Origin of the sequence: Paraburkholderia sp. EB58, assembly GCF_050436665.1 — a bacterium.
GTDB lineage: Bacteria > Pseudomonadota > Gammaproteobacteria > Burkholderiales > Burkholderiaceae > Paraburkholderia.
In genome coordinates this window covers 1-57,671 of the sequence record NZ_JBNDMQ010000003.1, presented here as the reverse complement: position 1 = coordinate 57,671, position 57,671 = coordinate 1, and the positions used below count along the sequence as shown (strand labels likewise).

Below are 57,671 nucleotides of genomic sequence, written 5' to 3'. Positions count from 1 at the left end.
CGTGAACGCGTGGAAGTGCAGAATCGGCGCGGACTGACCGCGAACGACATCATGGCCTGTCTGATCATGGGCCTCGCCGGTCTCGGCGTCGTCCATGCGTTGACGTTTTCCGCCACAACGCACCTTCAAAGCGGTGCACTCGAAGCCGTACTGAGCGACTGGGTATCGGATCCCGTTCCCGTTTTTGTTGCCTATCAGCCGAATCGACACCTGAGTGCGAAAGCTCGCGTGTTCATCGACTGGCTCACCGAACTGTTCGCGAGTAACGAATCGACTGCGAAGGGCAAGCGCGGCGCGAGGCCGTAAGCACGCGCGTGCTGACCTCGCGCTTGCCGCGCTCAGCCTATTTTCTCGAATGCGGCTTTGTACAGGGTTCGTTTCGGCTCGGCAAACACTCGCCGTACCATCGGTTCGAAGAACTCTAGCGGCAGCGTTTCCGCATCCGGATCGAAGGCCGCCGCGTCGTATTTCTCGCAGAAATGCGCGGTACGTTTGAACAACTCCGGCACGTCGCGGTACTTATCGCGCAGATTGCGCTCCATGCCCATGTGGTGGAAGAAGTAATACCCCTGGAAGATCCCATGGTGCTTGATCATCCAGTGATTTTCCGCGCTGACGAATGGCTCCAGCAACACGGCTGCAACGTCGGCATGGTTGTAACTTCCCAGCGTATCGCCAATGTCGTGCAGCAGCGAGCAGACCACGTATTCCTCGTCCTGGCCGTCGCGATGCGCCAGCGTGGCAGTTTGCAAGCTATGCGTCAGACGATCGACAGGAAAGCCACCAAAGTCGCCATTCAGCAAGCGCAGGTGGTCCAGCAGGCGGCCAGGCAGTCCTTTGGCGAACGGCCCAACCTCACTACCGATGATCGCCCAATCCTGCTCGGTACCCTCGCGCATATGGCGAAACGCGGCAACCTGTTCATTGTGTCCCATGGAACTACTCCTTCTCTGTGTGATTGGAGCTTCATTATTTGAGCGAGGGGGATATAAAATCCAATAACTGGGAAGTCCAGATCCATAACTCAAGGGAATGGCATGATTGATGGCGACCTGACCTACTTCCTGACCGTCGCGAGTACCGGAACGCTGGCACGCGCCGCCGAGCAACTGGGCATTTCTCAGCCAGCCGTGACCAAGGCCATCCAGCGGCTGGAGCGCAAGGTGGGAGTCACATTGGTCGAGCGCACCGCACGCGGCTCGGTATTGACCGAGGCGGGGAAGATATTCCATACACGGGTATTGGGTGTGTCCATGCAGCTCGATAGTGCGCTGCAGGAAGCGCGCGATATTGGTGGAGGACACGCGGGCCTGCTGCGCATCGGTGCGACGCCGGCCACTACGAGTTTCGCGCTGCGCGCGCTGTTCCCAACGCTGCTGGTGGAGCGGCCCGCCGCACGCGTCAATGTGACGACAGCGTTTAGCGACGCGCTATTGGATGCAATCGACAAGCGTGAAGTGGAGCTGGCTGTATGCCCGTTGCCCGAGACATTGGACGCATCCATGGTCAAGGAGGTGCTGTATGACGATCACTACAGCTTGATGGTTAGCACCGCGCATCCTCTGGCCAAGCGGGAATGGGTCACGGTAGACGATCTGGTGGACTGCGAATGGGCTGCGTCCAGTCGTCAGGAATTTGCACGCGTGCAGATCGAGCAAGCCTTTGCAAAGCATGGCCACCTGCCTATGCGCATTGTGGCCGAGGCCAATAGTTTGGCCGCGCTGATACTTATCGTATCCACTACACAACTGGTCAGCTTTATCAACACGCGCAGCTTTGACCTTGGCCCCCTACCGTTCGACATTGCTGTGCGCCCGATCCAGTTCGACGGTCTGGTGCGTCGGGTCGGACTGATACGAAGGGCTGGCTATTTATCCCCGATTGCGCAACGCGCCCAGGAAATTTTGCGCAACGTGGCACGGGAGTTGTAGGCCGGTACGCGATGCCATTGCGAAACACGCGAGGGTAGACTGGCTGACCGAGTCTATTCCTGTATATTCGTGGCATTGACAATTCGAACAAGCGCACGCCTCGGGGAAAGGACATAAGCGCCACCAACAAGGCGTGTCCAAGCTGGTTACCGGTGTGCGCTCAAGACCCTATGCCCGCCTTTGATCTACGCACCGTTCTCTTGATGTCGTCCGTCATGCCCGGACTGATGGCGCTAGTCATGTTTTCGTTGGGGCGGAGTTTTCCCACGAACATCCGCGGTGTTGGCAACTGGGCGTGCGGTGCGTTGATTGTGTCGGTTGCGGCGATCCTCCTCGCGCTGCGCGGCGGCGTTCCCGACTGGCTCTCGATCATGGGAGGAAACTGCGGCATGATCGTGAGCACCGGGCTCTGGCTGATCGGCAGCCAGCGTTTCTTCGGTTGCCCGCCGTCGTGGCGCTTTGTGACCCTCATGCTGGTAATCGGCGCAATCGGCGAGAGCTGGATGACCTGGGGGCACCCGTCCGGCGCGGGACGCGCACTGTGCGTCAATGTGATCCTCGCGCTGATTTACACGCGCCAGACCTTCGTGATGCTGCGCTACGGGCGACAGGATCCCAGCTCAATGTTCGTGGGCGCGGTGTTTCTGATCCAGACAGCCGTCACGGCCATACGTGTCGTCACGTCGATAGGTTCGGGATTCGCGGGGACGGGGCTATATGCTCGAGATTTCGTGCAGACGATCTATCTGGCCACCGGCGCCCTCGTGTCCCTGATGGCCACGGTCGGCTTCATGCTCGTTGCGATGAACCGGTTGCGACTGCAGCTTGAACAGCAGTCGCTCGTCGATCCGCTCACGGGATTGCTGAATCGCCGTGCGTTTCTGAACGCCCATCGGGAAGAGCGGGAAAAAATGATGCGCACGGGGGGATTGCTGTCGCTCCTGCTGATCGATCTCGACCACTTCAAGGCGATCAATGACACTTACGGCCACGTGACGGGTGACGAAATCCTCGTCGACTTTTCGAGGCGCGCGGCCGAGATGCTGGCACGGCACAATCATTTCTCCCGTTGGGGCGGCGAAGAGTTCGCTGCACTCGTGCCCGGCGCACGCCCCGAGGACGTATTCGATCTGGCAGAGGCCTTACGGTCAAGAATCGCGCTCAACGATAATCCCTCTTTGCCGGCCTATGCATGCAGTATTGGCATTGCATGTATGACCAGCGGGGACGCGACGATCGAGCGCCTGGTGAAGGACGCGGACGAAGCGCTGTACCGCGCAAAACGCAACGGCAGAAACTCCGTCGAACTCAGCGATCAGGCGATCCTGGTGTAGCGGATTGCCGCTGCCATCGGTCGCGCAGACGCCACGTCTGCCGCTTGTCGTCGGCGAAAGGTGGTCAAATACTTGATCGGAAAAAGGGAGTGTCATGGCAAGGGATGAAATTGTCTGGGGGATCCTGGGCACCGCGAAGATCAACGACAAGGTTGTCATGCCCATGCACGGCGCACCGAAGTGCCGGGTGAAGGGCATCGCGTCGCGGTCTCACCAGAAGGCTCGGGAAGCCGCAGCCAGATATGGTTTGGCTGTCGCCTACGACAGTTACGAGGCGCTCCTCGCGGACCCGGAAATCGACGCGGTCTATATTCCGCTACCCAATCACATCCACGTGGAATGGACGATCAAGTCCGTCGAGGCGGGCAAGCACGTCCTGTGTGAGAAGCCGATCGGACTGGACGCCCAACAGGTTGAACGACTCATCGCTGCGCGCGACAGGACCGGCCGATACATACAGGAAGCCTTCATGGTTCGCACGCATCCGCAGTGGTTGAAGGTGCGGGCCTTGATTGACGAAGGTGTGATTGGCGAATTGCGGGCAGTGACCGGCGGCTTCACCTATAACAACACGAACCCGAGCAATATCCGCAACCACAGCGAACTGGGTGGTGGCGGTCTACTCGATATTGGTTGTTATCCCATCACAACGTCACGCTTCATTACCAGGCGTGAGCCCAAGCGAGTGGTTGCCCTGATGGAGCAGGATCCATCCTTCAAAGTGGACCGGCTTGGCTCTGTGCTGATGGACTTCGACGGTGTGCAGGCAAGTTTCTTTTACTCGACTCAGGCCCATCCTTATCAGCGGATGCAATTTCACGGTACCCAAGGGCGCATCGAGGTCGAGATTCCATTCAATGCACCAAGCGATCGACCGGCGCGTCTGTTGGTGAGTGAAAACACAAGCACCGGTGTCGCGACTGACCGCTGGCTGGAACTTCCTGTGTGCGATCAATATGGCATCGCAGCAGCCACGTTCGCGGAGGCGATATTGAGTGGAAGCCCCCAGGCAATACCGCTAGAAGATGCGCGTGCAAATATGCGAGTGATCGACGCCGTGTTCCGCTCGACTCGATCGGACGCGTGGGAGAGAATCCTCGAAAGTTGAGGTTCTACGCAGACCCCCGAGAATGCCCCGGCATGGGGACATTCCCGGAAACTGAACGTTGCGGCTTAGCGCGCCGGATTGACAGCGGACGCAGCATCGGGCCTCATCCCACGAGGAACGGGGGTCTGACGCTTGTGGTGCGAGGGCGGTGTTACCGGCGAGCCTTGCGTGAAGACATGCTGCTGCAATGTGGTTGTGTCCGTGTTACGCAGGATGATGTCGGCAAGCGTCGTGTTCGTAATCATGTTGGTGGTTGCAGAATCGAAACCCTGGTTGAGCCAGAAGAAGCGATCTCCAGCGCGCAACGCCGAAAACTGGTCGCCGATGATTCTCTGAAACGTTGGCCCGACGGTCGCGTTGGGCGCATGCGCTTCCGCGAGTCCGCCAATAAAAAGGTCGACTTGATCAATGGTGCCGTAGACGGTTTTCAACTGGGTTTGCAGCGCAGGATCGCTAGTCAGAGCGGCGAACGACCGATAAGGCGCGAGGCCTAACGCGATGCGGACCTGATTCAGGCTGCCCACTCCCAGATCGCGTTCACGTTGAATGTCGATTGCGATCAGATCGATCAGGTCGACTCCGCCGCCCACGAGGCTGGCAGCCAGCAGATTGCGCAACGTTGCGACCACGTAAACATCCGTTGCCTGCGCGAAATCCAGACTCAGCGAGCGCAGGAGGGGATTGATCCCGTTCGTAATGTCGAGTTGAGGTGAATTGAAGAACGCCTGGCTGAGCCCTTCACTGAAGGTGGTGACGCCATTGTTGTCCACGCCCTCCTGGGTATCCGAGATCTGCGAATGACCGACGCGGAACGCGGCAGCAGAAAATTCCTGCGAGATCTGCGCGTTTTGGGACGAGTCGTACCCCCCGTACGGACCCAGCACTGGGCCGATCAGCACAGGTAAATACTCGGAATACACGATGTTCTGGTACTCGGCGGTGGTGATGGCTCGCGCCATGTTGTACAGCTGGTCGCCTGACCATGCCGGTTGCTGGGTTTTCAGCTGACCTACCCAATAATTGTGCTCGCGCATGAAAAGCGTCGTGGTCGCTGTGAGCTCGGGGTTCTCCATCACCCGCGCATCGCCACTTTCAAATGCACCGGCGACAATCGGAAGCGACTGTCCGTCGGGCGACCCTTTCAAGGTGCCGTCTTCATTGCGCAGGCTATCGGCCATTGTCTGGGTCGAGCCGTACAGTTGCGACAGATCCAGATATCCGGCAACCGTGTTGATGATCGTATTGGTCGCCGGACTGCGGACCGCACGGGTCATGGAGATGACGGTGCCGGCCGTCACGTCGGGATCATTCGCGGGAATTGTGATGTTGATCGCGTCGGTCGTGAGCGGTGCAGCTTCGAGGCCCAGATCGTGATCGACGAATTGCCCCCATACATAGAGCCATGCGGAGGCAACGGGATCAGTGGTCTCGCCGTTTTGTCCCTGAGCGCTAGTGCCGCCCGAAATAACGTTCGAGATGGTCCGGGGATTCGGGCCGCCTATCAGGCCGTTGGCCGTGCCGGGCGCGAAGTTCAACGGGGCCAGTTTCAATTCCGGACTGCCCGGCGTGGCGTTGAAGTTGGGATTGGCGAGATTATTATCAGCACCACCGATTGGGCGAAATGACTGTAGTAGTGTAATTGGATTATTTGGGGAGGGAGTGCCGGGATTATCGGAATAAGCCGTTGCTGGAAGTGTGGCGACGGCGATTGTAAATGCCGAACACCCCATCCGCATATATTGATGGATATGCAATTTAATTCTCCGCGCTGTATTTAATCAGTCAAACATTGACTGTTCCGCCCGTGCTGTCTGCAGGCAGGTTACATGTCGATCGTCGTTGACGCCTTGCGGGTGGACGGCGCAAAGGCGTAAGGCACGATGCAACGAAGATGAGTGAAATTCAATAAAAAATAATATTACGATCGACGCGCTCGATTTGGTTTGACTATGCTAACTGAATCGGATGATTTGTATGATTTAACGATCGTACTGTTGTTATCCGGATCAGTGCATGTGAGGGCGAATAAACTCAATTGGTTGATACCTATTTGTTTTAATTTACCAATTGTTGTTTTGCGATAGTAATATATAAAGTCGTGTTGAATGGCGAACGGGTCATCGCCCGATAATCGATAGCACTGGAAAGAATCAATACCGAAAGACCCATGACTCGAATCACCCTCATGGCCGCTGAGCGTCGCACTTGTGCGGAGCGGGCCCGTGCGGTCATCGACGCGAGTTGAACAGCCGCAAGAGCTCCTCGCGTAGTTCCGAGATGTCCAGCACATGCTGTGCGCGCGTGACGGCCACGTAAAGCAGGCGCATCTCGTCCTCGTCCAGCATCAGGCGCCCGTCAACAGTCTTGAAGCGAAAATCGTTCGCTACCTTCACCCGTTTCCATTGCAGCCCCTTGGCGCGGTGCACGGTCGAGATCACGTAGTCGGCGTCTGCCTCGGGCGTAACGCGTCGCGCCAGTTCCCGAAGATAGGCGGTGCCACACTCGTCGACGATTCGCACGATCGGTAGCAAGTCGCGCCCGACCGCGCTCTGGGCGAACGACTGGGCGTCCTTCCAGGTTTCGAACAACGAAAATGCCGCCGGCCGGAATGCTCGCTTGCCGGCCAGCAACTGATCTGCGCCGTCTGCAAACGCTACGATTTCCGTGGGGCTCATACGGATCGCCGGTTTGTGACCCGCTTCGACGCCTGAGGCCAATTGCCAGATCGCCGTCACATTCTTGCGGCACAAAATGGCATCGACAGGCGGTGAGATAGTCGGATCCTCCACCATGATCGAACCGATGGAATCCTGGCCACGAATGGGCGTGCGCTCGCCGAGCAGTGCGAGCACACGACTGGCGAGCGCTGCGAAGGTAGGCCCGAAGCGGAAGGACTCGGTCAGCGCACACTCGGGCGCGTCGATCTGAGCCATCGCATTGACCGCGCCGCGCCATTCATAGATCTGCTGGTAGGGGTCGCCGACGTAGATGATCTGCGCGTGGCGCTGGAGGCCGAGCACCGAGAGCATGACGCCATCGCTGTCCTGCGCCTCGTCGAACAGGATGAAGTCCGCATCGATGCGCGGTTCTGTCTGCGCCCAGACTTTTAGATAGACGTCCGGCGCAATGGCGCTGCGTCCGCGCGGGTCAATGCTTTCATTCCACAGGCGCACGACGTAGGGAAGCAACGATTCGCGCAGCCAGTCGGCCGCCTTTTCATGTACCTTTTCGTCGACGGGGATGTGGCAAGCCTCCGGCCGCTGCTGCGCCGAGCGGCAGAACCTGCCCAGGCCGTCCGCAACCATCCGGCCGATTTCAAACGGCGTGACTTCGACGGTCTTTCCGGTGACGGTCGGCACCTGTATCGGTCCGAGCCCATAGCGGGCAGCCAATTCGTGCGGTGGCTCGGCCGGGACCTTCAGGCGCGCGGTCAGGGCGGGCGCGACGGATGCATACGCGAGCGAATGCACTGTGCGTGCGCTGACATTGGACGGGAAGCCACGGCGAGCGTGCTCGGCAATGTCCTTGTTGAAGGCGAGATAGCTGCCGCGGCTACCGGCGAGATGATCGGCAATCAGCCGCAGCGTCGAAGTCTTTCCCGCGCCCGCATATGCCTTGATCTTCAGGTCGCCCCCGCCAAGAACCGCGTCTACGACAGCGTGCTGTTCGGCGGTAGGCTTAAACGAATGGGGCATGGGATGTGAGGGTGAGCGCAGATGCCCGTAGTGTGCCGGAAAATTGCCGATGGGCAAGCTACGGCATACGCGTGAGGAAGTCCCCTACGCGCTTTCGCGTTCAACGATCTCGTACGGCAGATCGTTGTTGAACTGCACGCGATCCACCAACTCGTTTTCTACAGCATGCAGGGACTCGAGAATCCTGAGTGCGGCGATCCGGCCGATTTCGTAGCGCGGCGGCCGTACCGTGGTCAGTGAGGGCAGCAGCTTGTCCGAGATCGACAGGTCGCCGAACCCCATCACCGCGCAGGTGCCGGGGATGGGAATGCCCTTGTGGGCTCCATACAGCAGGGCACCGGCGGCCAGGTTATCGTTCGCAAAGATAATTGCGTCTGCAGGGTGGCGGCCGCGAGTCAACGTTTCGAACGCGTCCCTGCCTGCGTCGAGCGGCGTCGTGAGGGGCGAGCGGAATTCGGCGGGAGTGAGGCCGTATTCTTCCATCGTCGCGGTGTAACCCTTTGCCCGATCGTTCGCACCGAGATCTTCCTTGAATGTCGGATGCACGAACACGATGCGGCGATAGCCGCGACTATGGAGATACGTCACACAGTCCCGGCCGACATTGATGTTCGAGAACCCGACATTGATCTGCTTTGCCTTGGGCTTGTCGCTCCATGTGTGCACGATCGGTACACCGGCGGTAGCCAGCATTTCGAGGGTTTTGCGTGAATGCTTCGAGCTATTCGTGAGGACAATTGCAGCGGGCGCCCAGCCGAGGAACGCACGCACCGCGGCCTCTTCTTCTTCCATCGAGTAGTTGCTGGTTGCGAGCAGCAATTGATAGTTGTTGGCTCGCAGCGTATCCGAAACGCCCTGGACCGTCTCGGCATACACGCCGCCGGAGATATGCGGGATCACCATGCCGATCGACTTGCCGCGTGCGGAAGCGAGCGAGCCCGCAAACACGTTGCGCACGTAGCCTGTTTTCTCGATGGCTGAAGCAATGCGTTTTTGCAGGTCCAATCCCACCGTTTCGCGGCTATTGAAATAGCGTGAAACCGTCATCGCAGACACGCCTGCCAGCGCGGCAACATCGTGTAGCTTCGTGCGTCCCGCGCTACGCCGTTTGCGGGGTGACTGTGTCATGAAGGGTCATTCCATAGAGAGTATTCACTGACCTGGGTACCTGGGTAGAGCGCTAATACGTACTATAGCAAAATAGCGCTAACATCGGCTAGCCTCCACCGCCGCGGTGCGCTGTACGAATCATGGAGCGGCCAATGAATTGGCGTTGAATGAACAGTGCGGCTCACACGTTCATATCCATGTCGAGTCTTACTGCATCCCCACGATAGATCACGTCCGCGTAATAGACGATAACGCCATTCGCATCGTTGAACACGCGCTGCACGCGTGCCACAGGCGAATCGACAGGGACGCGCAGGAGGTGCGCGGTCTCCGCATCCGCGCTGCCGATAGTCAGCGTCTGTCGCGCGCGCTGCATGGGTCTCGGCTTCATCTCCATCAGGATGGGAATGACAGTTTCCTTGCGAAAACGCGCGCGCGCCCGCGAAAACAGCCGTTCTTCCAGATAGAGCCCGATCACGCAATACGGCTCGCCCGACGTCGAGTGCACCCGCTTCATGTAGGTGTAGGCGCGCGCCAGCGTGCCGTCGCTGTCGCGCACGGGGGGCATGCGGCTGTTCTCGTCGATAGTGAGCAGTTCGGGCGTGGTGGCGCGATACGTGTCGGCCAACGCGTTGAGACTGGTCACCACATGCACCGCGCGATGCGATGCAACCGGCGCTCTGACGAACGTGCCGCGGCCGCGCATTGGCGCGAGCGTGCCCTCGGCCGTCAGCAGTTGCACCGCCTGGCGCGCGGTGACACGCGCCACCCCGAACTCCGCGGCAATCTGCTCGAGCGTGGGGATCAGTTCACCATCGCCCCACACGCCGCGCGCAATGCGGTCTCGCATCGCATCGGCGATTTGCAGGTAGAGCGGAATCGGATTGGACGTGGGTGACCGCATGATGGGGCAGTAAACGGGCGAGACGGAATCTTACGCTGTTCTTCGTGATTAAAGATTGAACTTCGGGCGTCACATAAAGTACTATAAACCATACTTTAGTAATTTACCGGCAACGAACCGGCCATCAGCGAGACAAGCGTCCATGACTTACCCCCCGCAGGATCATCATCTGTCTGCAGCCACCATCGAACGGGTCGAAGCCCATGTGCTGCGCTGTCCGATCGACACGCCCGTGCGGACCTCGTTCGGCGTCATGCATGACCGCCCGGCCGTGTTCATCCGGGTGATCGATCGCGACGGCGCGTCGGGCTGGGGCGAAGTCTGGTGCAACTTTCCCTCGTGCGGCGCGGAGCATCGCGCGGCGCTTGTGCAAACCGTCTTCGCGCCGCTTGTCGAAGGCCAGCGCGTCACGCATCCCGCCGTGCTGTTCGATCAATTGAGCGCGCGCACTGCCGTACTCGCGCTGCAATCGGGCGAACACGGGCCAATCGCGCAAGTGATCGCGGGCATCGACCTGGCCGTGTGGGATTTGCAGGCTCGCCGGGCGCGGCTGCCGCTCTGGCGCCTGCTTGGTGGCGAGCGCGATGAGATTGGCGTATACGCGAGCGGCCTGAATCCGGTGGGCGCCGAGCCTATCGTGTCCGAACGTCTCGCGCGCGGCTTCGACGCGTTCAAGCTGAAGCTTGGCTTCGGGCGCGAGCGCGATGCGGCTAACCTGAAGAGGCTGCGCGGGCTGATCGGTCCGCATCGGCGTCTGATGGTCGATGCAAACCAGGCGTGGGATCTGGAAACGGCGCTTGAGATCTGCGACATCCTGGAAGGGCAGCAACTCGGATGGCTCGAAGAGCCGCTTCGCTGCGATCGTCCATTGAACGAATGGCGGACGCTGAGTGCACGCTGTCCGGTTCCGCTCGCGGCGGGTGAGAACCTTGCGAACGCGCTGGCGTTCGAGGAAGGCATCGTCTCCGGCGCGCTCAAAGTGATACAGCCTGATGCCGCGAAATGGGGCGGCATTTCTGGCAACTGGCCTGTCACGCAGGCCATACAGGCAGCGGGTCTCGTCTATTGTCCGCACTACCTGGGCGGGGGCATCGGACTGCTTGCGTCGGCGCATCTGCTCGCCGCCGCAGGCGATAGCGGCGGGCGCGGCCTGCTCGAAGTCGATGCGAACCCGAACCCGCTGCGTTCGCTGTTGTCCGGCTCCATCGAAATGCCCATCGAAGGCCGAGTGCGACTAGGCGAGGCGCCAGGAATCGGCATCGAACCCGATATCGCCGAGCTTCGCCGCGCGATCGCCTGATCGGCATGACGCGCCTCGTCCCCGTCTTATCAACTTTCATTTTTTCGGATCACGAATGAGCACATCGCTTCCCGCTTACCCGGACACGCTTCTGTTCATCGACAACGTGTGGCGCGCCACGTCGCGCACGTCACCCGTGAACAATCCTGCAACCGAGATCACCATTGGACAGGTGTCGATGGCGGAGGCTCAGGATCTCGCCGACGCCGTGACAGCCGCGCAGCGCGGCTTTCACATCTGGCGCAAGACGTCTGCATTCGAACGCGGCAAGCTGATGCGGCGTGCGGCGCATCTTTTGCGCGAGCGCGCCGAAGACATCGCCTTCACAATGACGATGGAGCAGGGCAAGCCGCTCACCGAGTCGCGCATGGAAACGCTGGCTTCCGCCGATGTGATCGAATGGTTCGCGGATGAGGCGCGGCGCACGTATGGTCGTGTTATCCCGTCCCGCGCCGACCTGGTGAGGCAGATCGTCATGCGGGAACCCGTCGGTCCCGTGGCGGCGTTCACGCCGTGGAATTTCCCGATCAATCAGGCTGTGCGCAAGATCTCGGCGGCGCTGGCAGCGGGCTGTGCTGTCGTGCTGAAAGGCCCGGAAGAAACGCCCGCTAGCTGTGCCGCGCTGGTACGCGCGTTTGCAGATGCCGGTCTGCCTGCAGGCGTGTTGAACCTCGTATTCGGCATGCCCGCCGAGATATCCGACTACCTGATCGCGCATCCCGCCATCCGCAAGATTTCGTTCACGGGCTCGACGTCTGTGGGCAAGCTGCTCGCTGCGAAAGCGGGTCAACACATGAAGCGCGCCACCATGGAACTCGGCGGCCACGCGCCTGCGCTGGTCTTCGCGGACAGCGACGTGCCGCGTGCCGCGCGGCTGCTCGCTGCCGCGAAGTTCCGCAACGCGGGTCAGGTCTGCATTGCGCCGACGCGCTTCATCGTCGAAGAGACGGTTCATGATGAGTTCGTGCGGCATTTCGTTGCCGCGGCGCAAGCGCTGCGCGTCGGCAACGGCCTCGACGACGGCGTGCAGATGGGCGCGCTCGCCAACGAGCGCCGCCTGCACACGATGGAGCAGCTGGTCGCGGACGCCGTCGAGCGAGGCGCGACCATCGCGACGGGCGGCAAGCGTCTCGGTCGTGAAGGCTACTTTTTCGAGCCGACCGTCTTGACCGATGTGCCGCAATCAGCGCGCATCATGAACGAAGAGCCGTTTGGTCCCGTCGCCGCAGTCTCCACGTTCCGCACTTACGACGAAGCGATCGAAGAAGCGAACCGTCTGCCATACGGGCTTGCCGCATACGCGTACGCGCGTTCAGCTGCGACGCTCGCGGCACTTGGAGACGATATCGAAAGCGGCATGCTATCGCTCAACCATCACGGTCTGGGACTGCCCGAAGCGCCGTTCGGCGGCATCAAGGATTCGGGTTATGGATCGGAGGGCGGCACGGAAGCGCTCGAAGCCTATCTGAACACGAAGTTCGTTTCCGAGCACCGCTAACAGTGTGCACGGAGGGTCTGCGCGAGAGTCGTGCCGAATGGGAGGCCGCATGTTGCAATCGTTCGAATGTGTACTGCCCGCCGCCGCCGGGCTAGGCGAATGTCCGCGCTGGGACGAGCGGCGCGGAAAACTGTGGTGGGTCGATATAGCGGCGCCTGCGTTGCACTGCTTCGATCCGAAGACGGGGCAGGACAGCGCGATTACGATGCCCGAGAACATCGCGTGTTTTTCGCTGACCGGGGACGATGGCTTCATCGCGGGCATGCGCACGGGCATCTTCCTGCTCGATGCGAAAGGGCAGGTGGTGCGAAAGCTGTGCGCGAACCCCGAGAACCCAGCGACCAGCCGCTTCAACGACGGCCGTTGCGACGCGCGCGGCCGCTTCTGGCTCGGCACGCTCGACGAACCCAAGGCAAGAAATGCTGCGTCGCTGTATCGCTATGCGAATGACGAACTTGCCAAGATCGACATGGGTCTGCTGACGTCGAATGGCATGGCGTTCAGCCCGGACTATCGCTGGTGCTATCACTCGGATACACCGCGCTTCACGATTTACCGGCATTCGTACGATATCGACAGCGGCGAAGTCGGGCCGCGCGAGGACTGGGTGAAGTTCGAGCCGACGCCGACGGATCGCGGGCGTCCCGATGGCGCATCCGTGGATAGCGAAGGCTATTACTGGTCTGCGCTCTATGAAGGCGGACGCATCGCGCGCATTTCGCCCGAGGGCAAGATTGTCGAGGAGCATTCGCTGCCCGCGCGTTGCCCGACGATGTGCGCGTTCGGCGGCGACGATCTGCGCACGGTCTATGTGACCACCGCACGCCAAAGCCGCCCCGCGGAAGAAATCGAACAGTATCCGCAATCGGGCGGCGTGTTTGCGATGCGTGTGTCCGTGCCGGGGCTGATCGAACGGCGTAGCGCGATCCGCCTGCCGATGGCATGAACCCATCCATCACCAGGGCAAATCCTTAACGAAGCGCGGTTGACTCAATGTTAGCGCTAATGAATACTGTCGAAAAGTAGCGCTAACATCATTTCAACCCAACCCGTTGCAAAATTCGCCGGGTCTAGTCAATGGAAGCAGGACACGTGAATAAAGAGCGAAAGCGTCTCGAAGATCTTCGCAGCCAGCGCTGGCTTGCGCCCGACAACACGCGTTCGTTCGCGCACCGGCAGCGCTTGCAGCAGATGGGGCTGCGGCGCGAAGAGTTCATGTCGCGCCCCGTCATTGCGATCGTCAATACGTGGAGCGACCTTTCGCCGTGCCATGCGCATCTGCGCGAACGCGCGGAAGCCGTCAAGCGCGGCATCCTGCAGGCGGGCGGCATGCCGTTCGAGCTGCCGGCCATGTCGCTTGGCGAAGTGCTCGTGAAGCCGACCACGATGATCTATCGCAACTTCCTCGCGATGGAGGTGGAGGAACTGCTGCGCTCACTGCCCGTCGACGGCGCGGTGCTGCTCGGCGGCTGCGACAAGACGGTGCCCGGCTTGCTGATGGGTGCGCTGAGCGCGAACCTGCCGTGCATCTTCGTGCCCGCAGGGCCGATGCTCAACGACCGCTATCGCGGCCAGAAAGTCGGCGCAGGTACGCACACGCGCAAGTTCTGGGACGAGCGTCAGTCGGGCCATCTGAGCGGCCGGGAATGGATCGCGCTCGAATCGCACATGGCGCGCACGCCCGGCACCTGCAACACGATGGGCACCGCCAGCACGATGACGCTGATCGCTGAAGCGATGGGCTTCACGCTGCCCAATGCGGCCAGCATCCCCGCGATGGATTCTGCGCACACGCGCATGGCGTCGGCGAGTGGCGCGCGCATCGTCGAGATGGTGTGGGAAGACCTGAAACCCTCGGCGTTCTTCAACGAGAAGTCGGTTGCCAACGGCATCGCGGCTTATATGGCGATAGGCGGCTCGACGAACGCGGCGATCCATCTGATCGCGATGGCGGGCCGCGGCAACGTGCCGCTCACGCTCGACGATATCCAGCGTCTGGGTGAAGGCGTGCCGGTGCTGGCCAATATCCTGCCCTCGGGCACGAGCCTGATGGAGGACTTCTACTATGCGGGCGGCCTGCTGGCGCTGCTGCAGCGCATTCACGAGCACTTGTCGCTCGATTGCATGACGGTGAACGGGCGCACGCTCGGCGAGAATCTCAAAGGCGCGCAATGTGAGGACGACGAAGTGGTGCGGCCGCTCTCGCAGCCGGTCAGCGAAGCGCGCGCGCTCGCCGTGCTGCGTGGCAACCTCGCGCCGTCCGGCGCCGTGATTAAGCCGAGTGCCGCGAGCGAGCACTTTCTGAAGCATATTGGCCGTGCGCTGGTCTTCGATTCGATGGCGGACCTGAACGCGCGCATCGACGACCCCGCTCTCGACGTCGACGAGAACACGGTGCTCGTGCTGCGCAACGGCGGTCCGCTCGGCGCACCGGGCATGCCCGAGTGGGGCAATCTGCCGATTCCGAAGAAGCTGCTGGAAAAGGGCGTGCGCGACATGGTGCGCGTTTCCGATTCACGCATGAGCGGCACGCATTACGGCACCTGCGTGCTGCACGTGGCGCCCGAAGCCGCCGCAGGCGGCCCGCTCGCGCTGATCCGCAGCGGCGACGTGATCGAGCTGGACGTGGCCGCAGGCCGGCTCGACGTGCGTCTTTCCGACGAGGAACTCGCGGCACGCCGCGCACAGTGGCAACCCGCTGTGCAGATGCCGCCGCGCGGCTACACGAAGATCTTTCTCGAACACGTCACGCAAGCCAACGAGGGGTGTGACTTCGATTTTCTCGCCGGCTGGCACGAACCGGTCGAACCGTCGATTTACTGATAGAGGTTACGCGATGAGCAAGCAACATCCCGAAGTCAACGCGTTTCGCGCGTTACTGGAGCGACAGGCGTCACCGCTCGGCACCTGGTTGATGGCGGGCACGGCGAGCAATGCGGAGGCGCTCGGCCATGCCGGATTCGACTGGCTGCTGATCGACATGGAGCATGGGCCGATCGATTTCCGCGACACATGGCAGATGCTGCAGGCCGTCGACTGCACGCCCGCCACGCCCATTGTGCGGGTGGCGAGCAGCGACGATCCCGCGCTCGTCAAGCGCGCCCTCGATCTTGGCGCGCGCACCTTGATGTTTCCGTATGTGCAGAGCGCGGAGCAGGCGCGCCGCATCGTGACGTCGGCGAAATACCCGCCGCTCGGCCAGCGCGGTTTCGCGGGCATCCATCGTGCGAGCCGTTACGGCGCATTCAGCGACTACGGCAAGCTCGCCAACGATCTGACCACGTGCATTGTGCAACTGGAAACGCCCGAGGCGATCGAACGTCTCGAAGAGATCGCCGCCGTGGAGGGCGTCGATGCGCTCTTCATCGGCCCAGGCGATCTGTCGGCGGCCTTGGGCTGTATCGGCAATCTGCAGGACGAGCGCGTCCAGGCACTGATGCGCTCCGCGGCGCAGCGCGCCCGCGCGGCGGGTATTCCGGTTGGGACGCTCGGTCCTAACCCTGAGATGGTCAAGGGGTTCGTCGAGATGGGATTCGACTATGTCGCCGTCGGTTCTGATCTCGTGTTCATGCTGCAGCAGGCCAAATCGGTGCTTGCTCGCATGAAGGGCCAGACTGACCACGCACCGATGAAGGTGGCCTACTGATGGGCGCGCGCTACACCTCGCTCGAGAACACGGTGGTGTTCGTGTCGGGCGGCGCGTCGGGAATCGGCGCGGCGCTGGTCGATGCGTTCGTCGGGCAGCGTGCCCGCGTGGCTTTCTGCGACCTCGATGAATCCGCCGGCCTCGCGTTGTGCGAGCGTTATGCCGGCACATCGCGTCCATGGTTTGCGCGCTGCGATATTCGCGACGTCGAAGCGTACCGGCAAACGCTCGACGCGGCCGCCGCCGCGCTCGGCCCGATCCGCGTGCTCGTCAACAACGCGGGCCGCGACGACCGCTGCACGTTGCAGGAGCTGACGCCGGAGCGCTGGGACGACATGATCCGCACGAATCTCACGCATCACGTGTTCGCGGCGCAGCGCGTCACGCCGTCGATGGCGCGCGCGGGCGGCGGCTCGATCATCAACATGGGCTCGATCTCCTGGCTACGCGGGCGTCCCAATCTCATTGCCTACACGGCGGCCAAGGCCGCCATCAGTGGCATTTCGCGCACGCTCGCGCGCGAGCTGGGCGGCGACAACATCCGCGTCAATGCGGTGCTGCCAGGGCCGGTATTGACCGAGCGGCAGCAGGCGCTGTGGTTCGATTCTGCCGATGCGAAGCGTTTTATCGAATTGCAGTGCCTGAAGTTTCCCGTCGAGGCGAAGCATATCGCCGACATGGTGCTGTTCCTTGCTTCGGATCAGTCGGCGGCCGTCACCGGTCAGAACATGATCGTCGATGCCGGGTTGGCGCAGGTGTCCGTGGTGGGGTAGGGGCGTGCTGCGAACGGGAGGGCGCGGTTGTCCCGTCCGTATTTTTTTCGGAGGAGACCTTAGAGGCGTGGACTGCGCCTGACAGCGAAGGAAAAACCGCAACGACAGCGCAAATATGTGCGCATTTTCTGATAGTGCGAAACCAGCGGACGGCATAGGCTTCGGACGAAACAGGCGCGCACCGCGTTGCGGGCAACAAGTATCAGGGCGATAAGCCCGCCAACAACATGTGAGCGAGACAACAGATGGATACCGAAACGCTGGCCTATTTTCCGACGCGTTCGCGCAGTCGCGCGCGCATCACCTATCTATTCGGCGCCTTGGGTGGCATTCTCTTCGGCTACGACAGCGGCGTGATCGCGGGCGCCTTGCTGTTCATCCGCAAGGACATGGTGCTCAATGCCCAGTTGCAGGGCATGGTGGTGGGCGGATTGCTGCTTGGCGCGATGATCGGTGCGTTCGGCACAGGACAGATCGCGGATCGTTTCGGTTCGCGCAAGATGCTGATCGGCGCGGGCGTGATGTTCATCGTGACGTCGGTGCTGTCGGCGCTGGCGCCCGATCCGCTGACGCTGATCGCCGCGCGCGTGCTGATCGGCATCACGATCGGCGTATCCACGGTGCAGGTGCCGTTGTATCTCTCCGAGATTGCGCCCAAGCACATACGCGGCGGTCTCGCGTCGATGAACCAGCTGGCGGTCGCGACGGGCATCCTGCTTTCGTATGTGCTGTGCTATCTGCTTGCCGGGCATGGACAATGGCGCTGGATGCTGGGTCTCGCGGCCGTGCCTTCGGTGTTTTTGACCATCGGCATGATCTTTCAGCCGGACTCGCCACGTTGGCTCGTGCGGCAGGGCCGTGTCGACGAGGCGCGCCGCGTGCTGGAGATCACCAACACGCCGGAAGACGCAGCCGAATCGCTGCGCGAGATTCGAGAGGCTAACCAGACGTCGAACAGCGTGCGTGTGATCGACGTGCTGAGGTCGCGGGCGCTGCGTCCGATCGTCATCAGCGTGTTCGGGCTTGCGGTGCTTCAGCAGGCTTTAGGGATCAACACGATCGTCTACTATGCGCCGACCATTCTCCGTGCGGCGGGCTTCGGGGAATCGGCAGCGCTGCTCAACAGCGTCGGGCTCGGCGTGCTGTCGATCATCATGACGATCTTTGCAGCGCGCGTCGTCGACAGGGTAGGGCGCCGTCCGCTGCTGATCGGTGGCGCACTGGTCATGGCCGCGAGTATGGCGACGCTTGGCTGCGTGTTTCATTTCGGCGGTCCGGCGACGGCGCACGGCAGCGTGATTGCTGTGGCTGCGCTGGCGGTCTTCAAGGCTGCGTTCTCGTTCAGCTGGGGACCCGTCGTCTGGGTGATGATGCCTGAACTGCTGCCGATGCGAATCCGCGCACGAACCATGTCTGCCGCTGCGCTGGCTATGTTCCTGATGAACTTCATCGTTGCCTCGACCTTTCCCGCCCTGCTCGAAATGGGCGCGGCGTCCGCGTTTGGCGCATTCTCCGCCTGCTGCCTGATCGCCTTCCTGTTCGCGATCTATCGGATTCGGGAGACGGCGGGACTGAGCCTGGAAGAAATCGAAAAAGACGCCGTCTGAAAACTCACGCTTTACTCACAACCGCACGTGCAACACCCCGATACACGCGTTTTTCCGTCGTATTTTGTTAGCGCTAACTCAGAGTGTCCGCACACAGCGAAATAAACACGGGCCGGCACGGGTGCCGGCGCGACCATAGGTTCTCAGGAGACTGCAGTGAAAGTGAAGATCAAACTGTTCGCAGGGGTATCGGCTTTGTGTGTCACCGCGTTGCCGGGTGTGGCGCAGGCGCAGAGCACGATCACGCTCTACGGCGTGATGGACGAGGCGATTGCCTATTCGAACAGCCAGACGGCGCTCGGTTCGACGAGCGGCGGCAAACACAACATCCAGATGGCGCCGGGCACGTGGGATGGCAGCAAGTTCGGCATGCGTGGCAAGGAAGATCTCGGCGATGGGTTTGCCGCCGTGTTCAACCTGATGTCGCGCTTCAATTCGGCCAACGGCAATGCGCAGTTCGCGAATGCGATGTTCGGCCAGCAGGCGTATGTCGGCCTGACGCACCCGGCATACGGGAGCCTGACGTTGGGACGTCAGTTGACGTCATACTACTGGATGATCGCGCCGTATTCGCCGACTAACTGGTTGACGGGCTTTTCGGGCGCGCATCCGGGCGATCTCGACAACTTCGATACGATCTACAAGACGAGCAACACGGTCGAGTACACCACGCCGACCTTCTACGGACTGACGGCGAGCGGCTCTTACGCGCTTGGCGGCGTGCCCGGCAGCCTCGACGCGGGGTCGAGCTGGAGCACGGGTCTTCAGTACAAGATGGGCGCGTTCGGCATCGGCGCGGGCATCGAGCGCTTCAACAACGCGACACCCAGCGGCGGGGCGTGGGATCCAAATTCCGCCGCTTCTTCTGCGGGTGAACAGGGAATCTCGGGTGTCACTTATGGCTATCGAACCTCGGCGGCGCAACAGCGCGTGGCGGTGACCGGTGGCTACGCGTTCACGCAAAATCTTGACCTTTCCTTTTCATATTCGAACGTGCAGTACATTCCTGGGATCGGCTCGTCGTTCAAACACACGGCCATCTGGAACACGTTCGGCGGCGTGCTGCACTTCCGCGTGGCGACTGTGTGGGACTTCGCGGCCGGGTACAGCTATACGCGAGCAAGCGAGGCGAACGGCATTTCGAGTGGCGCGCAATATCAGCAGGCCTCGCTCGCGGAGTACTACAGCCTGTCGAAGAGCACGGGCCTGTACATGCTGCAGGCGTATCAGCGTGCCGGCGGCGACACGCTAGGCGCGAACGGCGTATCGATCATTCCCGCAACGGCTACGATCGGCGATGGCTTCAATTCGTCGCCGTCGTCTTCGCGAAGCATGATGACGGTTGCAGCAGGCATGATTCATCGGTTCTGACACGCCGCTTGTGGGCGGAGTAACATGCCGTTTGTCGGGTGAGGATACGGAAGACACATTCAACGAAGGAGGTGGCATGGGTGTGGAAGACAAGGAAAAGCAGGGGATGTCGTGTGGACGGCTGGAACGGATCGAGCGTTTCGTCGACGACAACTACATTGCCACCGGCAAGTTGGCAGGTGCCCTCACCCAGGTATGGCGGCGTGGCGGACTTGCGTTGAACTCGGTACTTGGTCTCGCCGACCGGGAACGGCAGGTGCCGCTAGCCGGGGATTCGATCTTCCGTATCTACTCGATGACCAAGCCCATCACGTCTGTGGCGGTCATGATGTTGGTCGAGGAGTGCAAGATCGCTCTGGACGACCCCGTCAGCAAGTACATCCCGGCGTGGGAAAAGCTCGGCGTTCACGCGGGGGGCTTCATGGAAAGCTTCCAGACGCGTCCGGCCGCTCGGCCCATGCTCGTGGTCGACCTGCTGCGCCATACCTCCGGCTTGACCTACGGCTTTCAGCAGAACACCAATGTCGACGCGGCATATCGCAAGCTGAAGATCGGCGATCTTGCGACCGAGGGCACGCTGGAGGAGATGATCGAGAAGCTGGCCACGCTGCCGCTCGAGTTTTCGCCGGGCGAAGCGTGGAACTATTCCGTTTCCACTGACGTGCTCGGTTATATCGTGGGCAAGGTCAGCGGATTGTCGTTCGAGGGCTTTCTGAAAGAACGGATCTTCGATCCATTGGGTATGGTCGACACGGCCTTCTACGTACCGGAAGAGAAGGTGTCCCGTTTCTGCGCGTGCTACGCCATCGGTGCGCTCGGCTCGAAGACCACATCCACGCAAGGCCCGACGCTGCAGGATGATTCCCGCACCAGCGCTTATCTCAAGCCACCCACTTTTGTTTCCGGCGGTGGTGGACTCGTGTCCACCGCGACCGACTACATGCGGTTTGCGCGCATGCTGCTCCAGGGTGGCGAGCTGGATGGCGTGCGTCTGCTGGGTCCCAAGACACTGGCACTGATGACCGCCAACCATCTGCCGGGCGGTCTTGATCTGCCTCGCCTGTCGCGCTCGATGTTCAGCGAGGCCACCTACGAAGGGGTCGGTTTTGGACTTGGCTTTGCCACCACTATCACGCCTGCGAGCACCCTGATTCCGGGCAGCGCGGGTGATTTTTTCTGGGGCGGTGCGGCCAGTACGTTCTTCTGGGTCGATCCGGCCGAAGACCTGATCGTGCTGTTCCTTACCCAACTCCTGCCGTCGAGCGCGCACCCGGTGCGTCGACAGTTGCGCACGCTGGTCTACAGCGCGATCACGGAGTCCGGACCCTGAGGTTTGCACCTTTGGCAGTAGTGGTGGATTGCCTCGCACCTGCGGGGCAATCGGTCATTGCCCTGACCCTACGATGTCAGTGGTAACTACGGGTGTCGCGGCCAGCGTGCACGCCCTTCATTTGGGGCTGACCGAGTCGCATGCACTTTGCACGGCGGCGTCATACGCGCTGCTCGAATGATCAGCGACGAGGTAACTCACCACCTTTTCATCGCGGATGAAAACCTCGGTGAGCAGGTTGCCAACATTGCCGTTGTAGCTGTTTTTCGCATTGACTATCAGGCACACGCGATAACCGAACACAGTTCCGGCTGCGGCTTGCGTCCATCCCGACGATGGTTCATTCAGATATTGCACCACGGCGCTCGAAGGCTCTTTTAGCGTTGTCTGCTGATAGGCATCGATCAGGGCCTTGTATTCGTTAGGGTATGTGCCGTAGGTCGTTGCCACCGGCGGTTTTTTGTCAGGCACATTGGCGCAACCAGTGAGCACGCCTGCGATCAATACCGCTGCACTCGCGGCGCTTAGCTTCGTTTTCATCAATTCACCTGCGCGGACGGGTTGTTCATACGGCTTCGTATCTCCTGTCTGTACTTTTTGTGGCGACAGTATAGCCAGAGCAAAGCGCTTTTTGGGCTGATGGACACCGATAGCATTGCGCCCCTGACCCGCAGAATTTCCACATGCAGCGGATCGGCACACAGGCAGCAGGCTGATCGTCAGGGTTATTCTTTTTCTGTCTTCGGTTGTTGGGGTTGTGGCTGCGGGTCAGATCCGCGTTGCGTGGGCTCCCTCGTACATGCGTCCGGGGGCGTTACATAGGGTACGTCGTCGCAGCAGCACGCATAAACCGGAAACCCGTACGCGTTGGTGCGGAGGATGGTCGTTGGCCCGTGCAGCGGGCACACCGCGTTCATGGCGCCTCCTGGACTCATGGTCAGCTGGTTATATGGTACAACCGGCTTGTTAGTTCCAGGACTCGAACCAGCCGTGCATCATGTGTATATCTTGGGTTTTCCCGAGTTCACCGGTCGTCGTTACCCTCAGTTTCAGCACACCAATTAAAGCAGCATGGATGTGTCAAAGGGCAGTGCCACGGCAACTACTTGAAGGAGAGAAGCATCCTCCGTGAAAACTATGACTAGCGGCGTCAATCTGGCCAAAGGTGTTTCTGCTATGCATGACTTTGAGGAGCGGGACAGGCCTCGTGCGGAAGAAGGGGGCAGAACGAAGCCGAATCAAATGCACCGGCACGCAAAACCCCGCCGCGTGCTTTCCTTGCTTTGGATAAGGCGGGAAGCGGACAGGGGTGAACGAGAAAGGCTATCTTCTACCCGACAGGAGGCTTACCTTACGGGATGGTGCTTCGCTAGCGCAATCACGACGATAGGACTTTCGGTTTTGATCGGTGCGAGTGCCTTTGGGCTTGCGCTGATTTTGGCGATGATCGTGAGATGGCAGTTAGCGCATTCGCCTTGGCGACTGCCCGAGCGGTCTTGGTGGTATTGCTGGATAGTGTTGATGTTGGTCGGCATTGGACTTGCGGTCTATGATGCTCATCTGCCGTGAGGTTCTTCGGCGCTACATTCTGCTCGCGGTGGCCCATGGCGACGTGTGTCGTCTGCCGACATTTAGCGTGGCACCTTGAGTCGAATCTGCAGCCGCGCTTTCCAATATTTACGGTGTGTGTAGGCGGAGGCATACAGCGCCAATGTTAAGCCAAGTCGCCCATCACGCCAGTTTCCACGACGGAAATACCATTTTCCGAATGCCCCGACCGGACTCGACCACTGCTTAAGCCAAAGCAAACCACCCCATTTCCCGCTATTGACCAGATCGACCGCAGCCAGGTCGGTGTATAGATCAAGTTTGCGCATCAGCTCGGATTGGCTCTCAAACGTATGGTGGACCAATGAAGATTCGATGCGCCCAACGCTGTCATGGCCGAGAGGCGTTTCATGGACCCTGTGTTCCGTAAAGTCAGTTTTGTCCCGGTGATAGATTCGAACCGGGTAATCAGGGCAACCAACGGGCATGAGAGCGTGGACGACCTTGCCTCTTACTACCCAATCGCGACGGACAACGTAGGCGTCGTGGGAAAACCCAGATTCTTTTAGCGCCAGGATCTCATCAATCAGTGCGTCGCTGGCGATCTCGTCGCTATCGAAAAACATCACGGCCTCGTGCAAACACTGGCTGTTGGCAAAGAGGCGCTGTGCGCGAAAATTATCAAAGGGCCGGTGCACTATTCTTGCGCCGTATCTGGCAGCAATTTCCAGTGTTGAGTCTTTGCTACCGCTGTCTACAACCAGTAGATCATCCGCCGCGCGCTTCCCGGCTGCCAGCACCTTGCCTAAGTATCGCTCACTGTTGTACGTGAGAATATATATCGAGAGCGGTGTCAATCTTTTATCAACCTAAGGGTCATTGGCGAGAAAGTCTTCGCAGTCTACGTCGGTACGAGTATGTTCTGCCGCCCCGGATCCACCGCTACGGCCGACCTCTAACACAGGGAGAAGTCTGGTATTACCTAAACCAGCGTCGCCCGCTGGCTCAACGGCCACTTTGGGGCAACGTATGTGTTCCTTGTGGGTCGATCACGGTCGGTCCGGAAACCGGTGACCGTGGCACTATGCCATTGGCGGAAACGCCGATCGCGCGCAGCACACGCATTGCTGTCTCGCGCCAGGAACTTTTCAATTATGAGGCAGCCCCCGCTTTGGCGCGCTCTCCTGCGTTTCTCGTTCGTCATTTGTTTTCCGGCGAACGCGCGTCATTGCGGCCTGAGCTGCAGCTCGTTGCTCACGGATTGCACCCCCGGCACGCCGCGCGTCACGGCAAGCGCCCTCTGAATCTGTACCTCCGAATCCACGTATCCCGACAACTGCGCGGTGCCTCGATACGTCGCGACGCTCATCGGCAACGATCTCAGCCCCGGGTCCGCGACGAGCGCCTGCTTCACCCGGGCGGCGAGCGCAGCGTCGTCATTGGCGATCACCCCCCGCGCGGTCACGGACGGCGTCGCCGTCGACTTACAGCCATTGGTGAACGCGAACGCGGGCAGCACTGGGGCTTTGACAATTTGACCGCATCGGCGCGGCAGCGTTGCGCAGGTCATGTCGCCGAACCTCAGTGCTTGCGGCCGAAATACGCCTGAGCGGCCTCGGCGGGAGACAGGCCGGCATCGAAGTAGCCGTGAAGACACCTTAGGGTCTCGGCGTCGGGATGATAGGGCGGACAGATAAACTTAGCCTCGAGGGCCTGGTCGTACCAGGCGCGTGTCCACTCGTCCAGATCAAGCAGGCCCCATGGGTATGAGAGCGACAGGTAGTTCGAGTCGTCAAACACGGTGATCTCCGCTAGCCTTATTGATGGATTCGCTTTTGATGGCGCCGCAGACTTGCCCTTTAAGCCGATCTCAAACAGGTCAATCGTCTCAGCCATCGGAAGTGAAAGTATCCCGCTTGATAGCCGCGCGCATCAGTGTCAATGCGATCGCGAGAATGATAAGGAAGCCAAGCATGCCGGCAAGCACGATGGTCGTCATGGTCTCCTCCAGATATCCCGGCATCCCAAATCATGCTTCAACTTGAAAATGTGTATTTCGCTATCCTATACATCGCGTAAAGAGATCACTCGCGACACGGCTGGCTCATGCCGCGAGCCGGCAAGCGCGCATCGCTGGCATTACCGCGATGGGTGGGAAGACGTTCCAGGATCCGTCATCGTGCTGGAAGAAGAAAATTGCAAGCGGGCCCGCCGGTCGCAACGCCTCGATGCGTACATAGCGCCGCTGAGTCGAAGTGGTGCGACCAAATTCGGTTACGTGAACCGGCATCGCTGGAGTCGGTGCAAACCACTTCTCGACCACCAACCGTAACGACTTCTCACTGGCGTTCATTTCCCGCTCCCTCGACCTTGTTCGCGTCCAAAAGAGGCGCACTGCAAAAGCGACTCCTCTCGCTCTCGTTACATGCATGGACCGTGCCACAACCGTCAGAATCGCGTTCCTTCCACTAAATGTTTGATTAAGCGGGTGTTTTATGTTCGCAATCTGCCTCATTCAACGCCCTGCGGTAAGCGGGGTAGCGTTCGATTTTCAAACGCCTGGTCCAGCGTGAGCGGAATTCGAACGGTAGCCTGTCGCGCCATTCGAACCGGGCGGCCCGCGATCGGCTTCCGTCCACCTTGCGGGGAGTAAGATTGGTATCAGCGAGGTCGATAGAGCATCGCGCGCAATGGTATGACGGAAGACGCCGCCTGGCGGGGCGGACTTTCAGCCGGTGGGTACCTTACCCACAAGGAGACACCATGCACGAGACGAGTACGCGGATGGATTGGCTTGCGGATCCGGATCGGGACGACAGCGTTATGTCGGCTTGGGAACGTCTGGTTCTCGACGGCAAGTCGCGGACCGGTATTCCGCGCGGCGTCGTCGATGATTCCTGGCAGAGATGCCTGGAAGGCCACGTGGACCCGGGTGTTGTGTGCGCGCCGCCACCGATGGAAGAAGGCCGGCTCTTCGACCTGCGCACAAAAAACGACCGCCTGATCCGCATCTGCGACCCGCTGATCCAGCAGACCCGAGAGCTTCTTTCGCAGACCGGGACAATTTTGCTGCTTACCGATCCAAACGGCTTGATTCTGGAATTAGCCGGGGATTCGCGCATCGTCGAACCGGCTGGCGAAGTCCGGTTAATGCCGGGTTGCAATTGGACCGAATTCAGTTGCGGCACAAATGCGATCGGCACCGCAATCGCTTCTCGGCAGCCCGTGCAGATTCACGGCTCCGAGCATTTCTGCGCCGGTATCAAGCGATGGACGTGCTCCGCCACGATAATTCGCGATCCGCTTGACGGCACGGTACTCGGCGTCCTCGACGTCTCGGGGCTCGCACGAACGTACAGCCAACATAGCCTGGCGTTTATCGTCTCGATGGCCGGGCGTATCGAGAGCCGGTTTGGCAAACTCGCGCTCGAACGTCGCCTTCGTCTGGTGGAACGTTGCATGGAGCGTTGTTTCGGACGCACGGACGGCGTGGCTGTGGTGGACGAGCTTGGGCGCCTCGTCAGAGCCAACTCTGAGGCGCCGCGAGCGTTCGCGCGTATCGGTGCGCCAGACAGGCTGGACAGTGCCTTTCCGGTTCCGGAAGTCGCAAGGATGGCAGATGGCATGGTGCCGCCGCTGTCACCCGACTGGCTGCGGCGGGTGCAAATTGAGAGCATCAAGGAAGGCAGCGACACGCTTGGCTTTCTGCTGGTCGTGCCGGCTCCCAGCCGGTGCACCGCATCCACGTTTGACTCCAGGCCCGACGCTGAGTACACGCCTGCCGCCGCGTTCTCGCGCATCGTCGGCCACAGTCCCGCGTTGCGGGCGGCCGTGCAAAAAGCGCAGCAGCTCGCCAAAGCGAAGGTTCCAGTGCTGCTCCTCGGCGAAACAGGTGTGGGCAAGGAGTTATTTGCCCGAGGCATCCATCAGGGGAGCGCGGCGGCCGACGGTCCGTTCGTCGCGCTGAACTGCGGCGGGTTATCGCGTGACCTGCTGGCAAGCGAACTGTTTGGTTATACGGAGGGAGCTTTCACGGGCGCGCGCAAAGGCGGCATCGTAGGAAAAATCGAAGCCGCCAATCGCGGCACCTTGTTCCTGGACGAAATCGGCGAAATGCCAATCGACATCCAGCCACATTTGCTGCGTGTTCTCGAAGAAGGGGAGCTATACCGATTGGGAGAGAATACCCCGCGCAAGGTCAGCTTCCGGCTGATCGCCGCCACCAATCGCGACTTGCGCGCGGACATCGCCGAGGGGAAATTTCGCGTGGACCTGTATTACAGGCTCGCCGTCACCAGCATCTCCATCCCGCCTCTACGCGAACGCAAGGCGGATCTGGCAGAGCTTATCGACCATTGGTTGCACGCATCGGTAGAGCGGCATGGTCTGGCTGATGCCGTGCTGGACGATGAGGCGTACGAACAACTGCTGAACTATGATTGGCCCGGCAATGTACGCGAGCTGCGCAATGTGATCGAGGGTGCCGTGCTGATTGCCCGCGACGGGATAATCGCAGTAGATGACCTGCCGCCTGAAATCCGGGCCGCGGCATGCGCCGACTCGCGCGGCGTTGCATCCTCCGGTGGTCATTCGCTCCCGCTCCCAAGGGTCCCTTCGTTGGAAATGGCGGAAGCGGAGGCGATCCGTTTGGCCATCCAGCAAAGCGATGGCAACCTTACCCAGGTGGCCATACAGCTTGGCATAGCAAAAAGCACGCTGTATCAGAAGATCAAGAAATACGGATTGACCCAGGACCTTGGGGCCACGCGCCATATTGACCGATGAGGCCCGGTGTTGCCGGGCCTGAACCGCAGACATATGCGTCTGCCGTTGCCGCCGGCCTATTTCAGTTTGCGCTCGCGTTTAGGAAGATCATCTCGTGTATGGTTGAAAGCTCCTGTTGCCATGCGCCGGTGTCCTTTGCGGCTTGGCCATCGTCAATTAAAGGCTTCAGCAGCGAAAGCAGATCTGTCGAAACGGACGTATTCGTTGGTGTGGTGACATTCGATACCAGCTTGCCTCCCACGTATTCCGAGTTTCGCGTGAATTGACTGGACGACTGTGCTTAGCGACACCCGAGTCAAGATGCCTTTTTCGATCGCGAACTTGAATGTGCTGATGCATCAATTGCTGATAGGGCAATTTGAATGCAAAGGGAAGGGACCAATACGATCGTAACGATAGTCATATCAGTTATCGGTCCCGCGGCCAGGCCAGCAAGCAACTGGCTGGACTTCCATGAAGATAAAGAGCGGACCTCGAAGCATGCACGTCGGCACGGTTGAAGTCGCATTATTTTGAGGGCGGCGCATGCGGTGTTTCCGCCACTTTGTACTGCATCATGTCAGGCGTGTTTGCGACCGGAATAAGATTTTTGTCGGTTTCCGGTTTTGCGTCGTTCGCTGATACCTTTGGCAGATCACTATCGCAAGGGGTCTTCGTCGAGGCCGCAGCAGCGCGGAACGAATCATCCTGACACATGATGTTGAAAGCAATGTCCTTGCGGTCCATCCGCCAGGCAACTGCAGCGTTCAGGCGGCGATTACAGTCCTGATCCTTGATCGTGGCCGCACCCGTGGCACCGACGCCGACCACCGACACAGCGGCGGACACTGAACCCCAACACGTTTCGGTCACCGATGCGGTAAGCGACGGTGCGTATACGGTCGGTGCGCTCTTCACCGTGTAGCTGCCGCTGTAGCCGATTTGCGATTGAGCCGGAACTTGCTGTGCGTTTGCGACTCCGCTAGGGTCCGCCCCGGAACCGGTGCCGACATTCACATTCACCTGGTTCGCCAGTTGCGCGTTCGATTGCGTACCGTTGGTGATGGTACCCGTCGTCTGGGCCATTGCGCCCCCGCTCAATAGCATCAAGCCAACGACAATAGCGTGTTTCATTATCAGGTCTCCGTTGTTTTGAGAGGCGGGGTCGTCCCCCGCCTTGTTTGCACAGATCAGACTACTGCTCGTGATTTACCACGGTGAACCTTGACCCGAACTCGAATTCCCCGAATTGAACGAGCCGAAGCCGCCGAAGCCAGCACCCAGTTCGCCGACGAAGCCGTCCGCGTTTGCCGTCGCACTGCCGTTCGCGGTAACCCATCCACCTTGATTGGATTGACCCCATCCCGAACCCGAAGCGCTGTAGATGCTCGAACCGAAGTCCTGGGAACCCGTGCTGCTAGCGACCGAGAATCCGCTGTTGGTGAAGTTGTTCAAGCCGCTCGACGCCGACGTCGTGTTGTTGCCGTTTCCTTCGTTTGTGTTCGCGGCATTGCTCGAATTGGTGAAGCCCGCATTCGTGCCGAAGGTGACGGATGTGTTGGCAAAGCTTTCATTGCCTGCATTGAAAGTACCCGCATTCGAGCCGGGGCCATTGAGCGATGCGGCATAGCCACCGTTCACGCTCGAAGTTGCGTTGTTGGTCACCGAGAAAACACCGAGACCGATCGCGCCGCCTGCGCCGAACGACCCGTTGGCAGAAGACGAAGACGACGTCGGAATTTGCGGCGGCGGCATTCCACCACCACCAGCAAATGCAGCGGTTGCAAACAGGGCCGACAACAACGCAGAAAGGGCAAGCTTCTTCATGATGAAAATCCCCAAAAAGTGAGCGCTGTTAATTTGTTGGAGGTCGCGCTCATACACCCCGTAGTACTCCTTTACAATGTGCGTAAGGCTGCACATGCATCTAAATAAAGTATTCGCAATTGAAGATGATGCGACGCCACTTGATCTGCCACAGGACTGCACTGGCTTGCAGTCTGTATTCATAAACGTTAAGGATTGCTTTCAATTGCTTTCGTAACTTTAAACTCAGAGGCAACAAATACAACGTACCCGTTAATATTCGATTTGGTGCACCACCTTAATTTGCCAGCATATAAAGCTTACGTTCGATGAGTAACACATCCAAATAATTAGTATAGCTATTAATATTGTGATATTTGACTACTCGACTGAAGCGCAGGCAGTGCGGTGGCAAGTCTCAATGGCAGTGCAACGCCGAAGTTCGTGACATGGCGACGCTAACGCAGGCGCCCAGGATCGGAAGCCTTCGGTCACGGCGCGCGCTAGGAGCGTCGATTGACTGTGTGCTCCTTCGTGGCATCGCCGCCGTCACCCGAACAACGGGTAAGACTGCGCACGGGGCCGCGGCCAGGACGAACCGTCGACGACGTCTCGTTGCTTAACGTAAAAATGGAAGATTGCCGTGTCCGTCGTTTGGTCAGTAGCGTTGCGGACGCTCGCGATCTTGTGGTGGCGGCTTACGTGAATGGACCAAGAGCTAAACACATCCCCGTAATACCGTGTAGCAGGCGGCCAGACGATATTGCTGGCGCCGAAGAGTGGCCGGGCCGAGACCCGTCTTTTCCCGTTGTTTTCATCTTATGTCTCCGACTTTATATTTTTTTGTAGCGTGAACGCCTCTTTAGGCGTCGGCCTTTCCTAGCAGGACGCGCGCCATCCCAATGCCGGTGAGGCTTGCGGTCGTTTTTGGGCGGATGATCCAGGCTGATTGCGCAAGCAACGTTTCAAAATTGAAACGCCGTCGCGAGAGACGGCGTTCATCCGGCGCTGTTCTGGTCAGTGGGCGAAATTAAGTGGGTATGCGCTAACCTTGTGCGCCAAGAGCACCGGGTCGCCCTTTCTTGTTTTACAGTCACGTAATCCATAAATTGCGGAGGAGTGGCGGCGAGGATGATTCATTGTTGAGCCGCGCCAGGCCGCCACGGCCCGCAACTGGGGAGTGCCACCGGTTCGGGGTTTACCCTTGGGTCAAAAATTTCCCACCCCCGCCCTTCTTGAATTTGTCACCACCCGTCCATATAATTAGCACTCGCTGCACGAGAGTGCTAACAACATCGCCGGCTGGCTCAGCCAGCCGGGTTTTCTCAGCGTTCTTCAGTCTCAATCAAGAGAGGAGTATGTATGAACCTTCGTCCTTTGCATGATCGCGTGATCGTCAAACGTCTGGATCAAGAAACCAAGACTGCGTCGGGCATCGTGATCCCCGAAGCCGCAGCAGAAAAGCCGGATCAAGGCGAAATTCTGGCAGTCGGCCCGGGCAAGCGTGACGACAAGGGCGCACAAATCGCGCTCGACGTGAAGGTTGGTGACCGCGTCCTGTTCGGCAAGTACGCAGGCCAGACCGTCAAGGTCGACGGCAACGAACTGCTCGTGATGCGCGAAGAAGACATCATGGCCGTGGTGCAGAAGTAAGCGCAAAGCGCTACTTACCCGGTTATATCCCAAGAATTCAAGGAGTTAGAAGATGGCAGCTAAAGACGTCGTATTCGGTGATTCCGCCCGTGCCAAGATGGTTGAAGGCGTGAACATCCTCGCGAACGCTGTGAAGGTCACGCTGGGCCCGAAGGGTCGCAATGTGGTCCTGGAACGCAGCTTCGGCGGCCCGACGGTCACCAAGGACGGTGTGTCGGTCGCGAAGGAAATCGAGCTGAAAGACAAGCTCCAGAACATGGGCGCACAAATGGTCAAGGAAGTCGCTTCCAAGACCAGCGACAACGCAGGTGACGGCACCACGACCGCAACGGTTCTGGCTCAGTCCATCGTCCGCGAAGGCATGAAGTACGTCGCATCGGGCATGAACCCGATGGACCTGAAGCGCGGTATCGACAAGGCTGTGACGGCCGCTATCGAAGAACTGCGCAAGATCAGCAAGCCGTGCACGACCAACAAGGAAATCGCTCAAGTCGGCGCGATCTCGGCGAACAGCGATTCGTCGATCGGCGACCGTATCGCTGAAGCGATGGACAAGGTTGGCAAGGAAGGCGTCATCACGGTTGAAGACGGCAAGTCGTTGCAAGACGAACTGGACGTGGTTGAAGGTATGCAGTTCGACCGCGGCTACCTGTCGCCGTACTTCATCAACAACCCGGACAAGCAAGTTGCTGTGCTCGAAAACCCGTTCGTGCTGCTGCACGACAAGAAGGTTTCGAACATTCGTGATCTCCTCCCGGTTCTGGAACAAGTCGCCAAGGCTGGCCGTCCGCTGCTGATCATCGCAGAAGACGTCGAAGGCGAAGCACTGGCAACGCTGGTTGTGAACAACATCCGCGGCATCCTGAAGACGGTTGCTGTCAAGGCTCCGGGCTTCGGCGATCGTCGTAAGGCCATGCTGGAAGACATCGCGATCCTGACCGGCGGTCAAGTTATCGCTGAAGAAACCGGCCTGACGCTCGAAAAGGCAACGCTGGCTGAACTGGGTCAAGCGAAGCGTATCGAAGTGGGCAAGGAAAACACGACGATCATCGACGGCGCTGGCGAAGCTGCAACCATCGAAGCGCGCGTGAAGCAAGTTCGCACGCAAATCGAAGAAGCAACGTCGGACTACGACCGTGAAAAGCTGCAAGAGCGCGTGGCCAAGCTGGCCGGCGGTGTTGCAGTGATCAAGGTCGGCGCTGCGACCGAAGTCGAAATGAAGGAAAAGAAGGCACGTGTTGAAGACGCACTGCACGCAACGCGCGCAGCTGTGGAAGAAGGCATCGTGGCTGGCGGCGGTGTTGCACTGATCCGCGCTCGCACGGCAATCGCTGGTCTGAAGGGCGCTAACGCCGATCAAGACGCAGGTATCAAGATCGTTCTGCGCGCAATGGAAGAACCGCTGCGCCAGATCGTCACGAACGGCGGCGAAGAAGCCAGCGTCGTGGTGGCAGCAGTTGCCGCAGGCAAGGGCAACTACGGCTACAACGCAGCAACCGGCGAGTACGTCGACCTGGTTGACGCAGGTGTCGTGGACCCGACGAAGGTCACGCGTACGGCACTGCAAAACGCAGCATCGGTGGCAGGTCTCCTGCTGACGACCGACGCAGCTGTTTGCGAACTGCCGAAGGAAGATGCTCCGATGGGCGGCGGTATGCCCGGCGGCATGGGCGGCATGGGCATGGACATGTAATTTCGCACGGGCCTCTCTCGTAAGGGGAGGCTTGTTCGAAACGCATGGGGAAGCGCGCTGCAAGGCGTGCTTCCCAAAAGAAAAGACCCGCAGCGATGCGGGTCTTTTCTTTTGGGGCGCCGGATCGACGCTTGCATTTCCTCGACGCACGGCAGGGCCGTCAACCGATGCCATGCGCCCGCGGCGGCCGCGCCAATCATGGCACGCCCGCGTCACGATTGGCGCTCAGGGCTTGATGAGAAACGTGTCGTGCAGGTAATCGAAGATCCCCGCCACGCTTGCCTCTTTGTTCTGATGCGTCGTATCCACGCACAGATCGGGGTTTGCGGGTGGCTCGTAGGGTGCAGACACGCCGGTAAACGACGTGATCGCGCCGGCCCGCGCCTTGGCATAGAGACCCTTGGGATCGCGCCGCGCGCAGTCATCGACGGACGCGGAAAGATAGGTCTCTACAAACCGGTCGCCACCGATGATCTCGCGAGCCATGGCGCGATCTTCTTCCATGGGCGAAATCAGCGCGGTAATCACGATCAGTCCGGCGTCGTTCATCAACTGGGCAACGTGGGCAACCCGGCGGATATTTTCATGCCGGTCTTCCTTGCTGAAACCGAGGTCGCTGGCGAGGCCGTGCCGGATGTTGTCGCCGTCCAGCACGTAGCACGGATGGCCCAACTCGATCAGCCGGCGTTCCAATTCATACGCAACCGTGGATTTGCCTGCCCCGGATAAGCCCGTGAGCCAGACCGTGACGGCCTTCTGCCTGAACATGCGCGCCCGGTCGTGGTCGCTTACCGTACCGTTGACGCGTTGCAGGAACGCTCGCGCAGTGCCGGTGGTGGCGATTGGCCGGCATTCTTCGGGAGGGGTTGGGGCGCCGGCGGGGGTATCCGGAGAGTCTGGAGTGGCGTCGTAAAGGGTGCGAGTGCGGGCGTGTGAGTTGTCCACTTTAACGATTCCCGCTGAGGTCGATGCCGGTTGAGGGAACGAGACTCTCTAGCTCAATCTTGAGGCAGCGGGAACAGGTCACGCGTGCTCGAGCACATTTCGGCGGATGAGACGACAGGGTTCGTAGAGGCATGAAGTGCAGCCTTCGATATTACAGTTCGTAAATTCTACTGTGAGATAAGCATTCCATCTGTAACACTTAATTACTTTAGTAATACGAACGTGACGATTTTGTAGGAACCAAGGGCGGCCCGGGCGGCGCTGTGATCGTTCGTAACACGAGGTCCATGTGCCCCGCGGGCGAATGAACCACCCGGGAAGTCAGGCGCGGCTATCCGGCCGAGTGACGAGGATCGGCAAGCCTGATCACGATTCGGAAACGTTTGCGGCTGGAAGATAGGGCAAAGCTTTGCGGCGGACGCGAAGGCAACGCGATGGCAGATGCTCTGCAACTGTGAGTTAAGCCGGGCGAGCCGACCTACGCAACCGAATCCGCCCCATCCTCAGTGCCGTGCCTCTCCCGGCGGCGCATCCTTGGCGCTGCCCAGCGGCGTTTCTTCTTCGCTGCTGCGCGCCCAGAAAAACCGGTCCGGCAGATACGCGCCCATTCCCGGACGAAACGCGTTGCGCATCGCCTGGAACAGATACTCCTGCGCTTCACGCACGGCCTCGGCCGGTTCCTGCCCATTGGCGAGCAATGCAGCGATCGCCGCGCCCAGCGTATCAGTCAGCCCCATGATGCGGTGCGGGCCGCGGTCCCACATGTCCTGGCGCAACTGACCGTCGTCGCTGAAGAGCGTATTGACGAGCCGGTGCGTGCCGGTTTCCGTGGACAGAATGTATTCGCAGCCCTGCGACAGCAGATGCGAGATCGCCGCGTCGAGGCTCGGCGCTTCAGCATCGCCGTCCGGCTGGGCGAGCGCGAGCAGGGTGGCGTGGTCGGCGACCAGCAAGGTGGTTTGCGGCGCGAGAAGGTCGGCAATCGCTTCGCGCAGTTCATCGGCGGCGAGTACGTGCTCGTCGTCGAGCGTGAAGTCGGGGGCGAGGATCAGCGGGATGTCGTCGTAGTCGGCTACGACTTCGGCGATCGCGCTCACCACTTCCGCTCGCGTCGCCGCGCCTACCTTGAAGGCGGCAATGGGCATGTCTTCGAGCAGCATGCGTGCCTGGGTCGCGACGACTTCCGGGTCTAGCCCGGTCACTTCGTCACAGCTTGCCGAGTCGCGCACGGTGTAGCCCGTCAGCACACTGACACCGTGGCAGCCCATGCTGGCCAGTGTCATCAAGTCGGCTTGCAGGCCGGAGGCGCCCGTCGGGTCGGAGAGGCCGAAGGTGAGAACGATCGGAGGAGTGTCGCTGGGCATGAAGATGGTTGGCAGGAAATGAGCATTTGTAAGCGCGCACCGGGCACGCAGTCGGCTCAATTATGCGGCCTAAAGCGTAACCGGGGCGTTTTTTCGCATCCGCGAGGGGCTTCTCGCACGGAACCAGGGCATGGCGTCGCGCCTTATGCGCATTGGCGGGCAGCGCTTTTGCAACGCGGTACCATGGCGACTTTGGATTGCTAGGCATTAGGGCGGCAACACGGTACCATCATGGCTCTCGTTTGAACGCCCTTTTTGACGCGACACAAGAATGGAATATAGAAGCTGGATGTGCCTGATCTGCGGCTGGATCTACGACGAAGAAGCCGGTTTGCCGGATGAAGGGATCGCGCCGGGCACGCGTTGGGAAGATGTTCCCATTAACTGGACCTGCCCTGAATGCGGCGCGCGCAAGGAAGACTTCGAGATGGTCCAGATCTGACCATCCGGCGTTTGCGCGTCCCGGCGGGCGGCGTAAGCGCATCTGCCGGCCGCGCGGCGTGGCAGCGTGGGACATCCATTTTCACGTTCTGTCGCAAGGGTAGTTCGTCATCGTACTGTCGCGGGCTCGCGCGCTTGTTGGCGTGCACGGCCGTGCGCCGGCCTGTCAGTGTTCATGCCGCTTGCCCATGACTTCTGGATCCGCATCCCCCGGCTCATTCGAGGCACTACCGAACCCGCGCGGCGGATCGGTGCGTGCCGCGGAACTCGCGCTCGCCGAAGCGCAGCTAGCCTTCGAGCAGCGCGGCGACACGGCCGGTTCGCTGTTGCGTGCGGTTCAGGCCTTGCGCGAAGCGGGCTGGCTCGCGGCGCAGCGACTCGCGGATGCGCTGGTACTGGTGTCGCCGCTGACGGCCGCTGAGCTCACCGAAGAACCTGACGCGCGCCAATTGTTCGCCGTGGCACTGCACGATTTCCGGGCAGCGATTGGCCGCCACAACCTGCGCGAGCTTGCTTGCTCGCCGACCCTCTTCGCGCACTATCACGCGCTCAGCGCGCTGATTTCCCGGCGCACGCCCGGTTTTACGGTCACGTACGAAGATCTCGCTCTCGCCGCCAGGCCGTTGCCGCCCGTGTCATTCAGCAAGCAGCCGGCTGAGCGGCTCGCGCACTTGCGGGCGCGCTACGAGCGTGCGCTGCTGCCGGTCTTGCGGGCGCATTCGAGCGATGGCCTGGCCAGCGCTGCGGCAGCCGCCCTGACGCGCGCCGCGCTCGATGAACTCGATGCCTGTCTTACCGAACTCGCCGCCCCTGATCCCTACGACTTCTGGCGTCTCGCGTCAGCATGCGCACGCTCGTTGCGCGTGAGCGGTCACCTGGTGGGTGACGCAGACGCACGGCGCTTTTATGCCCGCTGCAATCTGGCGCTTGCCGATCACGCACGCGGTTTGCCGCTCGCGCCGCGCGCGATGGTGCGCACCACGCTATCGCTGTTGTGGCGCGATTACGCGTTGTTCGGCGCCGCAGCCGAGGACGCCGAGCATGTCGAGTTGTTACGCGACTATGGTTTGACGGTGGACTGGCACGTGGCCGGCACGCAGGAGTCGGAGGCGTTGTGGGAGGCTGGCGCGGCTGAAGCCCAAGGAATCGGTTCCGGCTTGCACGAAGCGCGCACGCGCGAACTGGGCGTACTCACGGTCAACGCCCATGCCTATGAAGATTTCCTGCAGACGGCGGACGCGGCGATTGCCGCGCTCGCCGAGCATGCCCGCGCCGCCGGTCAGCCCGAGAAGGCCGATCCGAGCGAAGCGCTGCAGGCCGGCGACGCCGCCTACCGGCTTGGCGCGGCCGCTAGCGCGCTGGGGCTGGGTCACGTCGCCCTGCTGGCGGATGCGCTTGGGCTCGCCTGGCGGCGCCGCGCGCACGCCGGCGTGTCGACGCCCGCGGTGCGCGCGCATGTGGTCGTTGAAGCGCCCGGCGCGCGGGCGCTCGAGCAGGGCGCCGAAGGGCTGCGTGCCATGCTGCACACCATCGCGGCGGGCGTCGCGCCGCCGGGCGGCAGTTCTGTGCTGGCTGCGCTGACCCGCGCCATCGAGCAGGGCGGCGGCGCCTGACCGGCTACCAGACGCAGCTAACGGACCGTGGCTGCAGCGCTGTCCGGGCCGTCGCCACGCGGGTTTAAACGCCTTGCGCCACCTTACCTGTCACTCACGCGGATGCGCACCCGAATACGCTGCGTTGGCAACGTGTAAGCGCGTGATAGAGTGACACCATGATCCGCTGTTTATGGATCGCGGCGAACCTTGTCGGTCCACGCTCAAAGCCCGCCATTCCGCATCGTCTTTGCTAAAATCCGAACTATGTCCAAGAGTACCGATCGCATCAATCTGACCAACCAGTTCCTGATCGCCATGCCAAACATGGCGGACCCCACGTTTTCAGGAACGGTGGTCTACCTTTGCGATCATAGTGAGCGCGGTGCGCTCGGTCTCGTGATCAACCGGCCGACCGACATCGATCTGGAAGCGCTCTTCAGTCGCATCGATCTGAAGCTGGAGATCGAACCCCTGCTGCATGTCCCTGTGTACTTCGGCGGCCCGGTGCAAACCGAGCGCGGCTTCGTGCTGCATTATCCGAAGGACGGGAGCCCCTATACGTCGTCGATGTCGGTGCCCGGCGGTCTGGAGATGACCACCTCCAAGGATGTGCTCGAGGCCGTGGCAAGCGGCACCGGCCCGGAACGTTTTCTGCTCACACTCGGCCACGCCGGCTGGGGCGCAGGCCAGCTCGAAGATGAGATTTCCAAGAACGGCTGGCTCACGGTAGAAGCCGATCCGAAGATCGTGTTCGATACGCCGGCTGAAGAACGTCTCGAAGCCGCGCTGGCGCTGCTCGGCATCTCCCTCTCCATGCTCTCCGGCGAAGCAGGCCACGCATGAGTAGTCCGGCCGGGCGGCCGGCAACGCTGCTGGCGTTCGACTATGGTGAAAAACGCATTGGCGTGGCGGTCGGCAACTCGCTGACCAAAAGCGCACGGCCGCTCGTGGTGGTGCAAAACCGCAATCGCGAGTATCGCTTCGAGGCGGTGGGCAAGCTGATCGCCGAATGGAAGCCGGATGCGCTGGTGGTGGGCTTGCCCATGCATCCCGATGGTGCGCCCCACGAAATGACCCAACTCGCGAAACGCTTCGGCAACCAGCTCAACGGGCGCTTCAATTTGCCGGTGACGTGGGTCGACGAACGTTATTCGTCGGTCGAAGCGAAAGCCGAGATCCACGCCGGTAACGGCCGCGCGGACATGCTCGACGCCGAAGCCGCCTGCATCATCCTCCAGCAATATCTAGACGGACTATCTGACGACCATGAGTTCCATTGACGCCGAGGCGCTGTATCGCTCCGTCCTCGAACAGATTCGTGCGGCTTGTGGCGATGCGCTTGGCGGCACAGACGGCGCCGTGCTGGCTGGTATCTACAGCGGTGGGGCGTGGCTGGTGGAGCGTCTGGCGCGTGATTTGAAGGTCGACATCTTTGGTGTCGTCAACGTTGCGCTGCATCGGGACGACTACGCGAAGAAAGGGCTGCACGCGCAAGCGAGCCCAACTTCGCTGCCGTTCGACGTCAACAAGCGCCGCATCGTGCTGGTCGATGACGTGTTGTACACCGGCCGCACCGTGCGCGCGGCGCTGAACGAGCTGTACGACTTCGGGCGGCCTGCCTCCGTCGAACTGGCGGTGCTCGCCGATCGCGGTGGCCGTGAGTTGCCGGTGGGGGCGCGCTTTGTCGGCGGCGTGGTTGAGGTGCCGGCCAACGCGACGCTCGTGCTCGCGCGCGAGAACAACGGCGACGCCGAGCGTTTCACCTTTCACACCGAAGCACGCGCTGATTGAGCGCAAGGTGCGCCACACGCCTCACGCTGCACGTTACCCGCGGCTCGACTCGCAACACGTTTGATTCAGGTATCTTCATGACCACCGGCACCCAAGGCTCCCAGGACACTACCGGCCAGACGTCGTCGCCGGACCGCTTTCGACACGGTTTCCTGAAGGGCAACCCGCAGCTCACCAAGAACGGAGAGCTCAAGCATCTGTTGACGATCGAAGGCTTGCCGCGTGCGATCGTCAATCACATCCTCGATACCGCCGAGCAGTTCGTCAGCGTGACGGACCGCGAGGTGAAGAAGGTGCCGCTGTTGCGCGGCAAGTCGGTGTTCAATCTGTTCTTCGAGAACTCGACGCGCACCCGCACCACCTTCGAGATCGCCGCTAAGCGACTGTCGGCGGACGTGATCAATCTGAACATCAACGCGTCGTCGACCAGCAAGGGCGAGTCGCTGCTGGACACCATCAACAACCTGTCCGCGATGCACGCCGACATGTTCGTGATGCGCCATGCATCGAGCGGCGCGCCGTACCTGATCGCCGAGCACTGCGCGCCGCATGTGCACGTGATCAACGCCGGCGATGGCCGTCATGCGCACCCGACGCAGGGGCTGCTCGACATGTACACGATTCGTCACTACAAGAAGGACTTCACGAATCTGCGTGTGGCAATCGTGGGCGACATTCTGCATTCGCGGGTGGCGCGTTCAGACATCCATGGATTGACCACGCTCGGTGTGCCCGAAGTGCGCGCCATCGGTCCGCGCACCTTGCTGCCGGGAGGGCTCGAGCAGATGGGTGTGCGGGTGTTCCACAATCTCGACGAAGGCCTGAAGGACGTCGACGTGATCATCATGCTGCGTCTGCAGAACGAACGGATGAGTGGTGCGCTGCTGCCGTCGGCGCAGGAGTACTTCAAGAGCTGGGGGCTGACGCCCGAGCGTCTCGCGCTGGCGAAGCCCGATGCGATCGTGATGCACCCGGGCCCGATGAACCGCGGCGTCGAGATCGACTCGCAGGTGGCGGACGGTCCGCAATCGGTGATCCTGAACCAGGTGACGTTCGGCATTGCCGTGCGGATGGCGGTGATGGGGATCGTCGCGGGCAACCACGACTAAGCGACGATTGAGCAACGATTGAGCACCTTAGGCAACACAGAAAAAGGCAGCGCATGAGTATTCACATTCAAGGCGGCACGCTGATCGACCCGACAGCGGGCACCGAACAGAAGCAGGACATATTTATCGCGGCCGGCAAGATCGTCGCGCTCGGCACTGCACCCGCAGATTTCCAGGCAGAGAAGACCATCGACGCCACCGGGCTGTCGATCGCGCCAGGCCTGGTCGATCTCGCCGCGCGGCTACGCGAACCGGGCTATGAACACAAGGCCACGCTCGAATCGGAAATGGCCGCCGCACTCGCGGGCGGCGTGACGAGCCTCGTCTGTCTGCCCGATACCGATCCGGTGCTCGACGAGCCGGGTCTTGTCGAAATGCTCAAGTTCCGCGCGCGCAATCTGAACCAGGCGAACGTGTTTCCGCTGGGCGCGCTGACGGTAGGTCTCAAAGGCCAGGTCATCACGGAGATGGTCGAGCTGACCGAAGCGGGCTGCATTGGCTTTTCGCAGGCCGATGTGCCGGTGGTGGATACGCAGGTGCTGCTGCGCGCGCTGCAGTACGCGAACACCTACGGCTACACCGTGTGGCTGCGTCCCGTGGATGCGTATCTGGGCAAGGGCGGCGTCGCTGCCAGTGGGCCGCTGGCGTCGCGGCTGGGGCTTTCGGGCGTGCCGGTTTCGGCTGAGACCATCGCGCTGCATACGATCTTCGAACTGGTCCGTGTGACTGGCGCGCGGGTGCACCTGTCGCATCTGTCCTCGGCGGCGGGCATCGATCTGATGCGCGCGGCGAAAGCCGAAGGCTTGCCCGTGACGTGCGACGTGACGGTGAACCACATCCACCTGATCGATCTGGATATTGGCTACTTCGATGCGCAATTCCGCCTCGATCCGCCGTTGCGTTCGCAGCGCGATCGCGAAGCGATCCGCGCGGGACTCGCGGACGGCACGATCGACGCGATCTGCTCCGATCACACCCCCGTAGACGACGATGAAAAGCTGCTGCCGTTCGCCGAGGCCACGCCGGGCGCGACCGGGCTCGAGCTGTTACTTTCGCTGACGGTGAAGTGGGCGGAGGAAGCGCGCATGCCGCTCGCGAAGGCGCTCAATCGCATTACCGCAGCGCCGGCCGGCGTGCTCAAGCTGGACGCGGGACGGATCGCAGTCGGCGCGAACGCGGATCTGTGCATCTTCGATCGCAATACGTACTGGCGGGTCGAGCCGCGTGCGCTGAAAAGCCAGGGACACAACACGCCGTTCCTCGGCTACGAGCTGCCGGCGCGTGTAAGGACGACGATCGTCTCCGGACACGTGGCGTTCGAACAGCGCTGATTCGCGAAGTCAAAACTGCCGATCAATACTGACCCATAGCGACCGACACGGAACCAACCATGAAGCTCGCATTTCGCAAGGCCAGGCTCGTTGCTCATCTGCTGCACGGCATGTGGACGGTCGCGACGCGATTTCCGCGTGCCACCGCTGATCAAAAGGAAGCGCTCAATCGCGCGTGGTCGCTGAAGATGCTGCGGCTGTGCGGCATGCGCCTCGTGGTCCACAACGACAGCGCGCGGCTCGATGCCGGCGCGCTGGTGGTGGCCAATCACATCTCGTGGATCGATATCTATGTGATCAATGCGTGGCGGCCGACGCCGTTCGTCTCCAAGGCCGAGATCCGTCAGTGGCCGGTGGTGGGCTGGCTCGCGCAGCAACTCGGCACGGTGTTCATCCAGAGAGAGAAGCGCAGCGATGCGAAGCGAATCATGCATGAACTGTCCGACCGGCTAAGCGCTGGCGAACTGATGTGCGTGTTTCCGGAAGGCACCACCTCCGACGGCCTCAAGCTGCTGCCGTTTCACGCGAATATGTTTCAGGCGGCGGTCTCGGCGTCGAGCGCGGTGCAGCCGCTCTGCATAATGTACGAGGATGCGCAGGGCCGGCAATCGACCGCGCCGGCGTATATCGACGAGGTCTCGCTGGCCGAGTCGCTTGATGCGCTGCTGCGCGGCGGTCCGCTGACGGCGCATGTCTACGTCGGTGAAGCGCTGGCGCCAGGTGCCGACCGGCGCTCGCTGGCGGCGCAGGCGGAGCAGACGATTGGCGCCGCCTTACGCACGCTTCAAGACAACCTTCGGGGCAGCCCGAAAGGCGCCCGTGCAACGGCGCTCGAAAGCGTGCCGGTGATTGCCCGAGTGGGCGCGGCGAGTGCCACAGCAGGTGGCTTGAGCTCGCATGAAGGGACGCTGATCGACGACGTCGATCAGCACGGCCGTTCAGCCTAATCGGCGGAGGCGCGGCAGCCCTCGCACTCGACCTGGGTGAGCGTGCGATCGGCCGGGTTGGCCGCGAGTCGCACGGCGGACAACTTTTCGCCCCAGACGCAACCCGAATCGAGGCCGATCAGGTTGTCGCGCATTAACAGGCCCAGCGCGGCCCAGTGACCGAACACCACGGTGATGTCGGCCGTCTTGCGCGACGGCAAGTCGAACCATGGCATGAAGCCCGGCGGCGCGGAATTGAGGCCGCCACTCGTGCTGAAATCCATCGCACCGTCCAGATTGCAAAAGCGCATGCGCGTGAGTGCGGTGCACGTGAGCCGCAGACGGTCGATGCCCTTCAGACCAGGCTTCCAGCGATTCGGCTCATTGCCGTACAGACCCGCCAGCGTTTCCTTCCAGTTGGGCGCCCGCAGCGCGCGCTGCAGTTCATCGGCGAGTTCGAGCGTGAGCGTCACATCCCATTGCGGCAACACGCCCGCGTGCACGAGCAGCATGCCGTTTTCGAAGTGTGCCAGCGGCCGGTGGCGGACCCAGTGCAGCAGGTCTTGCGCATCCGGTGCCGCGAGAATCGCGTCGATCGTATCGCCTTTCTTCGATTTGCGAATGCCCGCGGATACCGACAGCAAATGCAAGTCGTGATTGCCCAGCACCGGCTTTGCGCGTTCGCCTAACGCAACGATGTCGCGCAGCGTGGCGAGAGACTCGTCGCCACGATTGATGAGGTCGCCGGCGAACCACAGCGGCGTCTCGGCAGAAGGCGCGGCCTTCGCGAGCAGTTGCTGATACTGGGTGCGGCAACCTTGCAGGTCACCGAAGGCAAGGGGGATGGAATTCGGCAGGCTGGAAACGGTCATCTGGGGCGGAATCAGGGATGCGCAGGCGGAGGATGCTACACGTTTGCGTGACATAATAGCCCGATTGGTGCAGCGCGATGACGACGTTCATGCGACGTTGTTGCGATGTTGTCGCGACGCACCAGATAGCGGGAGCAACACGCAGCAAACAGGAAGCAAGCAGCTAGCAAACAGGAGAATCTGGGTGAGCGGAGAAACGACGAAACCAGCATCGCATGCTGAACGCCTGACACGAACACTCGTTACTGGAGGCAGTGGATTTACCGGCGCCTGGCTAATCGGCAATCTGCTCGCGAGCGGCCACGCGGTCACGGAGACCGTGGCGGGGCAGGGTTCGCCAGAGACGCCTTCACGGCGCCGGCTCGATATCACTTCGCTCGAGGAGTGCCGGCGCGTGATCGACGCAGTGCGGCCCGATTACATCGTGCATCTGGCGGCCATCAGCTTTGTCGGGCATGACGATTCACTCGATTTCTACCGCGTCAACGTGCTGGGCACGCTGAATCTGCTGCAGGCCTGTGCGGATGTGGGGCATACGCCGCGCAAGGTGCTGATTGCGAGCAGTGCGAATGTCTATGGCAACGTGACCAGCGACGCGATTGACGAGAGCTTTCCGGTGGCGCCCGTCAATCACTATGCGGCGAGCAAGGCGGCGATGGAGTCGATGGCGCGCACGTGGTTCGACCGGCTGCCCATTCTGATTGCGCGGCCGTTCAATTACACCGGCCGGGGCCAGACGTCGAACTTCCTTGTGCCGAAGATCGTCGAGCATTTCGCCCGGCGTGAGTCTGAGATCTCGCTGGGGAATATCGACGTGGCGCGCGACTTTTCGGACGTGCGCTATGTGGTGCGGGCTTACGAGGCGCTGCTCGATTCCGCTGCGGTGGGCGAGACCGTCAACGTGTGTACCGGGCAGCCTTATACGCTTAGGGAAATCCTGGCGATGGCGAGCGAAATCACCGGCCATGAGCTGGAGATTCGGGTCAATCCGGCGTTCGTGCGGCAGACCGATGTGAAGGTGCTGGTTGGGTCGCCGGCCAAGCTGCGCCAGCTGGTGCCGGAGGTGGGGGCGATCGGGTTTCGGGAGACGTTGAAGTGGATGCTGGCGGCGTAGCGCGTTGTCGCGATGCAACATTCGCGGCTTTCAACGCTGTAAACATCGATCTTCAGACCCTTCGACCGCCAGCCAGCTGCTTTCTTCTGATCATTCGCCCCGCGACTGACCCGGATCGTCTTTGTTAAGTTCAGGCGAGATTTGCTTTTTTCGCTGCCATTCGGGAATGAACTTTGTCAAGCTGTTTCAAGTTGTTAGGTCTCTAGTTTTTGTTCGCTGCCGCTTTATAATCTGGGCTTCATAAAATAGCGGTTGCTGAGGCCTTTTTACATATAGGCGTAAGCGTAAGGCGGTAAAAATCGCCATATAAGACCACAAAGAGGGCGACCAGATCATCAAGTCCGGTTGCATCGGCCACGAACATCTAGAAGGGAATTTCATGATCCTGGTAACGGGCGGCGCCGGCTTTATCGGCGCCAATTTCGTGCTTGACTGGTTGAACGCCTCGGATGAGTCGGTCCTGAATGTGGACAAGCTGACGTACGCAGGGAACCTGCGCACGCTCAAGTCCCAGCAGGACAATCCGCGCCATGTCTTTGTACGAGCCGATATCTGTGACCAGGCAGCGCTCGCCGCGCTCTTTGCGGAGCACAAGCCGCGTGCCGTACTGCACTTCGCGGCCGAAAGCCACGTCGACCGCTCGATTCATGGCCCAGCTGATTTCGTGCAAACCAATGTGGTGGGCACGTTCACGCTGCTGGAAGCCACCCGTTCCTACTGGAACACGCTGAGCGAAGCCGACAAGGCCGCTTTCCGCTTCCTGCACGTTTCGACCGACGAAGTATTTGGTTCGCTGTCCGCAACCGATCCGCAGTTTTCGGAAACTACGCCGTACGCCCCGAACAGCCCGTATTCGGCCACCAAGGCTGGTTCCGACCATCTGGTCCGTGCGTATCACCATACTTACGGCTTGCCGACGCTGACAACGAACTGCTCGAATAACTACGGTCCGTACCAGTTCCCCGAGAAGCTGATTCCGCTGATGATCGCCAACGCGCTGGCTGGCAAACCACTGCCGGTGTACGGCGACGGTCAGAACGTGCGCGACTGGCTGTATGTGGGCGACCATTGCAGCGCAATCCGCGAAGTCCTCGCGCGCGGCGTGCCGGGCGAGACGTACAACGTGGGCGGCTGGAACGAGAAGAAGAACCTCGAAGTCGTGCATACCCTGTGCGATCTGCTCGACGAAGCGCGTCCGAAGGCGGCAGGCTCGTACCGCGAGCAGATCACGTATGTGACGGATCGTCCGGGTCACGACCGTCGTTATGCGATCGACGCCCGCAAGCTGGAGCGCGAGCTGGGCTGGAAGCCGGCTGAAACGTTCGAGACGGGCATGGCGAAGACCGTACGCTGGTACCTCGATAGCCAGGAGTGGGTCGACGAAGTGGCTTCGGGTGAATACCGCAAGTGGGTTGAGACCAACTACGCGCAGCGCGCGTAAGGGTACCGTCATGGCGCGCAAGGGCATTATTCTCGCAGGCGGATCGGGTACGCGACTGTATCCGATCACCCACGTCGTATCGAAGCAGCTGCTGCCGGTCTATGACAAGCCGATGATCTACTATCCGCTATCCACGCTGATGGTGGCGGGCATTCGTGACGTTCTGATTATCTCCACGCCGCAAGACACGCCGCGCTTCGAGACGATGCTCGGCGACGGCAGCCAGTGGGGCATGAATATCCAGTACGCGGTTCAGCCGTCGCCGGATGGTCTGGCTCAGGCCTTCATTATTGGCCGCGATTTCGTGGGCAATGATCCGTCGGCGCTGATTTTGGGCGACAACATTTTCTACGGACACGACCTCGCCAAGCAGCTTGAGCGCGCGAACCAGCAGGAAGACGGCGCAACCGTGTTCGCGTATCACGTGCAAGATCCTGAGCGATATGGCGTGGTGGAGTTCGACAAGCAGTTCCGCGCCCTCTCGATTGAAGAGAAGCCGGCGAAACCGCGCTCGAACTACGCGGTCACGGGCTTGTACTTCTACGACAATCGGGTGTGCGATATCGCTGCAGATATCAAGCCGTCGCCGCGCGGCGAGCTTGAGATTACCGATGTCAATTCGCGGTATCTCGCCAATGCTGCATTGAACGTCGAGATCATGGGGCGCGGTTACGCGTGGCTCGATACGGGCACGCACGATTCGTTGATTGAAGCGGCCACCTTCATTGCGACGCTGCAAAAGCGCCAGGGGCTCGTCGTTGCGTGTCCGGAAGAGATCGCTTACCGGCAGCAGTGGATTGATGGCGAGCAGCTCTCGGCACTCGCTAAACCGCTCGCGAAGAACGCGTACGGCAAGTATCTGCAAAACCTTCTTACGGACCACGTCGCATGGCCATCCAAGTAACTGCTACGGCGCTGCCTGAAGTCAAGATCATCGAGCCGAAGGTGTTCGGCGATGCGCGTGGCTTCTTCTACGAAAGCTTCAACGGGCGTGAGTTCGCCGAACATGTCGAGGCTGGCGTCGAGTTTGTGCAAGATAACCATTCGCGTTCAGCGAAGGGCGTACTGCGCGGTCTGCATTATCAGATCGCGCATGCGCAGGGCAAGCTGGTGCGCGTCGTGGAAGGCGAAGTGTTCGACGTTGCGGTCGACATTCGCAAGAGCTCGCCGAACTTCGGCAAGTGGGTTGGTGTCGTTCTGTCGGAAGAGAATCATCGCCAATTGTGGGTGCCGCCAGGCTTTGCACATGGGTTCGTCGTGCTGTCCGAGTCTGCGCAGTTCCTCTACAAGACCACGGATTACTGGTTCCCCCAGCACGAGCGCAGCATTGTCTGGAACGACCCCGAGATCGGGATCGAATGGCCGATCGATTTCGAGCCATTGCTGGCTGCGAAGGATGCGGCGGGTAAGCGCCTCGCGGAAGCGGAAGTATTCAAATGACGGGTCGTGCGATGAGTGATTTCCAGAACTCCGGTCCAATTTTGGTCACTGGCGTCAATGGCCAGGTCGGCTTCGAACTGGCTCGCACCCTGCAAGGGTTGGGTCATGTGGTCGCGGCAGATCGCGAGATGCTCGACTTGTCGAATCTGGATCAGATCCGTACGGTGGTGCGCGCAGTGCGACCGGCGATGATTGTCAATCCCGCTGCCTACACGGCGGTCGATAAGGCAGAAAGCGAACTTGATCTCGCGATGCGAATCAACGGTGAGGCGCCGGGCGTGCTCGCCGAAGAGGCGAGGAAACTGGGCGCGCCGTTGATCCACTATTCGACGGACTATGTCTTCAACGGCGAGAAGGATAGTCCCTACGTCGAAACAGACACGACTGACCCTCAGAACGCCTACGGCCGAACGAAGCTGGCAGGTGAGCATGCGATTGTGGAAAGTGGTGTGGAACACCTGATCTTGCGTACTAGTTGGGTTTATGGCGCACGTGGTAAGAACTTCCTGTTGACCATGCTGCGCCTCGGTGCGGAGCGGTCGGAATTGAAAGTCGTGGCCGATCAGATTGGGGCGCCAACGTGGAGTAACACCATTGCGACGCTGACCGCTCATGTGGTCGCGCAGGCCAAAGCCGCGTCAGATCCCGCGCAATGGTGGCACGAACGCTCTGGCATCTATCACTTGACGGCGAGTGGTGCGACGTCATGGCATGGTTTTGCATCGGCAATTTTCGAGTTGGCAAAACTCGACAGGTCGCCGAGCGTTCTGCCAATTCCGGCGAGCGAATATCCGACGCCGGCAAAGCGTCCGACAAACTCGCAAATGTCCGGCGACAGGCTCAGAGAGGTGTTCGGGATCAGCGCACCTGACTGGAAGGATGCGCTGAGTCTGTGTCTCGGTTCACGTTGATGGACAAAGGCTAACGCGCGTTGCTGCGCTCGCGAAGTTTGCCAGCGCGGCCGCGGATGCCGTCGGCGATGCCTTTAAGCATCATTCGCACGTCGTCTACGCGATGCCTCGAAAACAGCGCAAATATCCAGAACTTCACTGACAGCCGCAAGACTTCGTGAAGTTTCCAACTGACCGGTATGTAGTTGCGACGACAGAGCAACAACGCATTGCGGTAGTAGTAGTACCTGCGAATCGGCTTGTGCATTGCCAGTCGCACCGTGGCGAGTTTCAAGGCCTTTTCGCCGATTGCGTGCTGCATCCTGACATCGAACACGCCGTAGCTTTGAAGTCCGGCGGCCTTCGCGCGAAGACCCCATTCGATGTCGACGTAGTCGATGAAGAGCGATTCATCCAGCAAGCCGACCCGGTCTATTGCACTTAGTGGGACAAGTGCTCCGGACGTGATGAGGTAATCCGCCGTCGTCCAGCTTCCTGTTTCAGGAGAATGTTTGCGGCGCGGGAAGCCTGCTGCAAACTCGATGAAAGGTAAGTAGTGGCCGCGGTTTTTCTCGAAGAAGTACGGGCCGATCTGCGCCACGGGTCCTCGACCGATTAGTTCGTCGTGATAGCATTCGAGCCGGCTGACCATCCCGTCGGAAGGTGCGCTGTCCTGATCAAATAGTGCGACGAACTCGGCCGAACCTCGCTGTCGCACTGCGGCGAATCCGGCGTTAAGGGCGGTGGCAATGCCATTGTTCGAGCCTTGTTCGACCAGGTGGACGGCTTCGCTCGGCAACTGATGTCGCCAACTCGACAAGTTTGCGGATCCATTGTCGACAACCACGATCTTGTCGACCTGTGGCGCGAGGGCGGAGATGAGGCTCAGCAGCGTGCCTATTTCGGGTTCGTACGTGACGACGACTGCGTCGGAGCGGTGCGACAAGATTTGGACTGCCCTGTGGTGAATTAGACGACTATCAGGACGCTAGGAGGAAGAGAGCCATGGTGGGCACACGTTGTCGCAGCGTGCCGGTTCGGGTCCTGGAAGCAGCGTACGCGCTGGTTCCCTAGCGTGCGATAATTATACATTTATGGCCGCGCACTTTTGCCAAGCCGTTTGCAAGGTTCAATGAACGCGATTCAGTTCACGGATATGACGATTACCCCGGTAGTTCTTTGCGGTGGCTCAGGCACTCGCATGTGGCCTCTGTCGCGCAGCGGCTACCCGAAGCAGTTCCTGGCGCTGCATGGCGAAGAAACATTGCTCCAGCAGACCGTGGGCCGGCTCAGCGGTGTGTCGGCGATCGAAGCGCCGATGGTGATCACCAACGACGAGCAGCGCTTCCTTGTGGCAGAGCAGTTGCGGCAGATCAACGTGAAGGGTGCTCGACTCGTGTTGGAGCCCGTCGGCCGCAATACCGGTCCTGCGATCGCGGCGGCCGCGCTCATCGCTGCCAAAGACGATCCTGAGGCTGTGCTGCTGGTTCTGCCAGCCGATCACGTCATTGAGAACACCGCGCTGTTTCAGCAGGTGGTCGAGCGGGCGCTACCTCATGCGGCCGCCGGCAAGCTTGTCACGTTCGGCATTGAGCCAACCGAGCCTCACACCGGCTATGGTTATATTCGCCGGGATGCTGCTCAAGATTGCGGGGGTGGGGCTTATCAAGTTGCGGAATTCGTAGAAAAGCCCAATGCTGCGCGTGCCAAGGACTTCCTCGTTAGCGGTGAGTACTACTGGAACAGCGGCATGTTTTTGTTCCGCGCTGATGCCTATCTGCGGGAACTGGCGCTGTTTGCGCCTGATGTTCTCGAGCACGTCCGGAACGCGGTCGACCTCGCCCAGCAAGACCTGGACTTCCTGCGTTTGAATCGCGAGGCGTTTTCTGCAAGCCGGTCCGACTCCATCGATTACATGGTGATGGAGCATACCGGTGACGCGGTCGTGCTGGCTGCCGCCGGTTTGGGTTGGAGCGACGTCGGTACATGGAGTGCTCTCGCAGCGATTAGCGCTCTTGACGACGACGGCAACACATTCACCGGCGACGTTGTTTCCCATGGCACATCGAATAGCTTTGTGCGTAGCGAACATCGCATGGTGGCAGTCCTTGGCGTCGACAATCTGGTCGTTGTCGAGACGGCCGATGCGGTGTTAGTGGCGAGCAAAGAGAACGCGCAAGATGTCAAAAAGATCGTTGACATTCTGAATGCTCAAGGTCGCATAGAGTCCGAAACTCATCGCAGGGTTTTCCGGCCTTGGGGTAGCTACGAGGGTGTGGACAGCGGCGAGCGGTTTCAGGTCAAGCGGATCGTCGTCAATCCGGGCGCGTCGTTGTCGCTGCAGATGCACTATCACCGCGCTGAACATTGGATCGTCGTAAGCGGTACGGCGCGCGTGGTGAATGGCGACACCACCATTCTCCTTTCCGAAAACCAGTCGACTTATATCCCCTTGGGTACGCTGCATCGACTCGAGAATCCGGGCAAGGTGCCTTTGGAGATGATCGAAGTGCAGTCAGGGTCGTATCTTGGCGAGGACGACATCGTCCGCTTTGAGGATAACTATGGCCGTATTCAAAACCAATAACGTCGCGCAGGGTTCGTTACCGTCCGTGTATCAAGTTACTTCCTTATCGATGGCCTCGATTTTTTAGGCAATATGCTGCGTTTATTTACCTCTCCAAGAAGGATGGTGGGCTCTCTGATCGAGCACCGCAATTTGATCGTTGCTCTTACAGTGCGGGAAGTGTTGGGTCGCTACAGGGGCTCCGTGCTCGGTCTGTTCTGGTCGGTGTTTCAGCCAATTCTGATGCTTGCCGTCTACACCTTCGTGTTCGGCCTGATCTTCCGCTCGCGCTGGCCTGGTGGTAGTGGTTCAAGATCAGAGTTCGCTCTGGTGCTGTTCTCTGGATTGCTCGTGTTCAACATGTTCGCGGAGTGTCTCAACCGCGCGCCTACAATCATTTTGTCAAACACGAACTACGTCAAGCGGGTGGTTTTCCCTCTTGAAGTGTTGCCATGCGTGACCGTCGCGGTCGCGTTGTTCCACCTGTTTGTGAGTTTCATTGTCTGGCTGGTGTTTTACCTGATCGCGATCGGCATTCCGTCTCCCACGGTATTGCTTTTCCCGATCGCGCTGATCCCGCTTATCTTCTTCTCGCTGGGAATTGCCTGGTTCTTTTCGGCGTTGGGCGTCTTTGTGCGGGACACCGCGCAGATCACCGGCTTGGTAACTACCGTGTTGATGTTCATGACCCCGATTTTTTACCCGGCGGAGGCCATTCCCGTCAGGTTCCGTGCAATCGCCGGGCTGAATCCGTTGGTGCCGATTATTGAACAGGTTCGCAGGGTTCTAATGTGGCACAACGGTATTGCGCTTGGCGCGTATTTGCCCGTGTTGGTTGCTTCACTAGTCGTTCTTTGGATTGGTTACTCGTGGTTTGAGAAAACCCGAAAAGGGTTTGCAGATGTCCTCTGATTTCGCTATCAAAATCGAAAATCTGAGCAAGTGCTATCACATCTATGACAGACCGGTAGATCGTTTGCTTCAGATGGTGTTTCGCGGCAAGCGCCGGTACTTCCGTGAGTTCTGGGCCGTGCACGGTGTCTCGTTTACGGTGGAAAAGGGCAAAACGGTCGCGATCATCGGCCGCAACGGCGCAGGCAAGTCGACGCTGTTGCAGATGATTTGCGGTACGTTGAATCCGACAGAAGGGCGCATCACCGTCAATGGCAAGGTTGCCGCCCTCCTCGAACTGGGCGCGGGCTTCAACCCAGAGTTTACCGGCCGTGAGAATGTGTATCTTTCCGCATCGTTACACGGCCTCACGCGCGAGCAGGTCGACGCGCGGTACGAAGCGATCACCACCTTCGCGGGTATCGGCGACTACGTTGATCAGCCGGTCAAGACATACTCGAGCGGCATGTTCGTCCGGCTCGCTTTTGCCGTTATTGCTCACGTGGACGCCGACATCCTGATCGTCGACGAAGCGTTGAGCGTGGGCGACGCCTTCTTTCAGCAGAAGTGCATGCGTTTTCTGCTCGACTTCAAGTCGAATGGTGGCACGCTGCTTTTTGTGAGCCACGATATGGGGGCGGTGAACGCGTTGTGCGAATCCGCAGTCCTGCTTCGGCGCGAGGGGTCCGAGTATCTGTATCAGACCGGTACGCCGAAGGACATTGCGATGGTGTACCTGCGCGATCTATATTCGGAGAAAGCGGCGGGGCACTCGGAGGCAATTGAGTCCGTCCCATCAGTCGAGGCGGATGGACCGTCGACAACCGAGGTGGCTAATGGTCGCGGCGGACGCAGACGTCAGTACTCGCTCGACAGCGTCCCGCCGGTTGGCTATCACGCGTCGTCGTTCCGTCGCGAAGCCGACAGTTTTGGGCTCGGCGGCGCGAATATCACTTCGGCGTTTTTCCGCGACGTGCATGGAAACGCGGTGAGCCAATTTAAGTCCGAGGACGAAATCAGCCTCGTTATCCGCGCAAGCGTTAACAAGGATATGACCTTTCCGGCCATCGGTTTTGTGCTGAAGGACAAAACCGGCCAAACGCTGATCGGAGAGAGCACCGATAGCTACCTGCGCGATCAAGCGATCGTCGCGGAATCGGGCACTGAAGTCGAGGCTGCGTTCAAGATGACTTTTCCGGCGCTGATCAGAGGCGAGTACACGATCGACGTGGCATTCGCGGAGGGGCCGGGTAGCGAGCATGTCCAGCATCACCTGATGCACGATGTCATCGTACTGACAGCACTTGGCACGAATCTCGTGCACGGAAAATTCGGTGCCCCGTCACTGTCCGTAACGTTCGACATCAATTGACGGAGAAGCTCTGGGCAATGGCGCAACTGCAATGCAAATACGGTTATATTGAAACGGCTCCGGGTGATTTGATCGTCTCGGAGGCGTTGCGGCTTTACGGCGAATGGGCGGAGCGCCAACTCTGCGTCATGCGGCGTTTCATCGAGCCTGAAAGCGTGGTGGCGGACCTCGGCGCATCCATTGGAACGCGCACGGTCGCGTTCGCGCGTTGGGTCGATCACGGCGGCCACGTGCATGCGTATGAGTTCCGCACAGAAGCACTGCCAGTTCTGGAAAGAAATATCGCATCGAATCACCTGGCTGGCACGATCACGCTTCACGGAGCGGGATCCGGCGCGTCGATGGAGGCGCTTGATACGTCGAATTTACCGCGGCTCGATTTCGTCCATATCGATGTTCCCGGCGCCGCAGCCGAGGTTCTCCGCACAGCCGCAGACACGGTTGCGCGATGCCGTCCTGTCATTACGCTAGGCGGCGACGCTGTGAGCGACGCGGACGATATTCTCGCGTGGGGCAGTAGTCGGGACTACCTTATATTCGGCCATGTCGACTACGCGTTTAACCCGGAAAATTACCGGCACTGCAGGGACAACCTGTTTGGCGACTTGCAGGAAGCGCTTCTGATCCTCGTGCCCGCAGAGAAGGCTGGAAGTCTCGACCTGCGGGATTTGCGGCCTGTGCGCAGCGCTGATGAGGCGCGCAACCTGGTCCCACTGGCGGCGGAAGCCGGGAGCCGCGACGGCACCGCTTCACTTCGTGGTGCGGCTGGGAAGAACGCTACAGAAACGTTGCGTGAGGCGCTAATTGTCCCGGATGCCGAATCGTTACCGGACACTGGCTTTCAGCGCTGCGTGGGTGACGCTGTTCACATCGTGGTGCCGTTCTACAAGAAGGAAGAACTGGTCGCCCAGATATTCAGGTCGCTTAATGAAATCGCCGGAGAGATTAGCGAGATCGGCGGCAAGGTCTTCTTCTACAACGACAGCCCCGACTACGCTCCGCTTCAGGAAGCGCTCGAAAATTGCAGGTTCGACGACAGTGCCGTTCAGTTCCAGGTGGTGCGTAATGCTGCCAACCTGGGATTCATTGGTACCTGCAACGCGGCCTTCGCCCATGCGAAGGGCGAGCGTGCGGATGTCATTCTGCTGAATTCCGACACGATCGTCTTCCCGGGCGCTTTACGAGAGATTCTTGAGGTCGCCCAGTGCGACCCGATGATCGGTTTCGTTTCGCCCCGCAGCAATAACGCGACGCTTGCCACGCTGCCGCATTCCTCGTTGGACTGCGATGTGACGCCGGCGGATGGATATACCGCTTTCGTAAAAAATTCTGCCAGTCTGCCGCGCTTCTCGTTTGTGCCGACGGCGGTGGGATTCTGTCTCTACGTCAAATGGTCGGTCTACAGCGAGTTGGGCGCACTGGACCCGATCTATGGGAAGGGCTACAACGAAGAGAACGATCTGATTCTTCGCGCCAACCGCTGCGGCTACCGCGCCGTACTTGCGAATCGTGCGTTCGTATGGCATCAGGGTGAGCAGTCCTTCGCCGAGTCTGCACAGTCTAAAGCTTCGCGCGAGGCGAAGAACGCACCCGTACTGCACTCCAGGTATCCGGAATATCTGTCGCTGATCTATCAGTATTTCAATTCGCCGGAATACCTTGCCGAAGACCTCCTCGAATATGTCGACGCGGATGCGGGCCGACTGACCTTCGCATTCGACTTTTCGAACTTTGCGGCCCACTTCAACGGAACCTTCGAGTCCGGTATCAAGCTGCTTGAGGCGGCTGTACGCACTTGGCCAAAGTACTGCCATATCGCGGTTTACATGGACCAGACCGCGTGGAACTTCCATGGTCTGAGCCGGCTCCCCGGTGTCCGACGCCTGGACGTCCAGGATGCCTCCGCGAAAGTGACGGCTATTGTTCGTGTGGGTCAACCTTTTGATGTCAAGGCTGTCTCGCGCATCGTCAGGCGTGCGCCCGTAATTGGCATCTTCATGCTCGACACGATTTCGTACGACTGTGGGTATTTGTCGCTCACGTTCGATGCCAAGATCTGGCGTTATGTGTTCGAGCAGATCGACGTCCTGTTCACGAACTCCCGTTTTACACTCGATCGTATCGCTACCCGTTTCAGGCTGGGAGCCAGAGTTTTGCAGCGGGTTTCGCGCCACTCGCTCGACGTGTCGGAGTACGCACTTCCACGAGAGCGCACCGCAGGGGCAAAACCGCACCTCTTTGTCATTGGCAATCACTTTAGCCACAAGTTTGTCCGTCCGACCGTGGATGCCATTGCTGCGGCATTCGCGGACCGCAAGGTCGTTGCAGTCGGTTATGGCGAGGAGCCCTCGCCGTACAGCAACGTCGAGGCTTACGAGAGCGGCAACCTCCCGAATGAGACTTTCGAGAAATTCTATTCTGATGCGGAAGCGGTGGTTTTCCCGAGCCACTATGAGGGCTTCGGTTTTCCGATCCTGCATTCGCTGGCACGCAAACGGCCGATCTATGTTAGAGATTCGGCGTTGTACAGGGAGTTGGCCAGTAATATCCAGGGCGCTGAGAATATTCACTACTTTTGCACGCTGGACGAACTGGTGGCCGACCTGCGTGAGAACGGTGTGAACTGGGTCGCCCCCGGAAATCTCGGTGAGCAAAACGGTTGGGACCGTTCGGCTGTCGAGGTTTTTCACGCGCTGGAACAGGCGCGGCGTACGGTCTCTTATGGTGCGCTGGTGGACCGGTTGCGCCAGCTCGACCAGCTCCTTCTCGCCTCCGAAGCTTCGACGGTGATCCCTACGGTGGCGAAGCGAATTGGCCTGAAGGTCGAGAGGACTGTAGACAAGGTGCTCAAAACCCCGGGCGTGAAGCCTCTGGCCCTGCGCAGCTGGAGACTGATCCGGCGTCTGCGCACGAAGAAGCGCTAATGAATTGTCGATTTTTCGCCCAGCAAACCACGCGAGGCATGCAAATTGGGTTCCTGGGCGGTTCGGCGAACGTACCGAACCGGTCCCTTATAATGCTGCATCTGGCGCGGCCGAGGCGCCTGGTTTGGTGCCTGGTTAAGGCGCTGAGGCATAGCATGCGTATAGAGCCGCATACCCAACGTTCGCGCGTGAAATTCTCAAAGGTGTATGAGACGTTCAGGCAGTTGGGCTGCCACGTGTCTGGCCCGGCCGTTTAACCATTCGCTTTCCATCCGTTTCCATGATTCATTTTCAAGATACAGAGGCGCACAGCGGTGCTGGCGAGAAGCCAATGTCGGCAGTGCCGCTCGCCAGATTGGCGGCTGGCCGGGTGCTGGTCGTGGGGGACGTCATGCTGGACCGTTACTGGTTTGGTGACGTGAACCGTATATCCCCGGAGGCGCCGGTCCCGGTTGTGCATGTGCAGCGCACTGAGGATCGCCTCGGCGGTGCCGCGAACGTGGCGCGCAATGTGGCTGCGCTGGGTGCGCAGGCCGGATTGCTGTGTGTAGTCGGCGCGGATGAGCCGGGCGAGCGCATCATCGAACTGCTGCAGGAGAGCCGCGTGAACGCGCACCTGGAGCGCGATATCGACTTGCCCACCACCATCAAGCTTCGAGTGCTGTCGCGGCAACAGCAGTTACTGCGGGTCGATTTCGAGAAGTGGCCGGCACACGAGGTGCTGCTCGCGGGCCTCGCGAGGTTCGAAGCGCTATTGCCCGCGCACGATATCGTGCTGTTTTCCGACTACGCGAAAGGCGGTCTGACGCACGTAACGAAGATGATCGCGGCCGCCCGGACAGCTGGCAAGACTGTGCTAATCGATCCCAAGGGCGACGACTGGGAGCGTTACCGCGGTGCGACATTGATTACGCCGAATCGCGCCGAGCTGCGAGATGTGGTCGGCCAGTGGAAATCGGAAGATGACTTGCTTGCGCGTGTGACCGAGTTGCGTGCGTCGCTTGAACTGGAGGCGTTACTGCTGACCCGCTCAGAGGAGGGCATGACGCTCTTCACCGACGCGGGCGTGATGCATGAATCGGCCGTTGCACGCGAAGTGTATGATGTCTCGGGCGCCGGCGATACCGTCATTGCCACGCTCGCGGCCATGCTGGGCGCGGGTTTGCCGCTCACAGAGGCTGTGGGCATTGCCAATCGGGCAGCCGGTATCGTGGTGGGCAAGCTGGGCACTGCGACCGTCGACTACACAGAACTTTTCCCCGACATGTCCGCGAGTGGGCACGGCGGCGTTCCTGGATACCCCTCATGACTATCATCGTCACCGGCGCGGCCGGCTTTATCGGCAGCAACCTCGTGAAAGCGCTCAACGAGCGCGGTGAACAACGCATCATCGCCGTCGACAATCTCACGCGTGCCGACAAGTTCAAGAATCTCGTCGATTGCGAGATTGACGACTATCTCGACAAGACTGAATTTGTTGAACGCTTTGCGCGCGGCGATTTCGGTAAGGTGCGCGCGGTGTTCCACGAAGGCGCCTGTTCGGACACGATGGAAACCGACGGCCGCTACATGATGGACAACAATTTCC

Annotated in this window: 51 protein-coding genes (1 of these 51 running past the window's edge); 35 read left to right on the top strand and 16 right to left on the bottom strand. The window is 60.3% G+C overall.

Annotated features, from left to right (window positions below; all coding sequences use genetic code 11):
- Nucleotides 1-306, top strand: the 3' portion of a protein-coding gene (locus tag P3T40_RS05405; RefSeq protein ID WP_429266656.1) for a LysR substrate-binding domain-containing protein. Its footprint begins 627 nt before the window's first position; 306 of the gene's 933 nt are visible here — the last part of the coding sequence; its start codon lies beyond the left edge, outside the window; its stop codon occupies nt 304-306.
- Between the two features lie 32 nt (nt 307-338).
- Here P3T40_RS05405 and P3T40_RS05400 read toward each other — a convergent pair whose 3' ends face one another.
- Complete coding sequence (locus tag P3T40_RS05400) at nt 339-935, bottom strand: HD domain-containing protein (protein ID WP_429266655.1); 597 nt, start codon at nt 933-935, stop codon at nt 339-341.
- 102 nt (nt 936-1,037) lie between these two features.
- Between P3T40_RS05400 and P3T40_RS05395 the strand changes: the two genes are divergently transcribed.
- From P3T40_RS05395 to P3T40_RS05385, 3 genes are all read left to right on the top strand, one after another.
- Nucleotides 1,038-1,931, top strand: coding sequence for a LysR family transcriptional regulator (locus P3T40_RS05395; protein ID WP_429266654.1), 894 nt, complete (start codon nt 1,038-1,040; stop codon nt 1,929-1,931).
- 170 nt (nt 1,932-2,101) lie between these two features.
- A complete protein-coding gene (locus P3T40_RS05390) occupies nt 2,102-3,265 on the top strand; it encodes a GGDEF domain-containing protein (protein ID WP_429266653.1) in 1,164 nt (387 codons plus the stop codon).
- 94 nt (nt 3,266-3,359) lie between these two features.
- Nucleotides 3,360-4,373 (top strand): Gfo/Idh/MocA family protein, encoded by a 1,014-nt coding sequence (locus tag P3T40_RS05385; protein ID WP_429266652.1) that lies wholly within the window; start codon nt 3,360-3,362, stop codon nt 4,371-4,373.
- Between the two features lie 65 nt (nt 4,374-4,438).
- On the opposite strand, the gene P3T40_RS05380 is transcribed toward P3T40_RS05385, so the two are convergent.
- The 4 genes from P3T40_RS05380 to P3T40_RS05365 all read right to left on the bottom strand — a co-directional run bounded on the left by P3T40_RS05380 (nt 4,439) and on the right by P3T40_RS05365 (nt 10,082).
- Nucleotides 4,439-6,103 (bottom strand): peroxidase family protein, encoded by a 1,665-nt coding sequence (locus P3T40_RS05380; protein ID WP_429266983.1) that lies wholly within the window; start codon nt 6,101-6,103, stop codon nt 4,439-4,441.
- Nucleotides 6,104-6,601: 498 nt separating this feature from the next.
- Nucleotides 6,602-8,068 (bottom strand): UvrD-helicase domain-containing protein, encoded by a 1,467-nt coding sequence (locus P3T40_RS05375; protein ID WP_429266651.1) that lies wholly within the window; start codon nt 8,066-8,068, stop codon nt 6,602-6,604.
- Between the two features lie 84 nt (nt 8,069-8,152).
- Complete coding sequence (locus P3T40_RS05370) at nt 8,153-9,196, bottom strand: LacI family DNA-binding transcriptional regulator (RefSeq protein WP_429266650.1); 1,044 nt, start codon at nt 9,194-9,196, stop codon at nt 8,153-8,155.
- A 163-nt stretch (nt 9,197-9,359) separates the two neighbouring features.
- Nucleotides 9,360-10,082, bottom strand: a complete 723-nt coding sequence (locus tag P3T40_RS05365) for a GntR family transcriptional regulator (protein ID WP_429266649.1) — start codon at nt 10,080-10,082, stop codon at nt 9,360-9,362.
- Nucleotides 10,083-10,224: 142 nt separating this feature from the next.
- Here P3T40_RS05365 and P3T40_RS05360 point away from each other — a divergent pair, with 142 nt between their 5' ends.
- The 9 genes from P3T40_RS05360 to P3T40_RS05320 all read left to right on the top strand — a co-directional run bounded on the left by P3T40_RS05360 (nt 10,225) and on the right by P3T40_RS05320 (nt 21,607).
- Nucleotides 10,225-11,382 carry a mandelate racemase/muconate lactonizing enzyme family protein gene (locus P3T40_RS05360; RefSeq protein WP_429266648.1) on the top strand — a complete coding sequence of 386 codons (1,158 nt, stop codon included), beginning with the start codon at nt 10,225-10,227 and terminating at the stop codon, nt 11,380-11,382.
- Between the two features lie 55 nt (nt 11,383-11,437).
- Nucleotides 11,438-12,880: an NAD-dependent succinate-semialdehyde dehydrogenase gene (locus P3T40_RS05355; protein ID WP_429266647.1), complete on the top strand. Its 1,443-nt coding sequence runs from the start codon at nt 11,438-11,440 to the stop codon at nt 12,878-12,880.
- Nucleotides 12,881-12,929: 49 nt separating this feature from the next.
- Nucleotides 12,930-13,826 (top strand): SMP-30/gluconolactonase/LRE family protein, encoded by an 897-nt coding sequence (locus P3T40_RS05350; protein WP_429266646.1) that lies wholly within the window; start codon nt 12,930-12,932, stop codon nt 13,824-13,826.
- 131 nt (nt 13,827-13,957) lie between these two features.
- On the top strand, nt 13,958-15,703 hold the full coding sequence (gene araD, locus P3T40_RS05345) for an L-arabinonate dehydratase (protein ID WP_429266645.1): 1,746 nt from the start codon (nt 13,958-13,960) through the stop codon (nt 15,701-15,703).
- A gap of 13 nt (nt 15,704-15,716) precedes the next feature.
- Nucleotides 15,717-16,526, top strand: coding sequence for an HpcH/HpaI aldolase family protein (locus P3T40_RS05340; RefSeq protein WP_429266644.1), 810 nt, complete (start codon nt 15,717-15,719; stop codon nt 16,524-16,526).
- On the top strand, nt 16,526-17,299 hold the full coding sequence (locus P3T40_RS05335) for an SDR family NAD(P)-dependent oxidoreductase (RefSeq protein ID WP_429266643.1): 774 nt from the start codon (nt 16,526-16,528) through the stop codon (nt 17,297-17,299). The genes P3T40_RS05340 and P3T40_RS05335 overlap by 1 nt, the downstream gene beginning before the upstream one ends.
- A gap of 245 nt (nt 17,300-17,544) precedes the next feature.
- The gene (locus P3T40_RS05330) at nt 17,545-18,906 is read left to right on the top strand and encodes a sugar porter family MFS transporter (protein ID WP_429266642.1); all 1,362 of its coding nucleotides are present in this window, start codon (nt 17,545-17,547) and stop codon (nt 18,904-18,906) included.
- Nucleotides 18,907-19,074: 168 nt separating this feature from the next.
- The gene (locus P3T40_RS05325; RefSeq protein WP_429266982.1) at nt 19,075-20,277 is read left to right on the top strand and encodes a porin; all 1,203 of its coding nucleotides are present in this window, start codon (nt 19,075-19,077) and stop codon (nt 20,275-20,277) included.
- Nucleotides 20,278-20,353: 76 nt separating this feature from the next.
- Nucleotides 20,354-21,607 carry a serine hydrolase domain-containing protein gene (locus P3T40_RS05320; RefSeq protein WP_429266641.1) on the top strand — a complete coding sequence of 418 codons (1,254 nt, stop codon included), beginning with the start codon at nt 20,354-20,356 and terminating at the stop codon, nt 21,605-21,607.
- 117 nt (nt 21,608-21,724) lie between these two features.
- Here P3T40_RS05320 and P3T40_RS05315 read toward each other — a convergent pair whose 3' ends face one another.
- From P3T40_RS05315 to P3T40_RS05295, 5 genes are all read right to left on the bottom strand, one after another.
- Nucleotides 21,725-22,150, bottom strand: coding sequence for a hypothetical protein (locus P3T40_RS05315; protein ID WP_429266640.1), 426 nt, complete (start codon nt 22,148-22,150; stop codon nt 21,725-21,727).
- A gap of 1,088 nt (nt 22,151-23,238) precedes the next feature.
- Entirely contained in the window at nt 23,239-24,012 is a 774-nt protein-coding gene (locus P3T40_RS05310) for a glycosyltransferase family 2 protein (RefSeq protein ID WP_429266639.1), read from the bottom strand.
- A gap of 368 nt (nt 24,013-24,380) precedes the next feature.
- The gene (locus tag P3T40_RS05305; protein WP_429266638.1) at nt 24,381-24,725 is read right to left on the bottom strand and encodes a BON domain-containing protein; all 345 of its coding nucleotides are present in this window, start codon (nt 24,723-24,725) and stop codon (nt 24,381-24,383) included.
- Nucleotides 24,726-24,736: 11 nt separating this feature from the next.
- Entirely contained in the window at nt 24,737-25,051 is a 315-nt protein-coding gene (locus P3T40_RS05300; protein ID WP_429266637.1) for a hypothetical protein, read from the bottom strand.
- 208 nt (nt 25,052-25,259) lie between these two features.
- Complete coding sequence (locus P3T40_RS05295; protein WP_429266636.1) at nt 25,260-25,508, bottom strand: hypothetical protein; 249 nt, start codon at nt 25,506-25,508, stop codon at nt 25,260-25,262.
- A gap of 602 nt (nt 25,509-26,110) precedes the next feature.
- Here P3T40_RS05295 and P3T40_RS05290 point away from each other — a divergent pair.
- Complete coding sequence (locus P3T40_RS05290; protein ID WP_429266635.1) at nt 26,111-27,940, top strand: sigma-54-dependent Fis family transcriptional regulator; 1,830 nt, start codon at nt 26,111-26,113, stop codon at nt 27,938-27,940.
- Nucleotides 27,941-28,447: 507 nt separating this feature from the next.
- On the opposite strand, the gene P3T40_RS05285 is transcribed toward P3T40_RS05290, so the two are convergent.
- Both P3T40_RS05285 and P3T40_RS05280 read right to left on the bottom strand, forming a co-directional pair.
- Entirely contained in the window at nt 28,448-29,053 is a 606-nt protein-coding gene (locus P3T40_RS05285) for a hypothetical protein (protein WP_429266634.1), read from the bottom strand.
- A gap of 75 nt (nt 29,054-29,128) precedes the next feature.
- The gene (locus P3T40_RS05280; protein WP_429266633.1) at nt 29,129-29,746 is read right to left on the bottom strand and encodes a hypothetical protein; all 618 of its coding nucleotides are present in this window, start codon (nt 29,744-29,746) and stop codon (nt 29,129-29,131) included.
- Nucleotides 29,747-31,087: 1,341 nt separating this feature from the next.
- On the opposite strand from P3T40_RS05280, the gene groES reads away from it, so the two are divergent.
- Entirely contained in the window at nt 31,088-31,378 is a 291-nt protein-coding gene (gene groES, locus P3T40_RS05275) for a co-chaperone GroES (protein WP_007178996.1), read from the top strand.
- A gap of 52 nt (nt 31,379-31,430) precedes the next feature.
- Complete coding sequence (gene groL, locus P3T40_RS05270) at nt 31,431-33,071, top strand: chaperonin GroEL (protein WP_090532067.1); 1,641 nt, start codon at nt 31,431-31,433, stop codon at nt 33,069-33,071.
- A gap of 225 nt (nt 33,072-33,296) precedes the next feature.
- Here groL and cysC read toward each other — a convergent pair whose 3' ends face one another.
- Both cysC and P3T40_RS05260 read right to left on the bottom strand, forming a co-directional pair.
- Nucleotides 33,297-33,914, bottom strand: coding sequence for an adenylyl-sulfate kinase (gene cysC / locus P3T40_RS05265; RefSeq protein WP_429266981.1), 618 nt, complete (start codon nt 33,912-33,914; stop codon nt 33,297-33,299).
- Nucleotides 33,915-34,519: 605 nt separating this feature from the next.
- Nucleotides 34,520-35,380, bottom strand: a complete 861-nt coding sequence (locus P3T40_RS05260; protein WP_429266632.1) for a hydroxymethylpyrimidine/phosphomethylpyrimidine kinase — start codon at nt 35,378-35,380, stop codon at nt 34,520-34,522.
- Between the two features lie 271 nt (nt 35,381-35,651).
- Here P3T40_RS05260 and P3T40_RS05255 point away from each other — a divergent pair, with 271 nt between their 5' ends.
- The 8 genes from P3T40_RS05255 (at nt 35,652) to P3T40_RS05220 (ending at nt 42,594) form a co-directional block, all read left to right on the top strand.
- Complete coding sequence (locus P3T40_RS05255; RefSeq protein WP_008342674.1) at nt 35,652-35,822, top strand: rubredoxin; 171 nt, start codon at nt 35,652-35,654, stop codon at nt 35,820-35,822.
- 187 nt (nt 35,823-36,009) lie between these two features.
- Nucleotides 36,010-37,434 carry a hypothetical protein gene (locus P3T40_RS05250; protein ID WP_429266631.1) on the top strand — a complete coding sequence of 475 codons (1,425 nt, stop codon included), beginning with the start codon at nt 36,010-36,012 and terminating at the stop codon, nt 37,432-37,434.
- A gap of 246 nt (nt 37,435-37,680) precedes the next feature.
- Nucleotides 37,681-38,259 carry a YqgE/AlgH family protein gene (locus tag P3T40_RS05245; protein WP_429266630.1) on the top strand — a complete coding sequence of 193 codons (579 nt, stop codon included), beginning with the start codon at nt 37,681-37,683 and terminating at the stop codon, nt 38,257-38,259.
- Entirely contained in the window at nt 38,256-38,696 is a 441-nt protein-coding gene (ruvX, locus tag P3T40_RS05240; RefSeq protein ID WP_429266629.1) for a Holliday junction resolvase RuvX, read from the top strand. The genes P3T40_RS05245 and ruvX overlap by 4 nt, the downstream gene beginning before the upstream one ends.
- Entirely contained in the window at nt 38,683-39,207 is a 525-nt protein-coding gene (gene pyrR / locus P3T40_RS05235; protein WP_429266628.1) for a bifunctional pyr operon transcriptional regulator/uracil phosphoribosyltransferase PyrR, read from the top strand. The genes ruvX and pyrR overlap by 14 nt, the downstream gene beginning before the upstream one ends.
- Nucleotides 39,208-39,284: 77 nt before the next feature.
- Nucleotides 39,285-40,316 carry an aspartate carbamoyltransferase catalytic subunit gene (locus P3T40_RS05230; protein ID WP_429266627.1) on the top strand — a complete coding sequence of 344 codons (1,032 nt, stop codon included), beginning with the start codon at nt 39,285-39,287 and terminating at the stop codon, nt 40,314-40,316.
- 53 nt (nt 40,317-40,369) lie between these two features.
- A complete protein-coding gene (locus P3T40_RS05225; RefSeq protein ID WP_429266626.1) occupies nt 40,370-41,647 on the top strand; it encodes a dihydroorotase in 1,278 nt (425 codons plus the stop codon).
- Nucleotides 41,648-41,706: 59 nt separating this feature from the next.
- Entirely contained in the window at nt 41,707-42,594 is an 888-nt protein-coding gene (locus P3T40_RS05220; protein WP_429266625.1) for a lysophospholipid acyltransferase family protein, read from the top strand.
- Here the strand turns inward: P3T40_RS05220 and P3T40_RS05215 are convergent.
- Nucleotides 42,591-43,445 carry a symmetrical bis(5'-nucleosyl)-tetraphosphatase gene (locus P3T40_RS05215; protein WP_429266624.1) on the bottom strand — a complete coding sequence of 285 codons (855 nt, stop codon included), beginning with the start codon at nt 43,443-43,445 and terminating at the stop codon, nt 42,591-42,593. The genes P3T40_RS05220 and P3T40_RS05215 overlap by 4 nt on opposite strands.
- Nucleotides 43,446-43,629: 184 nt before the next feature.
- Between P3T40_RS05215 and P3T40_RS05210 the strand changes: the two genes are divergently transcribed.
- The 5 genes from P3T40_RS05210 to rfbD all read left to right on the top strand — a co-directional run bounded on the left by P3T40_RS05210 (nt 43,630) and on the right by rfbD (nt 48,351).
- Nucleotides 43,630-44,559: a GDP-mannose 4,6-dehydratase gene (locus tag P3T40_RS05210; protein ID WP_429266623.1), complete on the top strand. Its 930-nt coding sequence runs from the start codon at nt 43,630-43,632 to the stop codon at nt 44,557-44,559.
- 379 nt (nt 44,560-44,938) lie between these two features.
- On the top strand, nt 44,939-46,000 hold the full coding sequence (rfbB, locus tag P3T40_RS05205) for a dTDP-glucose 4,6-dehydratase (protein ID WP_429266622.1): 1,062 nt from the start codon (nt 44,939-44,941) through the stop codon (nt 45,998-46,000).
- Between the two features lie 10 nt (nt 46,001-46,010).
- Complete coding sequence (gene rfbA / locus P3T40_RS05200; RefSeq protein WP_429266621.1) at nt 46,011-46,904, top strand: glucose-1-phosphate thymidylyltransferase RfbA; 894 nt, start codon at nt 46,011-46,013, stop codon at nt 46,902-46,904.
- Nucleotides 46,889-47,440, top strand: a complete 552-nt coding sequence (rfbC, locus tag P3T40_RS05195; protein WP_429266620.1) for a dTDP-4-dehydrorhamnose 3,5-epimerase — start codon at nt 46,889-46,891, stop codon at nt 47,438-47,440. The genes rfbA and rfbC overlap by 16 nt, the downstream gene beginning before the upstream one ends.
- 11 nt (nt 47,441-47,451) lie before the next feature.
- Nucleotides 47,452-48,351, top strand: a complete 900-nt coding sequence (gene rfbD / locus P3T40_RS05190) for a dTDP-4-dehydrorhamnose reductase (RefSeq protein ID WP_429266619.1) — start codon at nt 47,452-47,454, stop codon at nt 48,349-48,351.
- A 10-nt stretch (nt 48,352-48,361) separates the two neighbouring features.
- Here the strand turns inward: rfbD and P3T40_RS05185 are convergent, their stop codons facing one another.
- Complete coding sequence (locus P3T40_RS05185) at nt 48,362-49,276, bottom strand: glycosyltransferase family 2 protein (protein ID WP_429266618.1); 915 nt, start codon at nt 49,274-49,276, stop codon at nt 48,362-48,364.
- 210 nt (nt 49,277-49,486) lie between these two features.
- Between P3T40_RS05185 and P3T40_RS05180 the strand changes: the two genes are divergently transcribed.
- The 6 genes from P3T40_RS05180 to P3T40_RS05155 form a co-directional block, all read left to right on the top strand.
- On the top strand, nt 49,487-50,917 hold the full coding sequence (locus P3T40_RS05180) for a mannose-1-phosphate guanylyltransferase/mannose-6-phosphate isomerase (protein WP_429266980.1): 1,431 nt from the start codon (nt 49,487-49,489) through the stop codon (nt 50,915-50,917).
- A gap of 102 nt (nt 50,918-51,019) precedes the next feature.
- Nucleotides 51,020-51,808 carry an ABC transporter permease gene (locus tag P3T40_RS05175; RefSeq protein WP_429266979.1) on the top strand — a complete coding sequence of 263 codons (789 nt, stop codon included), beginning with the start codon at nt 51,020-51,022 and terminating at the stop codon, nt 51,806-51,808.
- Nucleotides 51,798-53,159 (top strand): ABC transporter ATP-binding protein, encoded by a 1,362-nt coding sequence (locus tag P3T40_RS05170; RefSeq protein WP_429266617.1) that lies wholly within the window; start codon nt 51,798-51,800, stop codon nt 53,157-53,159. The genes P3T40_RS05175 and P3T40_RS05170 overlap by 11 nt, the downstream gene beginning before the upstream one ends.
- 482 nt (nt 53,160-53,641) lie before the next feature.
- Nucleotides 53,642-56,083: a glycosyltransferase gene (locus P3T40_RS05165; RefSeq protein ID WP_429266616.1), complete on the top strand. Its 2,442-nt coding sequence runs from the start codon at nt 53,642-53,644 to the stop codon at nt 56,081-56,083.
- 331 nt (nt 56,084-56,414) lie between these two features.
- The gene (rfaE1, locus tag P3T40_RS05160) at nt 56,415-57,392 is read left to right on the top strand and encodes a D-glycero-beta-D-manno-heptose-7-phosphate kinase (protein ID WP_429266615.1); all 978 of its coding nucleotides are present in this window, start codon (nt 56,415-56,417) and stop codon (nt 57,390-57,392) included.
- The coding region (locus P3T40_RS05155; RefSeq protein WP_429266614.1) for an NAD-dependent epimerase/dehydratase family protein at nt 57,389-57,671 on the top strand (283 nt) is incomplete at its 3' end. The genes rfaE1 and P3T40_RS05155, both read left to right, overlap by 4 nt.

Bases quoted from the DNA above. Each gene is read 5' to 3' on its own strand.
- P3T40_RS05400 (WP_429266655.1), bottom strand. From the start codon at position 935: ATGGGACACAATGAACAGGTTGCCGCGTTTCGCCATATGCGCGAGGGT.
- P3T40_RS05395 (WP_429266654.1), top strand. From the start codon at position 1,038: ATGATTGATGGCGACCTGACCTACTTCCTGACCGTCGCGAGTACCGGA.
- P3T40_RS05390 (WP_429266653.1), top strand. From the start codon at position 2,102: ATGCCCGCCTTTGATCTACGCACCGTTCTCTTGATGTCGTCCGTCATG.
- P3T40_RS05385 (WP_429266652.1), top strand. From the start codon at position 3,360: ATGGCAAGGGATGAAATTGTCTGGGGGATCCTGGGCACCGCGAAGATC.
- P3T40_RS05380 (WP_429266983.1), bottom strand. From the start codon at position 6,103: ATGGGGTGTTCGGCATTTACAATCGCCGTCGCCACACTTCCAGCAACG.
- P3T40_RS05375 (WP_429266651.1), bottom strand. From the start codon at position 8,068: ATGCCCCATTCGTTTAAGCCTACCGCCGAACAGCACGCTGTCGTAGAC.
- P3T40_RS05370 (WP_429266650.1), bottom strand. From the start codon at position 9,196: ATGACACAGTCACCCCGCAAACGGCGTAGCGCGGGACGCACGAAGCTA.
- P3T40_RS05365 (WP_429266649.1), bottom strand. From the start codon at position 10,082: ATGCGGTCACCCACGTCCAATCCGATTCCGCTCTACCTGCAAATCGCC.
- P3T40_RS05360 (WP_429266648.1), top strand. From the start codon at position 10,225: ATGACTTACCCCCCGCAGGATCATCATCTGTCTGCAGCCACCATCGAA.
- P3T40_RS05355 (WP_429266647.1), top strand. From the start codon at position 11,438: ATGAGCACATCGCTTCCCGCTTACCCGGACACGCTTCTGTTCATCGAC.
- P3T40_RS05350 (WP_429266646.1), top strand. From the start codon at position 12,930: ATGTTGCAATCGTTCGAATGTGTACTGCCCGCCGCCGCCGGGCTAGGC.
- araD (WP_429266645.1), top strand. From the start codon at position 13,958: ATGGAAGCAGGACACGTGAATAAAGAGCGAAAGCGTCTCGAAGATCTT.
- P3T40_RS05340 (WP_429266644.1), top strand. From the start codon at position 15,717: ATGAGCAAGCAACATCCCGAAGTCAACGCGTTTCGCGCGTTACTGGAG.
- P3T40_RS05335 (WP_429266643.1), top strand. From the start codon at position 16,526: ATGGGCGCGCGCTACACCTCGCTCGAGAACACGGTGGTGTTCGTGTCG.
- P3T40_RS05330 (WP_429266642.1), top strand. From the start codon at position 17,545: ATGGATACCGAAACGCTGGCCTATTTTCCGACGCGTTCGCGCAGTCGC.
- P3T40_RS05320 (WP_429266641.1), top strand. From the start codon at position 20,354: ATGGGTGTGGAAGACAAGGAAAAGCAGGGGATGTCGTGTGGACGGCTG.
- P3T40_RS05305 (WP_429266638.1), bottom strand. From the start codon at position 24,725: ATGACCTGCGCAACGCTGCCGCGCCGATGCGGTCAAATTGTCAAAGCC.
- P3T40_RS05300 (WP_429266637.1), bottom strand. From the start codon at position 25,051: ATGGCTGAGACGATTGACCTGTTTGAGATCGGCTTAAAGGGCAAGTCT.
- P3T40_RS05295 (WP_429266636.1), bottom strand. From the start codon at position 25,508: ATGAACGCCAGTGAGAAGTCGTTACGGTTGGTGGTCGAGAAGTGGTTT.
- P3T40_RS05290 (WP_429266635.1), top strand. From the start codon at position 26,111: ATGGAAGAAGGCCGGCTCTTCGACCTGCGCACAAAAAACGACCGCCTG.
- P3T40_RS05285 (WP_429266634.1), bottom strand. From the start codon at position 29,053: ATGAAACACGCTATTGTCGTTGGCTTGATGCTATTGAGCGGGGGCGCA.
- P3T40_RS05280 (WP_429266633.1), bottom strand. From the start codon at position 29,746: ATGAAGAAGCTTGCCCTTTCTGCGTTGTTGTCGGCCCTGTTTGCAACC.
- groES (WP_007178996.1), top strand. From the start codon at position 31,088: ATGAACCTTCGTCCTTTGCATGATCGCGTGATCGTCAAACGTCTGGAT.
- groL (WP_090532067.1), top strand. From the start codon at position 31,431: ATGGCAGCTAAAGACGTCGTATTCGGTGATTCCGCCCGTGCCAAGATG.
- P3T40_RS05260 (WP_429266632.1), bottom strand. From the start codon at position 35,380: ATGCCCAGCGACACTCCTCCGATCGTTCTCACCTTCGGCCTCTCCGAC.
- P3T40_RS05255 (WP_008342674.1), top strand. From the start codon at position 35,652: ATGGAATATAGAAGCTGGATGTGCCTGATCTGCGGCTGGATCTACGAC.
- P3T40_RS05250 (WP_429266631.1), top strand. From the start codon at position 36,010: ATGACTTCTGGATCCGCATCCCCCGGCTCATTCGAGGCACTACCGAAC.
- P3T40_RS05245 (WP_429266630.1), top strand. From the start codon at position 37,681: ATGTCCAAGAGTACCGATCGCATCAATCTGACCAACCAGTTCCTGATC.
- ruvX (WP_429266629.1), top strand. From the start codon at position 38,256: ATGAGTAGTCCGGCCGGGCGGCCGGCAACGCTGCTGGCGTTCGACTAT.
- pyrR (WP_429266628.1), top strand. From the start codon at position 38,683: ATGAGTTCCATTGACGCCGAGGCGCTGTATCGCTCCGTCCTCGAACAG.
- P3T40_RS05230 (WP_429266627.1), top strand. From the start codon at position 39,285: ATGACCACCGGCACCCAAGGCTCCCAGGACACTACCGGCCAGACGTCG.
- P3T40_RS05225 (WP_429266626.1), top strand. From the start codon at position 40,370: ATGAGTATTCACATTCAAGGCGGCACGCTGATCGACCCGACAGCGGGC.
- P3T40_RS05220 (WP_429266625.1), top strand. From the start codon at position 41,707: ATGAAGCTCGCATTTCGCAAGGCCAGGCTCGTTGCTCATCTGCTGCAC.
- P3T40_RS05215 (WP_429266624.1), bottom strand. From the start codon at position 43,445: ATGACCGTTTCCAGCCTGCCGAATTCCATCCCCCTTGCCTTCGGTGAC.
- rfbB (WP_429266622.1), top strand. From the start codon at position 44,939: ATGATCCTGGTAACGGGCGGCGCCGGCTTTATCGGCGCCAATTTCGTG.
- rfbA (WP_429266621.1), top strand. From the start codon at position 46,011: ATGGCGCGCAAGGGCATTATTCTCGCAGGCGGATCGGGTACGCGACTG.
- rfbC (WP_429266620.1), top strand. From the start codon at position 46,889: ATGGCCATCCAAGTAACTGCTACGGCGCTGCCTGAAGTCAAGATCATC.
- rfbD (WP_429266619.1), top strand. From the start codon at position 47,452: ATGAGTGATTTCCAGAACTCCGGTCCAATTTTGGTCACTGGCGTCAAT.
- P3T40_RS05180 (WP_429266980.1), top strand. From the start codon at position 49,487: ATGACGATTACCCCGGTAGTTCTTTGCGGTGGCTCAGGCACTCGCATG.
- P3T40_RS05175 (WP_429266979.1), top strand. From the start codon at position 51,020: ATGGTGGGCTCTCTGATCGAGCACCGCAATTTGATCGTTGCTCTTACA.
- P3T40_RS05170 (WP_429266617.1), top strand. From the start codon at position 51,798: ATGTCCTCTGATTTCGCTATCAAAATCGAAAATCTGAGCAAGTGCTAT.
- rfaE1 (WP_429266615.1), top strand. From the start codon at position 56,415: ATGTCGGCAGTGCCGCTCGCCAGATTGGCGGCTGGCCGGGTGCTGGTC.